Source organism: Sphingomonas sp. SKA58 (assembly GCF_000153545.1).
Lineage (GTDB): Bacteria > Pseudomonadota > Alphaproteobacteria > Sphingomonadales > Sphingomonadaceae > Sphingobium > Sphingobium soli.
This window is the reverse complement of record NZ_CH959306.1, coordinates 348,076-405,746: the sequence shown is the minus strand read 5'-3', so window position 1 is coordinate 405,746 and position 57,671 is coordinate 348,076. Positions and strand designations below refer to the sequence as shown.

General features: G+C 62.6%; 49 protein-coding genes, 1 tRNA gene and 2 pseudogenes (1 of these 52 running past the window's edge). 23 read left to right on the top strand and 29 right to left on the bottom strand.

The window, feature by feature from the left end:
* The 6 genes in view from SKA58_RS02360 to SKA58_RS02335 are tightly spaced (at most 39 nt apart) and all read right to left on the bottom strand, a layout consistent with a single transcriptional unit that may run on beyond the window.
* Positions 1-1,966, bottom strand: the 5' portion of a protein-coding gene (locus tag SKA58_RS02360; RefSeq protein ID WP_009820735.1) for a 3-hydroxyacyl-CoA dehydrogenase NAD-binding domain-containing protein. The gene continues 104 nt to the left of window position 1, outside the view; the window shows 1,966 of its 2,070 coding nt (coding positions 1-1,966); its start codon is at positions 1,964-1,966; its stop codon lies beyond the left edge, outside the window.
* 1 nt (position 1,967) lies between these two features.
* A complete protein-coding gene (locus SKA58_RS02355) occupies positions 1,968-3,509 on the bottom strand; it encodes a class I adenylate-forming enzyme family protein (protein WP_009820734.1) in 1,542 nt (513 codons plus the stop codon).
* Positions 3,487-4,281 carry an SDR family NAD(P)-dependent oxidoreductase gene (locus tag SKA58_RS02350; RefSeq protein WP_009820733.1) on the bottom strand — a complete coding sequence of 265 codons (795 nt, stop codon included), beginning with the start codon at positions 4,279-4,281 and terminating at the stop codon, positions 3,487-3,489. The genes SKA58_RS02355 and SKA58_RS02350 overlap by 23 nt, the downstream gene beginning before the upstream one ends.
* A complete protein-coding gene (locus SKA58_RS02345; RefSeq protein ID WP_009820732.1) occupies positions 4,274-4,612 on the bottom strand; it encodes an EthD family reductase in 339 nt (112 codons plus the stop codon). Before SKA58_RS02345 ends, SKA58_RS02350 begins: the two co-directional genes overlap by 8 nt.
* Before the next feature lie 3 nt (positions 4,613-4,615).
* Positions 4,616-5,413, bottom strand: a complete 798-nt coding sequence (locus SKA58_RS02340; protein ID WP_009820731.1) for an enoyl-CoA hydratase/isomerase family protein — start codon at positions 5,411-5,413, stop codon at positions 4,616-4,618.
* A gap of 39 nt (positions 5,414-5,452) precedes the next feature.
* Positions 5,453-6,160, bottom strand: a complete 708-nt coding sequence (locus SKA58_RS02335; RefSeq protein WP_009820730.1) for a carboxymuconolactone decarboxylase family protein — start codon at positions 6,158-6,160, stop codon at positions 5,453-5,455.
* A gap of 182 nt (positions 6,161-6,342) precedes the next feature.
* On the opposite strand from SKA58_RS02335, the gene SKA58_RS02330 reads away from it, so the two are divergent.
* The 5 genes from SKA58_RS02330 (at position 6,343) to SKA58_RS02310 (ending at position 14,499) form a co-directional block, all read left to right on the top strand.
* Positions 6,343-7,581 (top strand): acyl-CoA dehydrogenase family protein, encoded by a 1,239-nt coding sequence (locus tag SKA58_RS02330; RefSeq protein WP_228221560.1) that lies wholly within the window; start codon positions 6,343-6,345, stop codon positions 7,579-7,581.
* Entirely contained in the window at positions 7,578-8,660 is a 1,083-nt protein-coding gene (locus SKA58_RS02325) for a phosphotransferase family protein (RefSeq protein WP_009820728.1), read from the top strand. The genes SKA58_RS02330 and SKA58_RS02325 overlap by 4 nt, the downstream gene beginning before the upstream one ends.
* A gap of 66 nt (positions 8,661-8,726) precedes the next feature.
* Positions 8,727-11,615 (top strand): TonB-dependent receptor plug domain-containing protein, encoded by a 2,889-nt coding sequence (locus SKA58_RS02320; RefSeq protein WP_009820727.1) that lies wholly within the window; start codon positions 8,727-8,729, stop codon positions 11,613-11,615.
* A gap of 102 nt (positions 11,616-11,717) precedes the next feature.
* Positions 11,718-13,016 (top strand): spinster family MFS transporter, encoded by a 1,299-nt coding sequence (locus tag SKA58_RS02315; RefSeq protein WP_037542029.1) that lies wholly within the window; start codon positions 11,718-11,720, stop codon positions 13,014-13,016.
* Positions 13,017-13,164: 148 nt separating this feature from the next.
* Complete coding sequence (locus SKA58_RS02310) at positions 13,165-14,499, top strand: DUF1254 domain-containing protein (RefSeq protein ID WP_009820725.1); 1,335 nt, start codon at positions 13,165-13,167, stop codon at positions 14,497-14,499.
* A gap of 2 nt (positions 14,500-14,501) precedes the next feature.
* On the opposite strand, the gene SKA58_RS02305 is transcribed toward SKA58_RS02310, so the two are convergent.
* The 8 genes from SKA58_RS02305 to SKA58_RS02270 all read right to left on the bottom strand — a co-directional run bounded on the left by SKA58_RS02305 (position 14,502) and on the right by SKA58_RS02270 (position 21,690).
* On the bottom strand, positions 14,502-15,248 hold the full coding sequence (locus SKA58_RS02305; protein WP_009820724.1) for an SDR family oxidoreductase: 747 nt from the start codon (positions 15,246-15,248) through the stop codon (positions 14,502-14,504).
* An 11-nt stretch (positions 15,249-15,259) separates the two neighbouring features.
* Positions 15,260-16,258, bottom strand: a complete 999-nt coding sequence (locus SKA58_RS02300; protein ID WP_009820723.1) for an acyl-CoA dehydrogenase family protein — start codon at positions 16,256-16,258, stop codon at positions 15,260-15,262.
* A gap of 3 nt (positions 16,259-16,261) precedes the next feature.
* Positions 16,262-17,437 (bottom strand): acetyl-CoA C-acetyltransferase, encoded by a 1,176-nt coding sequence (locus SKA58_RS02295; RefSeq protein ID WP_009820722.1) that lies wholly within the window; start codon positions 17,435-17,437, stop codon positions 16,262-16,264.
* A 17-nt stretch (positions 17,438-17,454) separates the two neighbouring features.
* Positions 17,455-18,633, bottom strand: a complete 1,179-nt coding sequence (locus SKA58_RS02290; RefSeq protein ID WP_009820721.1) for an acyl-CoA dehydrogenase family protein — start codon at positions 18,631-18,633, stop codon at positions 17,455-17,457.
* A gap of 4 nt (positions 18,634-18,637) precedes the next feature.
* Positions 18,638-19,786: a thiolase family protein gene (locus tag SKA58_RS02285; protein ID WP_009820720.1), complete on the bottom strand. Its 1,149-nt coding sequence runs from the start codon at positions 19,784-19,786 to the stop codon at positions 18,638-18,640.
* The gene (locus SKA58_RS02280; protein ID WP_009820719.1) at positions 19,783-20,205 is read right to left on the bottom strand and encodes a Zn-ribbon domain-containing OB-fold protein; all 423 of its coding nucleotides are present in this window, start codon (positions 20,203-20,205) and stop codon (positions 19,783-19,785) included. Before SKA58_RS02280 ends, SKA58_RS02285 begins: the two co-directional genes overlap by 4 nt.
* Before the next feature lie 67 nt (positions 20,206-20,272).
* The gene (locus tag SKA58_RS02275; RefSeq protein ID WP_037542027.1) at positions 20,273-21,070 is read right to left on the bottom strand and encodes a helix-turn-helix transcriptional regulator; all 798 of its coding nucleotides are present in this window, start codon (positions 21,068-21,070) and stop codon (positions 20,273-20,275) included.
* 2 nt (positions 21,071-21,072) lie between these two features.
* Entirely contained in the window at positions 21,073-21,690 is a 618-nt protein-coding gene (locus SKA58_RS02270) for a TetR/AcrR family transcriptional regulator (protein ID WP_009820716.1), read from the bottom strand.
* A 117-nt stretch (positions 21,691-21,807) separates the two neighbouring features.
* On the opposite strand from SKA58_RS02270, the gene SKA58_RS02265 reads away from it, so the two are divergent.
* Positions 21,808-22,560 carry an SDR family NAD(P)-dependent oxidoreductase gene (locus SKA58_RS02265; protein WP_037542026.1) on the top strand — a complete coding sequence of 251 codons (753 nt, stop codon included), beginning with the start codon at positions 21,808-21,810 and terminating at the stop codon, positions 22,558-22,560.
* An 82-nt stretch (positions 22,561-22,642) separates the two neighbouring features.
* Here the strand turns inward: SKA58_RS02265 and SKA58_RS02260 are convergent, their stop codons facing one another.
* Entirely contained in the window at positions 22,643-23,332 is a 690-nt protein-coding gene (locus SKA58_RS02260) for a carboxymuconolactone decarboxylase family protein (RefSeq protein ID WP_009820714.1), read from the bottom strand.
* Between the two features lie 152 nt (positions 23,333-23,484).
* On the opposite strand from SKA58_RS02260, the gene SKA58_RS02255 reads away from it, so the two are divergent.
* The 6 genes from SKA58_RS02255 to SKA58_RS02230 are packed head-to-tail and all read left to right on the top strand — an operon-like array spanning position 23,485 to position 29,563.
* Positions 23,485-24,372, top strand: a complete 888-nt coding sequence (locus SKA58_RS02255) for an SDR family NAD(P)-dependent oxidoreductase (RefSeq protein WP_037542025.1) — start codon at positions 23,485-23,487, stop codon at positions 24,370-24,372.
* Positions 24,369-25,121, top strand: coding sequence for an SDR family NAD(P)-dependent oxidoreductase (locus SKA58_RS02250; RefSeq protein WP_009820712.1), 753 nt, complete (start codon positions 24,369-24,371; stop codon positions 25,119-25,121). Before SKA58_RS02255 ends, SKA58_RS02250 begins: the two co-directional genes overlap by 4 nt.
* Positions 25,118-26,278: an acyl-CoA dehydrogenase family protein gene (locus tag SKA58_RS02245; protein ID WP_037542024.1), complete on the top strand. Its 1,161-nt coding sequence runs from the start codon at positions 25,118-25,120 to the stop codon at positions 26,276-26,278. The genes SKA58_RS02250 and SKA58_RS02245 overlap by 4 nt, the downstream gene beginning before the upstream one ends.
* A gap of 38 nt (positions 26,279-26,316) precedes the next feature.
* Positions 26,317-27,717, top strand: a complete 1,401-nt coding sequence (locus tag SKA58_RS02240; RefSeq protein ID WP_009820710.1) for a DUF1254 domain-containing protein — start codon at positions 26,317-26,319, stop codon at positions 27,715-27,717.
* Positions 27,714-28,784, top strand: coding sequence for a phosphotransferase (locus SKA58_RS02235; protein WP_009820709.1), 1,071 nt, complete (start codon positions 27,714-27,716; stop codon positions 28,782-28,784). The genes SKA58_RS02240 and SKA58_RS02235 overlap by 4 nt, the downstream gene beginning before the upstream one ends.
* Positions 28,781-29,563: an enoyl-CoA hydratase/isomerase family protein gene (locus tag SKA58_RS02230; RefSeq protein WP_009820708.1), complete on the top strand. Its 783-nt coding sequence runs from the start codon at positions 28,781-28,783 to the stop codon at positions 29,561-29,563. The genes SKA58_RS02235 and SKA58_RS02230 overlap by 4 nt, the downstream gene beginning before the upstream one ends.
* Positions 29,564-29,693: 130 nt before the next feature.
* On the opposite strand, the pseudogene SKA58_RS19995 reads toward SKA58_RS02230, so the two are convergent.
* Positions 29,694-29,879 (bottom strand): annotated as a pseudogene (locus tag SKA58_RS19995) (integrase core domain-containing protein); the annotation flags it as partial.
* A gap of 335 nt (positions 29,880-30,214) precedes the next feature.
* Here SKA58_RS19995 and SKA58_RS02220 point away from each other — a divergent pair.
* Positions 30,215-30,496 (top strand): TonB-dependent receptor plug domain-containing protein, encoded by a 282-nt coding sequence (locus SKA58_RS02220; RefSeq protein ID WP_009820706.1) that lies wholly within the window; start codon positions 30,215-30,217, stop codon positions 30,494-30,496.
* Between the two features lie 60 nt (positions 30,497-30,556).
* Positions 30,557-31,756 (top strand): annotated as a pseudogene (locus SKA58_RS02210) (IS3 family transposase).
* A gap of 412 nt (positions 31,757-32,168) precedes the next feature.
* Here SKA58_RS02210 and SKA58_RS19755 read toward each other — a convergent pair.
* The 3 genes from SKA58_RS19755 to SKA58_RS02200 all read right to left on the bottom strand — a co-directional run bounded on the left by SKA58_RS19755 (position 32,169) and on the right by SKA58_RS02200 (position 33,608).
* Positions 32,169-32,675, bottom strand: coding sequence for a hypothetical protein (locus tag SKA58_RS19755; RefSeq protein WP_156784128.1), 507 nt, complete (start codon positions 32,673-32,675; stop codon positions 32,169-32,171).
* 242 nt (positions 32,676-32,917) lie between these two features.
* Positions 32,918-33,238, bottom strand: coding sequence for a helix-turn-helix domain-containing protein (locus tag SKA58_RS02205; protein ID WP_009820704.1), 321 nt, complete (start codon positions 33,236-33,238; stop codon positions 32,918-32,920).
* Positions 33,228-33,608, bottom strand: a complete 381-nt coding sequence (locus SKA58_RS02200; RefSeq protein ID WP_269572087.1) for a type II toxin-antitoxin system RelE/ParE family toxin — start codon at positions 33,606-33,608, stop codon at positions 33,228-33,230. The genes SKA58_RS02205 and SKA58_RS02200 overlap by 11 nt, the downstream gene beginning before the upstream one ends.
* A gap of 466 nt (positions 33,609-34,074) precedes the next feature.
* Between SKA58_RS02200 and SKA58_RS02195 the strand changes: the two genes are divergently transcribed.
* Positions 34,075-34,278, top strand: a complete 204-nt coding sequence (locus SKA58_RS02195; protein ID WP_009820702.1) for a helix-turn-helix transcriptional regulator — start codon at positions 34,075-34,077, stop codon at positions 34,276-34,278.
* A gap of 59 nt (positions 34,279-34,337) precedes the next feature.
* Here SKA58_RS02195 and SKA58_RS02190 read toward each other — a convergent pair whose 3' ends face one another.
* The 3 genes from SKA58_RS02190 to recJ form a co-directional block, all read right to left on the bottom strand.
* Positions 34,338-35,573: a tyrosine-type recombinase/integrase gene (locus SKA58_RS02190; RefSeq protein WP_009820701.1), complete on the bottom strand. Its 1,236-nt coding sequence runs from the start codon at positions 35,571-35,573 to the stop codon at positions 34,338-34,340.
* Positions 35,574-35,736: 163 nt separating this feature from the next.
* A tRNA-Glu gene (locus tag SKA58_RS02185) sits at positions 35,737-35,811 on the bottom strand.
* A gap of 100 nt (positions 35,812-35,911) precedes the next feature.
* Positions 35,912-37,678, bottom strand: coding sequence for a single-stranded-DNA-specific exonuclease RecJ (gene recJ / locus SKA58_RS02180; RefSeq protein WP_009820700.1), 1,767 nt, complete (start codon positions 37,676-37,678; stop codon positions 35,912-35,914).
* 140 nt (positions 37,679-37,818) lie between these two features.
* Between recJ and SKA58_RS02175 the strand changes: the two genes are divergently transcribed.
* On the top strand, positions 37,819-39,915 hold the full coding sequence (locus SKA58_RS02175) for an autotransporter assembly complex protein TamA (RefSeq protein WP_037542460.1): 2,097 nt from the start codon (positions 37,819-37,821) through the stop codon (positions 39,913-39,915).
* The gene (locus tag SKA58_RS02170) at positions 39,915-44,147 is read left to right on the top strand and encodes a translocation/assembly module TamB domain-containing protein (RefSeq protein WP_009820698.1); all 4,233 of its coding nucleotides are present in this window, start codon (positions 39,915-39,917) and stop codon (positions 44,145-44,147) included. The genes SKA58_RS02175 and SKA58_RS02170 overlap by 1 nt, the downstream gene beginning before the upstream one ends.
* A 33-nt stretch (positions 44,148-44,180) precedes the next feature.
* Here the strand turns inward: SKA58_RS02170 and SKA58_RS02165 are convergent, their stop codons facing one another.
* The 5 genes from SKA58_RS02165 to aspS all read right to left on the bottom strand — a co-directional run bounded on the left by SKA58_RS02165 (position 44,181) and on the right by aspS (position 49,674).
* Positions 44,181-44,366 (bottom strand): hypothetical protein, encoded by a 186-nt coding sequence (locus tag SKA58_RS02165; protein ID WP_009820697.1) that lies wholly within the window; start codon positions 44,364-44,366, stop codon positions 44,181-44,183.
* Between the two features lie 68 nt (positions 44,367-44,434).
* Positions 44,435-45,763 (bottom strand): methyl-accepting chemotaxis protein, encoded by a 1,329-nt coding sequence (locus tag SKA58_RS02160; protein WP_156784127.1) that lies wholly within the window; start codon positions 45,761-45,763, stop codon positions 44,435-44,437.
* A gap of 87 nt (positions 45,764-45,850) precedes the next feature.
* A complete protein-coding gene (locus SKA58_RS02155; protein WP_009820695.1) occupies positions 45,851-46,636 on the bottom strand; it encodes a polyphosphate kinase 2 family protein in 786 nt (261 codons plus the stop codon).
* A 64-nt stretch (positions 46,637-46,700) separates the two neighbouring features.
* Positions 46,701-47,753: a DUF5694 domain-containing protein gene (locus SKA58_RS02150; RefSeq protein WP_009820694.1), complete on the bottom strand. Its 1,053-nt coding sequence runs from the start codon at positions 47,751-47,753 to the stop codon at positions 46,701-46,703.
* 136 nt (positions 47,754-47,889) lie between these two features.
* Positions 47,890-49,674 (bottom strand): aspartate--tRNA ligase, encoded by a 1,785-nt coding sequence (gene aspS, locus SKA58_RS02145; protein ID WP_009820693.1) that lies wholly within the window; start codon positions 49,672-49,674, stop codon positions 47,890-47,892.
* A gap of 129 nt (positions 49,675-49,803) precedes the next feature.
* Between aspS and rnd the strand changes: the two genes are divergently transcribed.
* Genes rnd through SKA58_RS02130 form a run of 3 tightly spaced genes read left to right on the top strand, consistent with a single transcriptional unit; the run spans position 49,804 to position 51,699 of the window.
* Positions 49,804-50,970, top strand: a complete 1,167-nt coding sequence (gene rnd, locus SKA58_RS02140; RefSeq protein WP_037542458.1) for a ribonuclease D — start codon at positions 49,804-49,806, stop codon at positions 50,968-50,970.
* Positions 50,971-50,981: 11 nt separating this feature from the next.
* Entirely contained in the window at positions 50,982-51,284 is a 303-nt protein-coding gene (locus SKA58_RS02135) for an I78 family peptidase inhibitor (RefSeq protein ID WP_037542019.1), read from the top strand.
* Between the two features lie 25 nt (positions 51,285-51,309).
* On the top strand, positions 51,310-51,699 hold the full coding sequence (locus SKA58_RS02130; RefSeq protein ID WP_009820690.1) for a DUF4440 domain-containing protein: 390 nt from the start codon (positions 51,310-51,312) through the stop codon (positions 51,697-51,699).
* A 9-nt stretch (positions 51,700-51,708) separates the two neighbouring features.
* Here SKA58_RS02130 and SKA58_RS02125 read toward each other — a convergent pair whose 3' ends face one another.
* Together SKA58_RS02125 and SKA58_RS02120 are read right to left on the bottom strand one after the other, a co-directional pair.
* On the bottom strand, positions 51,709-52,410 hold the full coding sequence (locus SKA58_RS02125; protein WP_009820689.1) for a hypothetical protein: 702 nt from the start codon (positions 52,408-52,410) through the stop codon (positions 51,709-51,711).
* A gap of 144 nt (positions 52,411-52,554) precedes the next feature.
* Positions 52,555-52,941: a PH domain-containing protein gene (locus tag SKA58_RS02120; RefSeq protein WP_037542456.1), complete on the bottom strand. Its 387-nt coding sequence runs from the start codon at positions 52,939-52,941 to the stop codon at positions 52,555-52,557.
* Positions 52,942-53,155: 214 nt separating this feature from the next.
* Here SKA58_RS02120 and SKA58_RS02115 point away from each other — a divergent pair, with 214 nt between their 5' ends.
* The 3 genes from SKA58_RS02115 to SKA58_RS02105 all read left to right on the top strand — a co-directional run.
* Positions 53,156-55,975: a TonB-dependent receptor gene (locus tag SKA58_RS02115; RefSeq protein WP_037542454.1), complete on the top strand. Its 2,820-nt coding sequence runs from the start codon at positions 53,156-53,158 to the stop codon at positions 55,973-55,975.
* A gap of 119 nt (positions 55,976-56,094) precedes the next feature.
* The gene (crcB, locus tag SKA58_RS02110; RefSeq protein WP_009820686.1) at positions 56,095-56,493 is read left to right on the top strand and encodes a fluoride efflux transporter CrcB; all 399 of its coding nucleotides are present in this window, start codon (positions 56,095-56,097) and stop codon (positions 56,491-56,493) included.
* Positions 56,490-57,671: RluA family pseudouridine synthase (locus tag SKA58_RS02105; protein ID WP_009820685.1), on the top strand; the 1,182-nt coding region annotated here is incomplete at its 3' end. The genes crcB and SKA58_RS02105, both read left to right, overlap by 4 nt.

Here is a 57,671-nt window from a genome sequence, read left to right as displayed (position 1 = left end):
CGACGATCCGGTCCAGTCCAACCTGATCGGCCCAGAAAAGCGGCCCGCCGCGATAGACAGGCCAGTTATAGCCAAGCACGGCGGCGATATCGATGTCCGATGCGCGTAGGGCAATGCCTTCTTCGAGGATTTTCGCGCCCTCGTTGACGACCGGATAGAGCAGCCGGCCGAGCAAAGCCTCGTCGCCTGAAGTGCGGTTGCTTGCGATGCCTCGGGCGGCGGCCACCTCCTTTATCAGCTTGCCTGTCACGTCCGAAAAACGCGAACGCCGCTTATCATCATAATCATAATAACCCGCGCCACGCTTCTGGCCCAGTCGGCCGACAGCGACCAAATCGCCCATCACGGTTCGTTCCGTCGCGTTCCGGCCGATGACGTCCAAGCCAACCAGATCCATCATCTGGAAATGGCCCATGGCAAAACCATAGTCGACAAGTACGCGGTCTATCTCCGCGATCGGCGTGTCTTCAAGCATCATCGCTTCCGCCTGCGCGCCACGCGGCGCCATCAGCCGATTGGCAATGAAGCCGTCGCACACGCCGCTCAGCACGGCCACCTTGCCGATCCGTTTAGCAAGCCGCATCGCTGTTGCGACGACCGCCTTAGACGTTTCGGCCCCTCGCACGACCTCCAGCAGGCGCATGACATTGGCGGGTGAGAAGAAATGGAGGCCCACGACCCATTCGGGCCGACTGGTCGCTGCCGCAATGCAATTGAGGTCGAGGAAGGAGGTGTTGGACGCCAGGATCGTGCCCTGCCTGGCGATCCGGTCAAGACTGGCGAATATGCCCGTCTTGACGTCCATACTCTCATAGACGGCTTCGATAATGAGATCGGCGTCGGTAAGCGAGGAAAGGTCGAGGCTGGGCGCAATCAGGTCCATGCGCTGTTCCACCTGCGCTGCCGTCATCCGCCCCTTGACCGCCGTCGCCTCATAGTTGCGGCGGATGGTGGCGATGCCGCGATCCAAGGCTTCCTGGCTTGTCTCCAACAGCGTGACGGGAATGCCGGCGTTCAGGAAATTCATCGTGATGCCGCCGCCCATCGTGCCCGCGCCGATGACACCCACCGACCGGATGTCGATCGCGACCGTGTCGGGGCCGATGTCGGGAACACGGGCCGCCTCGCGCTCGGCAAAGAAGACATGGCGCTGGGCGGCGGATTCGGGGCTGGCGATCAGCCGCTCGAACAAATCGGTTTCCTTCGCTAGCCCCTGCTCGAAGGGGAGAGTCACGGCTGCCTTGACGGCTTCGATGATGGCGGCGGGTGCGACGAACCCCTTGAACCGACGCGCATTTGCGGCGGCAAAGGCGGTGAATAGCTCCGGACGATCCCGATCGGCGCTGAGCGCGTCGGCCCGGTCGCGGACTCGTGGCTTGTCACTGCCATGAGCCACAATGCGGTGGGCGAAGGCCAGCGCATTGTGGCGCAAGGCGGCATCTTCGACCACGGTATCGACCAGTCCGAGCGAAAGAGCCTCCGCCGCCTTGATCTGCCGGCCAGATGTGATGATCTCGAGCGCTGTCTCCGCACCGACGATCCGGGGCACGCGCTGGGTACCGCCCGCTCCAGGCAGCAGGCCCAGATGCACTTCCGGCAGTCCGACCCTCGCGCTTTGTGCAGCCACCCGATAGTGGCAGGCTAGCGCCAGTTCGAAACCGCCGCCCAAAGCGGTGCCGTGAATGGCAGCGACGACCGGCTTGGGCGCATCGTCGAGCATGGCGCACAGATCTGGCAAGGACGGCGGCTGCCAGGGTTGGCCGAATTCGGTGATGTCCGCCCCAGCGATGAAGGTTCGTCCCGCGCAGAGCAAGATAATGGCGCGAACAGCCTTGTCGCTAAAGGCCTGTTCGAGTTCGGCCTGCAATCCCTGACGCAGGGACGCAGAGAGCGCGTTCACCGGGGGATTGTCGAGCGTGATAAGAGCCACGCCATCGACGAAGGCGCTGGTTGCTGTCTGCTTCATGTCATGCGTCCTGTCTGGCGGCCGACGCCGCGCGTCTGCGGGCGACCTCCTCCACGGCGATGGCGGCCATCGCCTTCTTGTCGAGCTTACCGGTGGCGGTGACGGCCATTGCCTCCACCAGCACCAGATGTTCGGGCCATTTCTTGCGGGACAAGCCCTGCTGCGAAAGATGGTGAAGCAGCGCGGACAGGTCGATGCTCCCATCGTCCGTCCGCAGCCGGCAGACGGCGCAGGCCTGCTCGCCCAGTTTGCGCTCGGGCACGGCCACCACCGCCACCTCCGCGACGGCGGGGTGGCGCAGAAGGGCAGCCTCCACCTCGGCGGGGTCGATGTTAAAGCCGCCGCGAATGATCTGGTCCTTGATGCGGCCGACGACGCGGACAAAGCCCTCTTCATCCCGGACGATCTCGTCGCCGGTCAGATAGAAGCCGTCGGGCGTCATCCGCTCCTGTCCTGCCCCCATGCCCTGCGCATAGCCCAGAAAGAGCGAGGGGCCGCGCACGCCTGCCTGTCCCCGACTGCCACGCGGCAGTGGGCGCAACTCTGCGTCGAACGCCTCCTCCTGCGTGCCGGGGAAGGGGATGCCATCGAAAATCTGACGGCGTTCTAACGGATGCACGGGACTGGTGGACGCATGGCCCATGCATTCGGACATACCGAACATGCGCAGCGCCCTGAGGCCGAGCAGCCGGTCAGCATCCTCGATAAGCTCCGGCGTCATCGCGCTGCCTCCCACCGCCATGGCGCGAAGCGGCAAGCGGCCTGTCCATTCGCCAAGCCGGGCAGCCTCGACCATCGTGAAGAGATGCGTCGGCACCGCGATCGCCCAGCCGCAACCATAGCGTTCGGCCCGACGCAGCGCCTCGACCGGCACCCAGGGATCGACCAGCACCAGCGGATGCCCCAGAGACAGCGCGAAATGTGCGGTGAAGGTAAAACCAGGCGCGCTGTCGAGCGGGACGATGCCCAGGATAGCGTCGTCCGGTTGCAGGCCCGCGATCACCGCGCAGGCACGGGTCGCGTAATTCAGCGCTTCGGGGGCATGCATCACAGCCTTGGGCACACCGGTGCTGCCAGAGGTGAAGCCGATGAGCGCGGCGTTGCGGTCGCGCGGATCGGTTGACCGTTTGCCGGATACGGCAGCGACAACAGGCAAGGCGCTGCTGGTGCCGCTCAGCTTGGCAGCATGGCCGAGCAAGGACTCGAGCGCGGCAAGATCGCCCGTGCCGAGCTTTGGCGATACGGGGCAGAAGATCGCCTGCAGCGACGATATGGCAAGCGCCGTGGCGATCGTTGCGGGGCTTTTATGTGCGGTGACCAGGACGCGGTCGCCCGGTCCGACCCCGGCCGCCTTCAGCAAGGCCGCGATCTCGACCGCCTGCCCTCGCAGCTCTGCCCGGCTCCACAGACGGTCGCCGCAATCCGCCAGGGCAAGCGCGTCCGGTTCGGCGTCGGCAAGGCGGGCGAATTGCGGCCACAGCCGCTCAGCGTTCCATTCGAACGCCGGATGGCTTTGCTCTTCAGGCAAGGGATTGCCCTCCATCGACCAAGAAGGTCTGCCCCGTTATGAAGCTACCCGCGTCCGACGCCAGCAGGGCCAGCGTGCCTGCCACTTCGTCCGGGCGGCCGAAGCGGCGCATCAATATGCCCGCCCGCGTCTTTTCCTGAATGGCGGGATCAAGCGTTTCGGTCATTCCCGTCTCGATCGAGCCGGGTGCGATGGCGTTGACGCGAATATTGTGTCCGGCCCATTGGGCGGCGAGGTCGCTGGTCAGGTGAACGATCGCCGCCTTGCTGGTGGTGTAGGGAACGACCTGGCCCGCGTCAGGCTGATAGGACAGGAATGCGCCCACCGACGCGATGTTGACGATCGCGCCGCCGCCCGCCGCGATCATATGGCGCGCCGCATGGCGGCAAGCGAGGAAGGTGCCGGTCACATTGACGTCCATCACCTTCTGCCAGCCCTTGAGCGGGATATCCTGCGGCAGGCCCCACCAAGACGCGCCGGCATTGTTGATGAGGATATCGAGGCCGCCCAGCCGGTCGATCGTTCCCGCGACCGCCGCCTCCACCGATGCTTCGTCGGCGATGTTGCAGGAAAGGCCGACAGCCGGAACGCCGAACCGCTCGGCAATGCCGGCGGCCAGATCGGCACAGTCGGCCTCCGTGCGCGAAGCAAGCGCGACAGCGCAGCCCAGATCCGCCAGCGTCGCGGCCATTGCTTCGGCCAACGCGCCGCGTCCACCGGTTATGAGCGCCCGCTTGCCGTCGAGGCGAAATTGCGCGGAGGTGAACCCGGGGTTCCAGTCAGCCATGATCGTCTTCGCCAAGCAGATTTACCTCATCGGTGATGAGGATGATGCGCTGACCGCCCATGCCCTTCGTCTGGGCTGTCGCCGCCTTCCATTCCGGAGAAGCAAAGGCGGCGTCGAGCGCGCCGTGATCGGCGAAAGTCAGCACGGCGTGACCGTCCCAGGCCGGCGCTTCCGGATTGTCATAATCCTTCGTCACCGCGCCGTGGCGATAGGCCAGAAGCCCGGGCAGTATCTTGGCAGCGTCGGCATGGGGGCCGCGCCACCAGGCAGTGAACTGCTCGTGCGTCCAGTCCTGCGGCCGGCTGGCCAGGACGACCATGCTCACCGCCATGGCTTACTTGCCCGTCCAGACCGGCTGGCGCTTTTCGAGAAACGCCGCGACACCTTCCTTCGCATCGGCGGAGTGATGCACCACGTTGCAGGTCATCGTTTCCAGCGTGATGAGTGAGTTGGTATCGGCGTCCATACCGCGGTTGACCGCCATCTTGGTCATCCACATGCAGAAGGGGCTCTTGTCGATCAGCGGTGCGCAGAAATCCTCGATCAGCTGATCCAGCTGGTCGCTGGGCGCCGAGGCGTTGCACAGGCCCCATTCGACGCATTCCTTGCCGGACAGGAGCTTGCCGGTCAGCATCAGTTCCTTCGACTTGCGCATGCCGATATAGCGCGGCAGGCGATAGATCGGGCCGGCGCCGCCGAACAGGGCGCGGCGGATGTGAAAGTCGCCGATCTTGGCATCGTCGGCGGCAATGCCGAAGTCGCAAGAGATAAAAAGCTCGAATCCGCCGGCGACAGCGTAACCCTCGACGCAAGCAATGGTCGGCTTTTTCATGTTGTAGATCTTGTCATAGGTGCGCGCCGAGTCGATCGCCAGTTGAAGCGAGGTGCTGGTTTCGTGCAGCACGGGTCCTACGAGCTGCCCAAGATCCGCACCGGCGCAGAAGGTGTGGCCGCGCCCACGGAACACGACCGCCAGCACCGAATCGTCATCCGCCGCCTTGTCCACCGCCGCCTCAAGATCGCGCAGCAGCTGAGGACTCACACAGTTCTTCACATGGGGGCGGTTAAGCCAGATGGTGCAGATGCCGTTGTCAGCCACTTCATATTGGATGACATCCTTTTCCGGTTCCATAAATCTCTCTCCTTGGCAAAGATGTGAAAACTAAGTGGTTCAGCGGGCAATGCCGCCTTCTTCGGGTGGCGCCAGCATCCCGCCGACCGCCATCCAGGCTGCAATCCCCGCAGCGGGGATCGCGCACAGCACGGCCTCCGCAATTTCCTCGTCCGTAGCACCGGCATTGCGCGCGCCGCGCACATGGGTCGCTGCCATCGGGCTGTATCCTGCCGCCAGTATGGCGAGCAGAAGCAACTCGCCATATTTGGGCGACAGCGGATTGGCGTCGATGCTGCCGCGCCGCATCAGATAATAGGCATCCGCCGCTGCCGGCACGAGGCGCATCAACTGGGCGAGCGGCGCAGGTATGCTGCCCGCCCAATAGGCCCGGAAATTAGCCTCTGCCTCGCCCGCAGCTGCGTTTGGCAGCGCCTGTGGCGGCGGTGCGGCAGGATCGTCAAAGCTTTCATCGATGATCAACGCGAAATCGATGGCGGCGGCCTCGCCGCGCAGGCTTGCCAATACAATCAGGCCTGCCGTTGCCTCCTTGGGCGTCAGGCCAAGAACGACGCCACGCCGAAATTCTCGCCGCGCAAGGGCGAGATGCCGGCGATCGATTGCTGCCGCTGCAGCGAATAGCGCCTTAAACTTGGCCGGAAGCGCGCCGTCTGAATCGATCACGGAACGAAATTTCTCATACCCCGCAAGCGTGTAGGGCGCATGGCCCTGCAACAGGGCGACTTCCATGAGCGGGTTATTGGTCATTGCATGCTCTCCTGCCACTGAGATGCTCGACCGACTGGTCGGACGTCAACTGAAAATTTTTTCCCTGACCAGTTTGACAGCCGACCGGTCGGTTGAATAATAATCACTCGACCGATCGGTCGGGTGAGTCCTAGAACATAACTGGGCCGGCTCGAATCCGGTGGCATAAATGGAGCGGATGCGTGGATTTTGAACAGTCGGCCAAGTCCAGGGATTGGATGGAGCGTGTGCGGGCGTTCATGGAGGAGCACATCGCTCCGGCGGTCCCCCTTTATCACTCGCAGTCCGCCGCGATTGATCGCTGGACCGAAATTCCCCCCATCTTTGACGAACTCAAGGACAAGGCGCAGGCGGCCGGGCTGTGGAACATCTTTATGCCGCCATCTGAGCATGACGACGAATTTTTCACCAGCGTTGGCCTCACCAACGTCGAATATGCGCCGATCGCCGAGCTAATGGGCCGGATTTCCTTCGCCAGCGAGGTGTTCAACTGCATGGCGCCCGACACCGGCAATTTCGAGGTGCTCCACCGCTATGGCACGGCTGAGCAGAAGCAGCGCTTCATGGTGCCGCTGCGTGACGGGATGACCCGGTCTGCCTTCCTGATGACTGAGCCGGCCGTCGCGTCCTCCGACGCGCGCAACATCCAGACCGAGATTCGCCGCGACGGGAGCGACTATGTCATCAACGGCCGGAAATGGTGGTCGTCGGGTGCCGGCCATCCGCGCTGCGATTTCTTCATCGTCATGGGCAAGACCGATCCGGACGCCGCGCCCTATCGGCAGCAGTCGATGATTCTGGTGCCGCGCGACGCGCCGGGCGTGACGCTTGTGCGGCACCTTCCCGTCTTTGGCTACGATCATGCCCCCCATGGCCATTTCGAGGTGGCACTGGACAACGTGCGGGTGCCAGCCGAAAACATGCTGCTCGGTGAGGGCCGCGGTTTCGAAATCGCACAGGGGCGGCTGGGTCCGGGACGCATCCATCACACAATGCGCAACATCGCGACGATGGAAGTCGCGCTGGAAAAGATGTGCCGCCGCCTGCTCTCGCGGCGGGCATTTGGCAAGGCCATCGCCGAACATTCGGTTTGGGAAGAACGGATCGCCCGCGCCCGCTGCGAGATCGAAATGGCGCGCCTGCTGTGCCTGAAGGCCGCGCACAGGATGGACATTGTCGGCAACAAGGCCGCGCGCGCCGAAATCGCGATGATCAAGATCGCCGCGCCCAAGATGGCGCAACAGATCGTCGATGACGCCATCCAGGCGCATGGCGGAGGTGGGGTGAGCGACGACTTTGGCCTGGCCGAGCTTTGGGCGAACACCCGCATCGTGCGGCTGACCGATGGCCCGGACGAGGTGCATGAACGCCAGCTTGCCCGTATGGAGCTCGCAAAATATGCCGAAAGGGCCGCATCGTGAGCACCGCGCAGCCTGCCGCCACGATCGGCTCGATAATCGATGTCGCCATTAACAGCGCGTTCGATGAGACGCGCCTTGCCGCTTATCTGACAGGTCGGATCGTCGATTTTTCCGGACCCATGCGCGTCCAGCAGTTCGAGGGCGGCCAATCCAACCCGACTTTCCTTCTGTCGACGCCGGACCATCGCTACGTCCTGCGACGCAAGCCTGCGGGCGTTTTGCTGAAATCCGCCCATGCGGTGGATCGCGAATATCGCATCACCATGGCCCTGCACGAAGCAGGGCTGCCTGTTGCTGAGCCGCTACTGCTCTGCGAGGATGAGGATGTCATCGGCAGCATCTTCTACGTGATGCGCTACGTCCCGGGACGCAGCTTCTGGGACCCGCGCATGCCAGGCCTCGACCGTGCGGAGCGGGCCGCGATCTATGATTCCGCCAATGAAACTCTCGCCCGCCTGCATCTGGTCGACTTTGCGTCGCTCGGGCTCGGCGACTATGGCAAGCCGGGCAATTATTTCGCGCGGCAAATCTCACGCTGGTCGCGGCAATATGATGCCTCGCGCACCCGGAATATTCCGGAAATGGACCGGCTGATAGACTGGCTGCCCAGCGCGATTCCAGTCACAGAAGAACGCACCACGATCATCCATGGTGACTATTCCTTCCACAACTTGCTGGTCCATCCGACCGAACCGCGCGTCTCCGCTGTCATAGACTGGGAACTGTCGACTTTGGGCGATCCGCTCGGCGACCTCACCTATCATATGATGGAATGGTTCCGGCCAGAGGGCGTTGATGTGCGCGGTACCCTGCGCGGGGCTGATCTAGCCACGCTCGGCATTCCAACTGCGGAGGACTATTCCCGGCGCTACTGCGAGCGGACCGGCCTTCGCGGCGATCCAACGCACCCCTTCTACCGCGCCTTCAACCTGTTCCGGGTGGCCGCGATTTTGCAAGGCATCGCCGGCCGGGCGCGCGACGGCGTGCAGACCGCAAGCAATGCCGGCGACATCGTCACACGGATCGAACCACTGGCCAAGGCCGCCTGGCAGGCAGCGCAGGAGGCCGGCGCAGTCTGATCTTCTGACAGGATGAAACGGGAATTCAGGGCGAAAGACAAAATGGCCCTAATCGGAGGGAGAGAGATGATGACAAGGTTCAAGTTTGGCCGACTAGCGCTCCTTTCTGGATGCGCCTTCGCCGGTATAATCGCACCGGCCCATGCGCAAACGGCGACGACAGCGTCGCCCGAACCCCAGCCGATGGAGGATGCTGGCGCGCCTACCACACGCGACATCGTCGTCACCGGAACGCGCGTCGTGCGCGACGGCTACAGCCAGCCGACACCAGTCACTGTTGCGCCCACAACGGAGTTGGAGAAGGCGACCCCGACCAACCTTGCCGATGCGATCAACAAGTTGCCGCAATTTGCCAACTCTGTCAGCCCGCAATCCAACAGCCAGTTGCAGGGCAATAGTGGCGAGCATGGCAACCTGCTCAACCTGCGCGGCGTCGGCCCGACGCGAGCGCTGATCCTCCTCGACGGCATCCGCGTTCCGCCTACGACTTTCCGCGGCGCAGTGGACGTCAATACGATTCCTCAACTACTGATCCAGCGGGTGGATGTTGTGACCGGCGGCGCATCGGCCGTCTACGGCTCTGACGCCGTGAGCGGGGCGGTCAACTTCGTCCTCGACAAGAAGTTCACAGGCGTAAAGGGCGTCGCGCAGCGCGGCGTATCGACACGAGGCGATCTCGGCAATTATCGCATTGGCATTGCAGGGGGCCTGAGCTTTGCAGGCGATCGCGGTCATGTTCTTGCCTCGATCGAGCGTTTCCACAGCGATGGCATCAAGCGTAGCGCGCGCATCTATGGTGACGATGCCTATGCCGCCGTAGGTTCGGTCCCAGGATCGACCGCCGCACCTGGTCGCGAGGCAAACCCGTTCATCTTCCTGCCGAACCTGCGTTTCACGACCAACGACTATAATAACGGCATCATCCTGACGAGCACCGTACCCGCGCTCGCCAACAACATCTTCCTGCCGGGCGGCGCGGTCCGCCCGATACAGCGCGGCACCCCCACCGGGACGCCCGGCACCAATGTGGGCGGCGACGGGCTCTATATTCCCGGCTTCAACCAGCTTATCGCGCCGCTGACAACCACCCAGGGCTTTGGCCGACTGGCCTATGATCTGACTGACGGGCTGACGGCGCATGTCCAGGGCAGCTATTCGCGCAGCGTCACCAGTTACGATACGCAGGCGCAGTCCGTGCTCGGCTTCCGTTTCTTCAGTGGCAATGCCTTCCTGGACCCGGGTGTTCAGGCGCAAATGGGACCCAACGATAGCTTCACCGTCTTCCGCTTCATCGGCGAGCAGGGCCCCATCCCGACGCGGGAGGCGACCAATGCCTATCTCATCAATGGCGGGCTTGAGTGGAACCTCGGCGGATGGAACATCACCGCCGACTATACTCATGGCAATTCCGTCACCAAATTTGCCCAGACGCAGGTCGAGATTCCCAAGATGGCAGCAGCGCTGGATGCGGTTCGCGGACCCGACGGCTCGATCATCTGCCGCGTTACGCTGACCAACCCGGGCCTCTATCCGGGCTGCACGCCGCTCAATGTCTTCGGCGCGGGAACACCCTCAGCCGCCGATCTGCAGACCGTCCTTGGCGTATCCCGCTACCGCGCCATGAACACAACCGACGACTTCGTCGTGTCGGCGCGCGGAGATCTATTCGAGCTTCCGGCTGGTCCGGTGACGGTCGCCATTGGCGGGCAATATCGTAAGCAGAAGCTGGACCTGAGGTCTAATTCCGATCCCGCGGTGCCCACAGACTTTACCGGCCTGCGCGGCATTCCGGCCAATCGTATGACCCGTTTCAACAACACCAATGTCGGCTCGGCCTACGGCAAGCTGAACGTGAAGGAGGCGTTCGCGGAAGCGCAGGTTCCGGTGTTCAAGGGCCAGCCCTTCGCCGAGGAACTGAGCCTCAATGGCGCTTTTCGCCTTACCGACTACAGCACCAGCGGAAGCGTCAAGACTTGGAAGGTCGGCGCGGTCTACAAGCCGATCCAGGACATCATGTTCCGTGTCACGCGCTCGCGCGATATTCGCGCGCCCTCGCTGTTTGAGCTGTTTGCCGGCGTCCAGACCCAGCCGGTGAACTTCAACGATCCTCACACGGGCCAGCCCGGTTCGATCCGCCAATTCAGCGGCGGCAACCCCGACCTCGATCCCGAAACGGGCGACACGTTCGCCGCTGGCGTGGTCCTTAGCCCCAGTTTCCTCCCCGGCCTTGATGTTTCGGTCGATTATTACGACCTCAAGATCAAAGGCGCCATCGCCACGCAAGGGCTGAATGATGTGATCAACGAGTGCGAAACCTCGAACGGCACATCGCCGACGTGCGCCCTCATCGAAAGACCGCTGCCGTTTAGTGATCGCTCGGCCGCCAACTATCCAATTTCGGTGAGCCTCATCACGCAGAATATCAGCTTCCTGCGGACCAGCGGCCTCGACATCACCATGTCGTACCGGACGAAGCTCGGCGATGGCGAGCTCGCATTGCGCGCCTTTGCCAACTATCTTGATCGTTACAAGTCGCAGACAAACTCGATCGCCCCGGTCATCGATTATGCGGGCCATGGCGTCAACAGCCAGACGGGCTATGCCTATCCCAAGTTCAGGGGCACGCTCAGCGCTAATTACACCAATGGCGGCCTGACCCTGTTCGTGCAGGAATCAATGATCGGTAAGGTGACCATCGGCAACCTCAAGAACGATCCGACGTCTTTTTACGATGTCCCGGCGATCAAGCCGGTCTTCTATACCGACGCCACGGCTTCCTATAAGTTCGACGTGCGCGGTGAGCCGGAGCTGTTCGTGACAGCCACTAACCTGTTCGACCGCAAGCCGCCGCTGGTTGCCGCGGCTGCAGCGCCGGGACTTCTCTATCCAACCCTGTTCACGCTCTATAACGTCGCTGGGCGCACGCTCACGGCCGGGGTTCGTTTCAAGTTCTGATGAGTTGCCAAACGGACTGCCGGCGAGGGAAGTTCGATAGTTCGGGGAGGCCCGCCCGAGGCGGGTCTTCCTTCAATGAAGAGCTTTTCAAGAGGTAAGCGCATGAACAGCCCTCCCATTGGCTTAACTGCCCAGCCGACCACCTCTGCGGCCGGTTTGCGCCGTACGATGCTGGTCATGCTGGGGCTGGTCTCGATGTTCAACTATATCGACCGTACCGTTCTCTCGGTGCTTCAGGAACCGATAAAACAGGAACTGAAGTTGAGCGACGGCCAACTCGGACTACTCACCGGCCTTGCCTTTGCGTTGTTCTACGCGACGCTTTCCCTTCCGATCGCGCGCCTGGCGGATCGCTTCAACCGCCGCAATATCATCGCCGCCTCGATCGCCACCTGGAGCGGCATGACGGCGCTTTCGGGCCTGGCGACCGGTTTCGGCTCCCTCGTCGCCTTCCGCATCGGGGTCGCACTGGGCGAGGCGGGTTCCGTGCCGGCCTCGCATTCCATAATAGCCGACTATTATCCGCCTGAAAAACGGGTCACGGCGCTCGCGCTATGGGGATTGGCTCTCCCGGCCGGGATCATGCTCGGCTATGCGTCCGGCGGATGGATCGCCGCGGCGCTGGGATGGCGTCTCGCTTTTGGAGTGATAGGCGTTGCGGGGCTGGCCCTGGCGCCGCTCGTCCTGCTGCTCGTGCGGGAGCCTAAGCGGACGGGATCAGGCCTTTCGATGCAAGCGGAAACAGCGCCACCCCTGGGCGAAGCCATACGATTCCTATGGCGGTTGCGCACCTATCGCTACATGTTGATCGGCACGACCCTTCATGCTTTCGCCCAATATGCGATGATGAGTTGGTCCGCGCCCTTCTACATGCGCGTTCACGACATGCCGCTGGCCGATGTCGCTTCTTGGCTGGCGCTGATGAACGGGCTCGGCGGCGGCATCGGCATCTATCTGGGCGGGCGCCTGTCCGACGCGGCAGGATCGCGCGACCCGGCGGGCCGCGTGTGGGTAAGCGCCGTCGCGATGCTGCTGATGGTGCCGGCTGCTCTGCTCCAATTCCTGATCCCATCGCTGACGGCATCGCTGGTGTTCGGCTTCGTCGCGACCATGCTCATGTTCTTCTACTATGGGCCAATCATCGGCGTTCCGCAGTCCGTCGTTCCGCCACGCATCCGGGCCCTTACGTCGGCGGTGACCCTGCTCGTCTTCAATCTGTTCGGGCTTGGCCTGGGACCAGCGGTGACGGGGTTCCTCAGCGATCATCTGGCGGCGGCGGACGGGATGCACGACATATCGCTACGTTACGCGCTTTCGGTCGTGGTGCTGTTCTCGCTCGCGGGCGCTGGGAGCATCGCTTGGGCATCCCGGTTCTACGCAAGCGATCTGACAGAGCATTAAATCTCTCATGCCGCTCTTTTTTCCTCATAGGCTGTTATTGGCGTTTCTGCTGAGCGTTTTAGCCTCGCAACCGCTTCAGTCAGAGCCGCTCCGAAACGCGACGAGCACCCAGCAGATATTTTCCGGCGCGAGCACCGATCCTTACACCTTGGCCGTTCGCGCGACCGTTTGGGGCTACCCGTTGGTTCGGGCGGCGCAGCTGCGGCAGAAGGCAACCCAGCCAGAGCATCCCTTCGCTCCCCGCCCGACGACGCTTGCCACGGCCCCCATCAACCGGATCGGCCAGGCGCGAGACCTTGCCGGACCTGATACGCGAATTGGCGTCGCACCGAACAACGACACGCTCTACAGCCTTGCCTTTGTCGACACGCAGGCAGGGCCGTTTCAACTCGACACGCCGGACTTCGGGACACGCTACTATATCTTTCAGTTCGGCGAAGCCGACAGTGAGACACGACAATCCTATGGTCAGAGCAGCCATGGTGGGCGGCTTCCACCGATCTTCATCGCCGGGCCTGACTATCGCGGGGAAATCCCGAAGGGGACAAAAGTCGTGCGCAGCGCGCAGCGCTACCTGATGGTGGCGGGACGCGTCCTCGTCGACGGATCGCAGGATCTACCGAACGTACACCGTATTCAGGACGCGATAAGGCTGCGCAAGTGGCTTGGCGAAGGACGCCTGGTCGAAGCTCCGATAACATCGCAGCGCCCCTTGGCGGGCGATATTAACGGCGCGCCCAATGGCCTAAAGCTTCTCGCCAACTTGGGCACTGTTCTTGAAGACTGGCGCGTGTCGAAAGAGGATGCTGACTTCATCGCTTCTCTGCGCCGCATAGGCCTCACCACTGAAAACGGCTTCCGCTATGCGCATCTGCCGGCAGTCGAGCGCGCTGTCATCGAACGTGGCGTTGCCGACGGCCTCGCCATTATCCGCGAGAAGACCCGCCATTTGGGCACGCTTTCAGGCGGCTGGACGACCAGCTATGCTGGTTCCCGCTTCGGCGGAGACTTCCTGTTGCGCGCGGCCGTGGCGATGGACCAGATCTATGTTCTGGACAAGGACGAAGCGCTTTATCCGGTCGCGCATCTCGATGCGCAGGGGCAACAGCTGGACGGCCGGAACACTTATACCCTCTGCTTTCGCAAGCAGGATCTGCCCCCGGTGGACGGCTTCTGGTCCATCACACTATATTATGAGAAAGGCTTTCTGGCCGCCAATCCGATCGGACGCTACTCAATCGGCGACCGGACGCCGGGCATCGTCTATGGACCGGATGGATTCCTTCGCCTTCTCATCCAGAATGACGATCCCGGCGAAGAGGGCCGGGCAAACTGGCTGCCCGCTCCCCGCGAACCATTCATGCTAATGATGCGCCTTTACCGCCCCGAGGCAAGGGCTGCGGAGGCGGGATGGCATCCTCCAGCGGTCAGGCCGGTTAACCCAAAAGTCCCGCCCGATTCAGCGGGTTGCAGGAGCCCATAGCATCAGGCTACCGTCCGGCCGTTGTCGATCACGATCTCAGCGCCGTTCAGCCGGGCGGACTCGTCCGACACCAGAAACAGGACGAGGTCGGCGACATGCTCCGGCTGCCCTTCATGCCGTTGCGCGGCTTCGCGCAATTCGGGCGCGGCGAATTGATAAGCGTCACGGACCATCTGCGTATCGTGCGAGCCGGGCAGAACCACATTGGCGCGAACGGGATAGCCCTGCTGCTGGCAATGGACGATCAGGCTGCGCGTCATGGAAAGTATGGCGCCTTTGGCCGCGCTATAAGCGAAAACCGACGGATTGCCCCGGATCGCGGCCACCGACGCTATGTTGACGATCGATCCCGCACCGCTGGCTGCAAGCGCCGGCAGGCAGGTCCTGCATCCCAGAAACGTTCCTTCCGCCGAAACGGCCATCACGCGGCGGAATACCTCCAGCGACGACTGCTCGACCGTCTCGAAAGCCGCGATGCCCGCATTGTTGACCAGCGCATCAAGACGGCCATGCGCCCACATGATCTTCGTCAGCGCAGCCTGCCACTGTGCTTCGGAGGTCACGTCCAGACGCAGCGCTATCGCGGCCGGGAGCCCGTCCGCGACCCGTTGCGCTTCTTCCTCATCCACATCGGCGACGATGACCCGCGCGCCCTCGCGCGCCAATGCTTCGGCATCGGCCCGGCCCAGCCCGTGCGCCGCGCCGGTCACGAGAACGACCTTTCCCTCGACCCTGCCTGTCGTAGCCATGGCCGATCCCGTCAGGCCGCCAGGGCAGAACGGGCGGCGATTCCACCGCCGTGTAAGCGTGACAGCAGTAGCACCCGACGCAGCCCACGTCCGACCGCGAGTTCATTGGTGACCCCCATGCCGCCATGCAGCTGCACCGCTTCTTCAGCAAGCTTCAAGGCAGTATCGCCAATATAGGCTCTCGCGGTCGTCACAGCCCGGGTCCGTTCTTTTTCCCCGACCATGGCCGCTTTCAAAAGAAGCGAGCGAGACTGCTCCAGCCAAGTGTACATCCGGGCGCAGCGATGCTGCACGACCTGAAAGCTCGCGATCGGCTTACCGAACTGATGGCGTTGTTTGACATAGTCGACCGTAAGGTCGAGCAATGTCGACATCGCGCCAACCAGTTCGGCGATGATCGACAGGCCGGCGAGAGTGTGCGCTTCTGCCCAAAGGCTTGCGGGGGCCGTGAGCGGTTGGGCCAGCGCCGCATCGAACCGCACATTCGCCGCCATGCTGCCGTCCGCCAGGCGAACCGGTATCCGGCGGATGCGGCTGTCCTGCACATCGACCAACAGAAGCGCGCCCGCTTCCGTCTCCACGACGAAGGCGTCGGCATTGACCCCGTCCCGGACGATATCCGCCAAACCGGAGAGCCGTCCATCCACAACTTCGCCGCCCCGAGCAAAAGCGAGCAAGGCGTCTCCCTGCATCAGTCTGTCGGTCCAACCTCCGACGGCCTGATCAGCGGCCAGCGCGCGCCCGCACAGCAGGATGGCTTCGGCCAGTGGCGTGATCGCAAGCGCGCGTCCCAGCTCTTGCGAGATGATCATCACCTCCACCGCACCGCCACCCAGCCCACCGGCCTGTTCCGGCATGAGCAGAGCGAAGAGGCCGAGCTCCCCCAACGCGCGCCAGTCGTCGGAGGACATCGGCCCTTTCGCCATGGTCGTCGCGTCGTAGCGGTCCGCCAGAAAGCGGCGGACCATGTCACGGACCATAGCCTGCTCATCGCTGAGCGCGAGGTTCATGGCTCAAAGCACCTCGATGATCGAGGCGTTGGCGATGCCGCCGCCTTCGCACATTGTCTGGAGGCCGTAGCGCTTGCCCCGCGCCTTGAGCGCATGGATGAGCGTCGCCATCAGCTTCGTGCCGGTCGCGCCGAGCGGATGGCCGAGCGCGATCGCGCCGCCGTTGACGTTCAGTTTGGACGGGTCCGCATCAAGTGCCTTCATCCATGCCAGCGGGATGGGCGCGAAGGCTTCGTTCACTTCAAACAGGTCGATGTCCTTCATCGTCATGCCCGCGCGATCCAGAACGCGGCGGGTTGCAGGGATCGGTTCCTCCAGCATGATCACCGGGTCGCCAGCCGTCACCGCCAGATTGACGATGCGGGCGATGGGCTTCAGGCCATGCGCCCGAACCGCCGCTTCGGATGCGACGAGCACACCGCTCGCCCCGTCGCAAATCTGGCTAGCAGCGGCGGCGGACAGCGTGCCTCCCTCGCTGATCAGCTTGACCGAGCCAATCGACTCCAGTGATGCATCGGCCCGCACCCCTTCGTCGCGATCATGCACTGCCTGCTCGCCGTCCGCAGTTACGATGGGCACCGGCACGATCTCCCGGTCGAATGCGCCCGCCTTCATCGCCGCCGCCGCCTTCTCGTGGCTGGCGAGCGCAAACCGGTCATGATCCTCACGGGTGAAACCATATTTGTCGGCAATCATCTGCGCGCCCTGAAACTGGCTGAACATCTCCACGCCATAGCGCTTTTGAATCGCCCCGGAGAAAGGATTGGCGCCGATTCCGCCGGCTTTGGCCAGCGTGATGGCTGATCCCATCGGCACGCGCGTCATGCTTTCGACGCCGCCTGCAATGACGATGTCCTGAAGGCCTGACATGACCGCCTGCGCCGCGAAATGCACCGCCTGCTGGGATGATCCGCACTGCCGGTCGATCGTCACGGCCGGCACGCTGTCGGGCAGGCTGGACGCGAGCACCACATTGCGACCGAAGGCGAATGTCTGCTCGCCCACCTGGCTCACGCAGCCGATGATGACATCGTCGATCGCTGCGGGATCGACACCGGCGTCGGCGACCAGTGCGTTCAGAACGAGGGCGCCAAGATCGGCGGGGTGCCAGCCGGCAAGGCGGCCATTGCGGCGGCCACCGGCGGTACGGCGGGCAGAAACGATATAGGCTTCAGGCATGATGCGTCCTTCTTTGTCTAAAGGCCGAGCGCGGCCTTTGCGATGAGGGTGAGCTGGATTTCGCTGGTGCCGCCGAAAATCGACCAGGCGCGAGCGTTGAGATAGCGGGCCGCCGCGACCTGCGCCGCCGGCGAAACGACAGGCGCGGGCATGTCGCCACCATAAAAAGGGCGTTCGCCCGGCAATTGAAGGCCGGCTAGTCCGAATGCGTCCACCGCCAGGGCCTCTAAGCCCTGCCGGATTTCGGACGCCAGCAGCTTGGTGGTCAGGCTGCGCGGGTCGGGCGCGGCGCCATGCTCAATCTCAATCAGCGTCCGAAGCTCTGTCATTTCAAGCGCTTCCGCCTCCAGTCGAAGTCGAAGAGCGCGGTCGGCGAGTTCGCCGGTCAATGGGCCTGCCGAAGTATGCAAACGGGCAAGGTCAGCGAGGATCGCCGGCGCAAAGCTTGACCCTCCCCGCTCATTCTCCAGTAGAAATTTTGCGATCGACCAGCCTTGTCCTTCGTCGCCGACACGGTCGGAAACAGGCACCCTTACCTCATCGAGGAAGACCTCGTTCAGCTCGTGATCGCCGGATGCGCTGAGGATCGGCTTTACGGTGACACCCGGCTGCGCCATGTCGATCAAAAGGAAGCTGATGCCTTTTTGCGGCTTCACTTCGGCGTCGGTACGGACCAGCGCGAAAAGCCGGTTCGCATACTGGGCCTGCGTCGTCCAGATCTTGTGGCCCGACACGATGTAATGATCTCCCTCGCGCACGGCGCGCGTCCGCAGACTGGCAAGATCGGAACCCGCGCCGGGCTCCGAAAAGCCCTGCGCCCAGAAATGTTCTGCCGAGCGCAGACGCGGAAGATAATAATCCTGCTGCGCCTGGGTGCCGAATGTGTAGAGCACCGGCCCCACCAGTTTCAGCCCCATACCCGGCAGGACAGGAGCGCCCGCGTCAGCGCATTCCTTCTCAAAGATCCAGCGCTGGATCGGCGTCCATCCCGGCCCGCCTGCATGATCGGGCCAATGGTAGACCAGCCACCCTTTCGCTTCCAGAATTGCCTGCCATTCGCGCGCAATATCGGGTTCTGCAAACACCCCGGATGTCAGTCCGGCTCCGCGTCGCAGCCCGGGCGTAAGCGAGGCGGCGAGAAAAGCCCGCACCTCCTCGCGAAAAGACTGCTGATCTTTGGTAAGGGACAGGTCCATGGCGTCAACGCTCCACGATCGCGACAGCGGAGACGCCGGGTGCGCCATAGACATGGCTATAGCCCAGCCGCAGCTTGCCAGGTGCCTGCCGCGCACCCGCCTGCCCGGTCAACTGCATATAATTTTCGTACACCTGGCGAAGTCCGGATGCGCCGATCGGCTCCCCACAGGCAAGACATCCGCCGTCGGTGTTGACCGGCAGGTCTCCGTCGATCCGCGTGCGACCTTTCGCGATCCACTCGGTCTGGTCGCCATCAGCGCAAAAGCCATTCTCGGCCATGTGCATGATCTCCGCGCCCACCTCCGTATCCTGAAGCTGCGCGATGTCGATATCCTCGGGGCCGACGCCGGCCATATCGTAGGCCGCTCGCGAGGCGATGCTGGTCGGCGAACCACCGCGTTCAAGATCAAGCGCTGGCGAGAAAACCTCGAAGGAGCCCGGGGGGCGGGTACGAACGGCTGCCGCGCGCAGTCGCACCGCCGGGAGGCCGAGTTCGCGCGCCTTTTTGCCGCTCGCCAGCAACAATGCCACTGCGCCCTCTCCCGGCGAGCAGAACATGAACTTGGTCAGCGGATCGCTGACCATTTGCGAATTCATGATGGTATCGATGTCGACCGCTTCGCGCCGCCAGGCATGATCGGCAAGGACGCCGTTGGCAAATGCCTTCTCGGCGACCGCGCCCAGCGCGTGCGGGGTGATGCCGTATATGCTCATATAACGTTGTATTTTCATGGCAAAAAATTGGGTGGTCAGCATCAGCCCGGTTTCGCCATACCAGTCCGGCAGGCCCCAATCCGCGGGAAGCGGTGAGAATGAGCCGCGCGGATGCTTGTCGAACCCAACCGCAAGCCCCAGATCAAACTCACCAGACTTGATCGTGCTGTAGGCTCCGAACATCGCCGAGCCACCCGTCGCGCACCCATTGGCGACATTGATAAAGGGAATGCCGGTAAGTCCCAGCTCCGCCACCATCGTGTCGGCGTTCCCCGCAGCATCCGATCCGCCGAACGCGAACTGAATGTCAGGCCATGCCAGCCCCGCGCGATCGAGTGCCTGCCTGACGGCGAAGACTCCCTGCTGAAGGCCCGAAAGATCAGGGGTGCGACCAAAGGGGTGAATGCCTGCACCGACAATGAAGACGTCGTCGCTCATGCGCCTTGCCCCTCGTCCGCTGTGAACCCGAAGCTGGTGCGCAGCGAGCCGTCCGCCAGCCGGAAGGGCAGCGGCACGACCCGCATCGCCATACCGATTTCCAACGCGTCGAATGCCACGTCGACCAGACGTCCCTCGACGATCAACGCACCCTCCAGTTCGATATAGCCGACCGCATAGGGCTCGAATGCGTCCGGGCCGGCATATGGTGGGGATTTGGGGCGAAACCGCTGAACGGTCCACGACCATAACCGACCGGTCCTGGGCAGCACCAAGCGCTCGTACCGCGTATCGTTTTCGGTCCGCGCCGGAAAACAGAGCCGCCCGGTCGCGCGCTCGCGGGACGCAAGCAGAGCGACGCCCTCGGTATCAGAGCGGATCAGGTCATCTGCGATCGGGACTTCCAGGATGTCGGGCACGGCTAATCTCCTGCCGAAGATATAGCGCCCGACCGTTCGGTCTGCTTCTGACCAATGCGACAGGGGCCTAGCTGATCATGCCCAGAAATCCGAGCTGCGCGGCCTTGAACATCGTCTGATCGCGGTTCACGGCGTCAAGTTTTACCGACGCCGATCGGATGTGAAATCGCACCGTGGTGCGTTGCAGACCCAGAATGATTCCGATTTCCTCGTTCGTCTTTCCGGCAGCCGCCCAGCGCAGGCATTCCACTTCGCGCTTAGTCAACGAAATGCTGGCCAGATCGTGGCGCGCCCGCGCCGTTACCTTGGAATAGCTTTGCACAAAGGCCCGCGCCAGCACGGCCAGCGCGTCGGCGGCAGACGAATAGGCATCGGACAGGTCATTGGTGTCGGGTTCAGGTGAAAGGAAGCTCGCCGCACCGATCTGACCGAACGGCAGGTGGATGGGAACCACGATCGCTGCCGCCGTCATTGCTCGGATACGGAAATCGTGCAGGTCGATCAGATCGAGCAGCGGGTTGGGCAAGCGGGTGCGAAAACCGTGCGCATTACACCAGAACGGCTCCGCTTCGACCCGGCAGGCGTGAACGATCGGCGAGGAAAGGGCAAGCTGGGGCACCTCCCACCAGCGCGACTCTTCGCTGCGGAATCCGAAAACCTCACTTGCAAGCACCGCACCATCGCCGTCTCGCATCGGTTCGCGGGAAGCCACATTGTGCGTGACCGCAGTGTGCAACCCACAAATATCGACCACTGCATCACGCAGTCGCTCTGCCGCCGGTCTTATGCCACCGGGTTCCGAAAAGCGGATAGCGTCGATCAAGCTTTTGGACGGCATCGCGCAGCATGGGCCGATAGCGGACATGGTCAGTTACTCTTCAAACTCAACCCTTCGAAAAACGGCTGGCAAATCGCGTCGGCGACATCTTCCGGCGATCTCCGCTTCGCCAGCGGAGGATACCATTTATAGGCCCAGTTGCACATGCCGAGGAAAGCCAGCGTCGTGAGCCCCGGATCGCAGGCTCGGAATTGGCCGTTCGCGATACCCTGCTCGATGATGCCGCGCACCCGCTGGAGATAGGCATTGCGCTGCGCCCGGATATGCTCGCGCATCTTGCCTTCCAGATCTTCATAATGGTCCATAAACGCGCGAACATAGCCCGGATGCTCTGCGATTTGTCGCAGGATATCAACGCATGCTGCGTGCAGGCGCCTCAGCGGATCGTCCGATCCCCGTTCCTCATCGAGACCGGCCAGCAGCGCGCTCATATGCGCGTCGTGCATAGCGAACAGGATCGCACTCTTGCTCGAGAAATAATGGTATAGTGTCGGCTTGCCGAGGCCGACCTCATCCGCCAGCATCTGCATCGAGGCCTTGTGATATCCCACCCGGTCGAAAAGCGTCGCGCAATGCCCGAGTATCTCGTTGCGCTTCTCGTCATGCGCTTCGGTCGTCTGTCGTTTCTTTGCTGCTTCTCGCGCCATTGTCGGCTCTGTTCCCTGTTCCGCGTCCTACCTCTCACAAAGGCAAGTCGACCGTCTGGTCGGTTCCTCCTAGGGATACGGCTGGATGACGAGAATGCAAGGGCGAGGTAGTGGACAATGCAACTTAAGGGCAAGACAGTACTGATCACCGGAGCGAGTTCAGGTTTGGGCCGGCATTTCGCTCATCTTCTGGCGCGTGAGGGAGCGAGGGTCATAGCCGCGGCACGCCGGGTGGACGCGCTGGCCGCGCTTTCCGACGAGATTGACCGGCAGGGCGGCACCTGCATTCCCATCGCCATGGATGTCACCGATCCGGCTGCCGTCGCAGCAGCCTTTGAACAGATCGAACGGAGCCTTGCCGAACCTCTCTCAATCGTCGTTAACAATGCAGGGGTTGCCCATATCAGCGCGGCGCTCGATCTCAGTACATCGGAATGGGCGCAAGTGCTCCAGCCCAATCTGACCGGCGCCTTTCTGGTGGCCCAACATGCGGCGCGCATGATGCGTAACGAAGGCGGAACGATCGTCAACATCGCCTCGATTCTGGGCGAACGCGTGTCCAAGGGACTGGCCGCGTATGCAACCAGCAAAGCCGGACTGATCCAGCTGACGAAGGCACTCGCGCTGGAATGGGCGGCGCTGGGCATCCGGGTCAATGCGCTCGCCCCCGGCTATATTGAAACCGACCTCAATCGCGACTTTTTCGCATCCGATGCGGGGCTACGCCTCATCTCGCGCATCCCGCAGAAGCGGCTAGGCCAAATGCACGATCTGGACGGTCCGCTCCTGCTGTTGTGCTCCGACCAGTCGCGCTACATGACGGGTGCGGTTATCGCGGTGGATGGCGGGCATCTGGTCAGCGGCCTTTGAACGCCGGATTCCAGTGCGGTTAAAGGATTTGCAATTCGCTCCAGCTCTCCCGGCCAATGAGGCGAATTCCAAATCCACCACATTAAGCGTCCATTGCGGTCGCGCCGATAACCCATGCCGACAGGCCAGCGGTCGGCACGGCGCAGATTATCGCCTCTGCCACCGCTTCGTCGCTGGCACCGGCGGTTCGTGCGCCTTTGATATGCACTGATGCCCAGGAACTATAGTCGGCAGCCAGGACGGTAACGAGCAACAGCTCGGCATATACAGGCCCCAGCGCCGTCCCCGACAATGTACCCTCACGCATGAGATAATAAGCGTCGGCGCCAAGCGGCTTGAGCTCGAACAACTTGCCCAGTGAAGGCGGCATCGTTCCGAAATACTGAAGAAAGTTGGCCTCTGCTTCGCCATCTTCCACGACCATGTCTTCGTCTGGCCAATCGGGATCGTCGGCTTCCGGGAATGTCTCCTGGTAGATATCGTAAAAGCGCAGCGACGCCCCCTCGCCGCGCACACTCGCAAGGATCGCCAAAGCCGCGCCGGCTTCCGCCTCGGTCAGCCCATCCGCCCGGGCCAAGACCAGTTCCCGCTGCGCGAGCTCCCGATAGCCCTTGATCGTAGCCGCGCAGGCGACGAACAGACGCTTGATTCTGGCAGGGACCGCGCCATCGGTATCGATAATCGCGCGCCACCGTCGGAAACCGGAAACAGTCTTAGGCGCGTCACGACGCAAGCGGCCGAGACTGGTGAGCGGTGGCAGAAGATCAGTCATAGTCTCTCCGATAATGTCTGGACCGTCCGGTCGGTTGACTATGGCTATGCCGCTTCGCAAGCGCGGTCAACATCCGACAACTAGTTGACGTCCGACCGGACGGTCGACTACACTCTCTTGCATAAAGGCCGATGCGAGAGGAGCGTGCCCGGATGAGAGACTTTATGGGGCAGACGGCCGTTATTACGGGAGCGGGCAGCGGCATTGGTGCGGCGCTTGCGCGCCTGGCCGCGCAGCAGGGCATGAATCTCGTCCTTGCGGACATCAATCTTGCCGATCTTGAAGCGGTGGCTGACACCATCGACGGTTCGGGTATCGCGCTTCAGAAGACCGACGTCGCTGATCCGGAAGCAGTACAGGCTCTCGCCGACCTCGCCTGGTCCCGCTTCGGCGAGGTATCTCTGCTGTGCAACAATGCCGGTGTCGTTCCCGGCGGTCGCCACCGGTTCGTCTGGGAATATGCGCCGGAGGACTGGCGCTGGGCCTTTGGCGTGAACATGGACGGCGTCGTAAACGGCATCCGCAGCTTCGTGCCAAGAATGTTAGCCGAAGGGCGTCAGGGGCATATTCTCAACACGGCGTCTGTGGCCGGCTTTGTCAGCGGTGAAGGGTCCGCCGTATATGGCGCGTCAAAGCACGCCATGGTGCGCATTACCGAAGCGCTCTATGCCGGCCTTCGCTCGCTGAACGCACCGATTGGTGTGACGATGCTGTGCCCCGGCCTCGTCGCGACGCGGATTTACGAGGCCGAGCGATCGCGCCCGGCCCATTTGCAACCTGCCGACGGGCAACCGACCGAAGCCGCCGAATTCCAGTCAATTTCCGACAATCTGTTCCGCAATGCCCCCTCCCCCGAGGACGTGGCCGCGCTGGCGTTCGACGGCATCCGCAAGGATCTGTTCTACGTCTTCACCACCGCACGGTACGACGGACCAATCGAAAAAAGGACGCAAGCCATTCTGAAGCGGGAAAATCCTCAGTTCGACAGTCTGATTTCTCTCAGCAAGGGCAAGGCCGATTCAGAGGAGGAAAGGATATGAACAGGCTCGACGCGCGGATTGCGCTGATAACAGGTGCGGCGTCCGGCATCGGGCTGGCCACCGCCCGCCGTTTCGCGGAAGAAGGCGCGAAAGTCGTCATGGCAGACCACAACGAAGATGCCCTGTCGAGCGTGTTCGCATCGCTCCGCGGCGACGGGCACCAGACGGTCACGATGGACGTCACCGATGAACGGGCATGGGCCGCGTTGGCCGAACGGATCGACGCACAGTTCGGGAAGCTCGACATTCTGGTGAACAATGCGGGTTTCGGCAAGTTCGCCTCGATCACCGATACGACACTGGAGCAGTGGCGATCGATCATCGCCGTCAATCTCGACAGCGTGTTCCTGGGCACGAAATATATGATGCCTTTGCTCGCCGCATCGGGCCAGGGCGCGATTGTGAACATGTCCTCCATTCGCGGTATCGTGGCCGGCCCCGGCACCGGCTCCTACTGCGCCGCGAAGGGAGGTGTCCGGATGTTCACCAAGGCGACCGCGATTGAATGTGCGGCGGCGGGCAATGGCATACGAGCAAATTCCATTCATCCTGGCCACATAGCCACTCCCCTGACTGCGCCCGCCCATGCCGATGCGGAAATCGCCAAGACCCTGCTGGCGGATGTCCCGCTGGGCCGGATCGGACAGGCCGAAGAGATCGCGGACGGCATCCTGTTTCTGGCAAGTGAGGAATCGCGCTACATGACGGGTGCCGAGCTCGTGATCGACGGGGGGAGCACGGCGCAATGACCGAGCGAGCAACTGCTATCGCGTCAAGGGTGGAATCCTTTGTCCGGGATGTGGTCGTCCCCTATGAAAGCGACGATCGCCTCGGTTTCCACGGACCGGCGGACGCACTTGTCAGCGAACTTCGCGCCAAAGCGCGGGAGGCCGGCGTGCTGACCCCGCATATCCTGGAGGACGGATCGCATCTGACCCAGCGGGAAACGGCGATCGTTCTGACAAGGACGGGCCTGTCTCCCCTCGGTCCGATCGCATGCAACACCGCCGCGCCGGATGAAGGCAATATGTATTTGCTGGGCAAGGTCGGGACCACCGAGCAGAAAGCCCGCTTCCTCGACCCGCTGGTGAAAGGCGAAGCACGCTCCGCCTTTTTCATGACCGAGCCCGCTGAAGCGGGCGGCGCAGGTTCCGATCCGTCGATGATGCAGACCTCCTGCCATCTCGACGGCAACCATTGGTGCATCAATGGCCGAAAGAAGTTTATTACCGGGGCGGAAGGCGCTCATGTCGGCATCGTCATGGCGCGATCCGACGACGGCGCATGTATGTTCCTGGTCGACCTGCCCGATCCGGCGATCCGGACAGTGCGCGTGATCGACACGATCGACAGTTCGATGCCCGGCGGCCACGCCGAAGTCGACATCGTCGATCTGCGCGTCCCGGCAGACCAGATGCTGGGTGCCAGCGGAGAAGGGTTCACCTATGCCCAGATACGCCTCAGCCCTGCCCGCCTTTCGCACTGCATGCGCTGGCTCGGCCTCGCCATGCGTGCGCACGAAATCGCCGCTGAATATGCTTGCCGACGCCATGCATTCGGCAAGCAGCTCGTCGATCATGAAGGCGTCGGCTTCATGCTTGCCGACAACCTCATCGACCTGAAACAGGCCGAACTGATGATCGACTGGTGCGCAGGCGTTCTCGACACAGGATCGCTCGGCACGGCGGAAAGCTCCATGGCGAAGGTCGCGGTGTCGGACGCGCTGTTTCGCGTCGCGGATCGGTGCGTACAGGTGATGGGAGGAACCGGTGTTTCCGGCGACACGATCGTCGAACAGGCATTCCGGGAAATCCGCGCGTTCCGGATCTACGACGGTCCAACCGAAGTCCATAAGTGGAGCCTCGCCAAAAAGATCAAGCGCGAATGGAAGCAAGGACAGTCATGAACATGAGATCATATGCACCTGCCGCGCGGTCGGTGGCCATGCTCCTGCCACTTCTGGCTTCGAGCGCGGGGCATGCCCAGACAAGAAGTTTCGCCGCGCCGGAAGCCCCGGCCACCCGATCCGGCTATGGCGAAGACCTGCTGCCACGAAACGAGAAGGACCGCGCCGCACTGCTGCGGACCACCGCGTTCGAGGCGACCGTTTACGGCATGTCGGCGTATCTGCAATATGAACAGCTTTATCGGCAAGCGATTGACCGCGGTTCCGACAACTATACCGGGTTCAACCGCTTCGCGCATGACCGAAACCTTGCCGGGCCGGACTATGCCACGTTCAAGGTTCCCAACACCGACACGCTTTACTCCACCGCCTGGATAGACCTCAGCAAGGGGCCGGTCGAAATCGATATCCCGGCAACGCAGCTCAAATATTTCACGCTCAACATCTTCGACATCTTCGGCAATCCGAGCAATCTCAGCAATCGAACGATCGGCTTTGAGGGCGGCCGCTTCCTGCTGGTACCGCGCGGATGGAACGGAACTCCGCCAAAAGGGGTGAGGATCTATCACGCGGCAACCACCCAGCTCTGGATTCTCATGCGCGCCTTTGCCCAGTCCGATGCGGAAGTCCGGACGGCGCGCGCCTTTCAGGATGCAGTCAAAATCATCCCTCCGAAAGAAGGAGAAGAAACCGCGAATGTAAGTGGCTATGCGTCCCCCCCGCCTCCCGCTTCCGGCGCCTTGGGCTATCTTCGGGTGCTCGACTATGTGCTGCGGACCAACGGATGGCAGCCGGGCGAAGCGGCGCTCGTATCGCAGTTCCGCTCGCTCGGCATAATGGGAGACAAGGCGTTTGATCCGGACGCGCTCACTCCTGCTGCGCAAGCGGCGATTGAAAGCGGCTATACGGAAGCGCTGGGCATGCTTACCCGCGCCAAGGCGCAACTGGGCGAACCCACCGGTACGGGGTGGATGAAGGTCAACAAGGCCGTTTACGGTTTCAATTATGTGCGCCGGTCCGTCATTAACATCGCCGGGCTCGGCGCGAATGTGCGAGAGGAAAACGCCTCCTACACCACCTTCGTCGATGGCAAGGGCGCGACATTGGATGGCGCATCCAACCGCTACACGCTCCGCCTGCAAACACCGCCGCCCGTCAACAGCTTCTGGTCGGTCACGCTCTACGACTCGAAAACGTTTGCCCTATATCCCAATCCGCTCGGTCGCTATCTGGTGAGCGACCGGACAAAGGGCCTCAAGATACGGAAAGACGGCTCGATCGATATCCGGATACAGCATGACGCCCCCGCCACCGGCAATTGGCTGCCCGCTCCGGCGGGGCCGTTCTTCGTCGTGATCCGCGCCTATGGACCAAAGCCTGCCATGCTGAACGGCCAATGGCTGCCGCCCCCCATCTCTGCAGACCGGGGGGCGCAATGAGCGCTCCGGCTGATAGCAACAGCGGAACGGCGACCGTCCGCCCCGGCTATGAGCTGGATCTGGAGGTGCTGGATGGCTGGATGCGAGCCAATGTCGCAGGCTATGCCGAGCCGCTGGAAATCGAGCAATTCAAGGGCGGGCAGTCCAATCCGACCTATAAGTTGCGTACGCCCGGCAAGACGTATGTCCTGCGCAAGCAACCGCCCGGCCCTCTGCTCAAGGGCGCGCATGCACTCGATCGGGAAGCAAAAGTGCTCACCAGCCTTTCGCGGGCAGGATTCCCGGTCGCAGCCATCCATGGCCTGTGCACCGATCCCACCGTCATTGGCACAATCTTCTATGTCATGGACATGGTGGAGGGCCGCATCTTCTGGGACGCTGCGTTGCCCGACGTCTCCCGCGCGGAAAGAGCCGCGCTCTTCGATGCGATGAACGGGACGATCGCCGATCTTCACAGCATTGATTTCACTGCCATCGGCCTTGCAGACTATGGTCGGCCCGGAAACTATTTCGAACGACAGATTGCGCGCTGGTCCCGCCAATATCTTGAGGATACGGCGGCCGGGCGCGATCCCCATATGGATCGCCTGGTCGAATGGCTCCCCTCCCACATCCCCGACGGAGAGGAAACGAGCATCGTCCATGGCGACTTCCGCCTCGACAATCTGATCTTCCATCCCACCGAACCTCGCATTCTGGCTGTGCTCGACTGGGAGCTTTCGACGCTGGGACATCCGGGTGCCGACTTCGCCTATCATGCGATGATGTATCGCATGCCGCCGCATATCGTCGCTGGTCTGGGCGGGACCGAACCTGCCGCGCTCGGCATAGCCGACGAAGCGGCCTATCTCGCCGCCTATTGCCGGCGCAGGGGGCTGGCGGGCATGCCCGGCTACGACTTTTACGTTGCCTTCAACTTCTTTCGGCTCGCAGCCATATTTCATGGCATCAAGGGCCGGGTCATCCGCGGCAACGCCTCATCCGCGCAAGCGCGCGAGCGCGTTGCGGTGCTTCCCGAACTCATGCGTCTGGCGTGGCAGCAGGCGGAAAAGGCGGGCGCGCAATGAACAATCCTGCCATCACGCTCGACATCCGGGACGGCATCGCCTGGCTGACATTGGCGCGGCCCGAAAAGCGCAATTCCGTCGATCCCGAATTCGCATTCCGCCTCAATGAACTGGCGGAGCAATGTGCGGAGGACGCGAATATACGCTGCGTCGTCCTGACCGGAAGCGGGAAATTCTTCTGCGTTGGAGGCGACATCGACGCATTCTCCGCAGCCGGAGAGGATGCCGAAGCGGCAGTCGGTGCCCTTGCCCGCAGTTTCCATCGCGGAATCCATCGGCTCGCTACGATGGAAAAGCCTTTCGTCACGGCGATCAACGGTCCTGCGGCAGGCGCGGGACTCAGCCTTGCGATATTGGGAGATATCGCGCTTACGGCCGCTTCCGCGCATTTCACCTCGGCCTACAGCGCGGTCGGACTGACGCCCGACGGCGGCGCGTCATGGTGGTTGCCGCGCCTGATCGGGATGCGCAGGGCGCAGGAGATGATATTCACCAACCGACGGATCGGCGCCGAGGAAGCGGCGGGAATGGGCCTTGTGACACGTGTGGTTGCCGATGATAGGCTGCGCACCGAGGCGTCGGCCGTCGCATCGACGCTTGCAAAAGGGCCGATCCGCGCACTCGCCAGATGTCGCTCTTTGCTGGTCGAATCGGTAAACGCCGACCTTTCCACCCAACTAGATCGCGAAGCCGCCTCTATTGCCGAGTCCGCCGGAGCGGCCGAAGGGCGGGAAGGAGTCGCCGCTTTCCTGGCGAAGCGACCGCCGCATTTCGTATGACCGCAGGTTGAAGGACAAGGCGCGCTACAAGCGCATGACCGTCGCGACCATGTCGGAAGGTCGGTGCCTTTGCCATGAGACCCAAGCAGCTCAACTTTCCGCTCAATCCGGATTATGGTACTGGCTCCGCTTTATCGCGCAGGCGTGCATTGAATCTCTCGATGTAGCTGTTTTCCCATCGACTGCCCGGCTCGATGTTGAACGTGGTGACGTCGAACCTTCCCAGCCATTTGCGCACCGCGTGGGCGACGAACTGAGGACCGTTGTTGGACCTGATATGCTCAGGTGATCCATGCTCGATGAACAGATCGGCCAGCACATTGACCTGCCCACCTGGTCGACCTCGGAACCGAGCCTTTTGTTCGGACGCTCGCTCATCCGCCGTTGCATGGCGACAACCCGTTGTTGCGCCTGGCGCAACAACTGTCCCGGTTTCGTCGATACCGCATGTCATCGTTCGGCTCTATCCGAGCGCCAAGCGCACACTCGGGGGATCGGCCATGCATAAAACGTCCATCATTGCCTCTATTGCCTTTGTCTGCATCCCTGCTCATGCCCAGACAGAGAGCAAGGAACCGGTTGCCAATGACATCGTCGTAACTGGCACACGATCGGAAGGGCGCGCGGCGCTGGCCTCCTCTGCGCCGATAGATGTCGTGTCAGGCGATACAATTGTCGGACAGGGTTCAGCGATCTCGGGCTGCTCTCAATTTCCTTCAGCCCTCGATCAATTTCGCACGCGCCGCGACCACTGCCTCCGCCGCCAACACGAGACCAATTACCATGCGAGGCCTGTCTCCTGACCAGACACTCGTCCTGGTTAACGGCAAGCGCCGCCACGCCAACGCCGTCCTCAACGTCAACAACAGTATAGGGCGAGGATCGGCGGGTGTGGACCTCGACACCATCCCCGAAAGCGCCATCGAGCGGTGATCTGCCCCCCGCTGAGTGGCCCAGAGACTATGATAGTCTGGACCATGAAGGGGACATTGAATGCCGAGCAAGAAGCACAAGCCAGAAGAGATCATCGGCAAGCTGCGTGAGGTTGAGATTGTGCTGGCGCAGGGAGCCTCGACTGCCGAGGCGTGCCGGCGGATCGCGGTCAGCGAGCAGACCTATTATCGGTGGCGCAAGGAGTATGGCGGCCTGAAGACCGATCAGGCGCGGCGGATGAAGGATCTGGAGAAGGAGAACCAGCGGCTGCGCCGGGCGATCTCGGACCTGACGCTAGACAAGCTGATCCTGCAGGAGGCTGCACGGGGAAACTTCTGAGCCCCGCGCGGCGGCGGCGCTGCATCGATCAGGTGCGACGGGATCTGCCAGTCCGTGTATCCGAGCGACGGATATGCCGGGTGCTGGGTCAGCATCGATCGACGCAGCGCAAGATACCGCGCGGGGCGGATGACGAACAGGCACTGACCGAGGACATCATTGCATTGGCGAAGCAATATGGTCGTTACGGCTACCGCCGGGTTACAGCGTTGCTGTGCCATGCGGGGTGGACGGTGAACCATAAGCGGGTCGAGCGGATATGGCGGCGTGAAGGACTGAAAGTCCCGCAGCGCCAGCCAAAGCGCGGGCGTCTATGGCTCAATGACGGATCGTGCATCCGGCTGCGGCCCGAGTATCCGGGGCACGTGTGGGCCTACGACTTCGTCGAGGGGCGCACGCATGACGGCCGCAAGTTCCGCATCCTGACGATCATCGACGAGGCCAGCAGGGAATGTCTGGCGCTCATCGTCGCACGGAAGCTCAAACACGAGGATGTTCTGGCGGCCCTGGCCTACCTGTTCATCTCGCGTGGGCCGCCAGCGCATATACGATCCGATAATGGTAGCGAGTTTATCGCGACCGCCGTCCAGAAGTGGCTGGGGCAGATAGGCGTGAAGACCCTCTACATCGCGCCGGGATCACCATGGGAAAATGGCTATAACGAAAGGTTGGGCTTCGCCCGGCCTGCGGCTCAACGGGTCGCTTCGCGACGAACTGCTCAATGGCGAGATCTTCTACAGCCTCGCCGAGGCCAGGGTGCTGATCGAGGCATGGCGGCGGCATTACAACACCGTTCGGCCCCATAGCAGCCTGGGCTACCGGCCGCCGGCACCGGAAACGGCGACACCGCCATATCCGGCCTCCGGTTCCGCTTCGCTCCACCTCCGTCCGGATATGGCGGCGATGAGCTTAATGAACTAACAAACCAATCGGTCCACTCGGTGGGGGCAGATCACGCAGACCAAAGCACTTCCGATTGGAATGGCGGTAAATTTTTCCGCGCAGACATCATTGGGGTCGCCACAGTAAATGAGGATGCGCCCTTAGGTCTGGTTGTTAGAATAACAGATATCCAGAACCTCCGGCGGGTTGGAACGCCTCCCCGATTGAAAACCGTCAGTTTTTAAAGATATCTCGTCTGAACGCTGACATTCCGCTAACCATCCGTCAGCGCCGTTCTCGCGTTCGATTCATGCGGATATATACCGGACCGGCAGCATCGGCGCGACTCGCCGCACCTTTGCCCCGGCTGAATCGCCAGGATGGGTGGTTAGCGGACTGACTGCTTAGAGGCGCCTTTGCTCGATATAGCATATCAAATCGAGAGCGCGGGCTATTTCTGCATACCGGGGTAAGCCGATATATATGCCGGGCGGACGCGCCTAACCAGCCGATCTATTTCGACATTATATGGCCTTTGCGCATACCCGTAGCCGTTGGCACGCAGCTCTGCTCGATACATGTCATGGCCACCCGAAAGAACTACTCTTATTTTTTCTCCGGCATTTGGAAGCCCTATGTCGCAAGAGCTAAGGTATATCACGAATATAAATTCGCCTTTATTATGTGGTCCTTTCCACGTGTTTAAGACCTTCAGCATCGCCATTGGCGTGAGGCCTTCCTTCCACGCCGAGCCAAAGGTCATCGGCGAAATAACTTCAGCATCGACGACGGAATCAGCTTTGGAAAATGCGCTTTGAGCTGCTTGCCTGATTCTTGCAGGCGATTTTTCGATACGAGGATACGAACATGCGTGCGCAGGAAACCTGGATAGCACCAAAGCAGACAAAAGCGACAAAGGCACAAAACCGATCCGTTGCGTGATGGCGTGAAGCGTCATCAACGAACGATGAGACAAGATGCAGCTTGCTGCAATACCGGATCGCGTATGTCCGCTTTCGGGATACGCAAAAGAAGCGCAGAGTGACCACAAATGGTCGATGGCCGACGGGCAGCTATTTCTGCCTGCGACCTGTCCCCTGCCCCAAAAGAGGACGGGCAGCTATAGCGACCTGCACGCCGGAAAGCCGACAGTCTCAAATCGGCCATTGTCCGACAAAACAGGTTTTCCGACGGGGACAGCTACGCGACCGCCTGCAATCCCTTGCGTTGGATAATGGACAGGAGGCGCAGGGCAGGGCCGCCGGGCCGCTTCACACCGCGTTCCCAATCCGACACCAAATTGCGCGAGACGTTGAGATAGGCGGCAAACACCGGCTGCGAGACATGCTCGCGTTCCCGGATCGCACGGATTTCATCGCCTGCCAGCGCAGGGGCAGGGGCAAGGCACGCCTCATCGAACGTCCGCAGCGTCGCGCGCGACACCACGCCCGCGTCATGGGCGTCGCTCATCATTTCATGGATCGCGCCCGCAATCTCGCTGCGATAGCCCTTATCCTTCATCACCGTTCCCATCTTCGATCTCCACCAACGTTCCCGACGCCACCAGTCGGTCCAGTTCCTCACCGCTCCATTCCAGTGCCTCGCCCGCCGCGTCCCGGAGCAGGGCCAGGTCCGCCTTCGATATGTTCGCCTGCGCGCTCTTGGCGAACCCGAAAGCGAATATTGCCCGGTCGCCCTGCCGGAACAGGATCAGCGTGCGATAGCCTCCAGACTTGCCTTGTCCGGCACGCGCGACCCGCTGCTTGACGACGCCGCCGCCAAGGTCGGCATCCACCAGACCGCTTTCTGCGCGCTCTACGGCTTCACAAAGCGACGCATCGGCAATCCGTTCCTTTCGCGCGAAGCGCTCGAACCAAACATTTTTGAAGATGCGCGCGATGCGGTTCTCCTGCTTCTATGGCTGCATATAACACTTAGCGTTATATTTCAACATGGATGGGAAGGAACGACACGGTATCGGCCTTCTTAACAGCGCATAGGCTGCGGGTGAGCATGAGTTTGCTTCATCACACTGCGACGGCGATCCTTAAAAGGAGCCTGAAATGTTCGACTCGGCCTGACGCCTTCTGGCTGTCCCCCGAAACGGGGCGGATGCGAAGGCTTGGCATCAAGTTTTTGGTACAGGCTGGGAAAAAATCTTCGCTGATTGTCATCAGTAAGAGGCCTACGCCAAATTCCGCCGTCTTCCGCCGCTGACCGCCAATTGCCGCCAGCGTTCACCGACCCATGAAAGCGTAGCTGCCAGCACGCCCGGAATACTCTTGTCCGGGACGGCAAGGCATCCAATGCTCGTGGCCGGGGGCGCGTGCAACATCCTAATTTGAAGAGACTGCTCCATGAACAACCCTGATCGTATCATTCGCCTGAAAACCGTCCTCGCCCGCACAGGGCTTTCCCGCACGACGCTTTATCGCAAGATGGGCGAAGGCACTTTCCCGCGCCAAGTGAAGATCAGCGTCCACGGCGCTGGCTGGCGCGAGTCCGCCATCAACCGCTGGATTGCCGATCCGGTAAGCTACCGGGAGGAGTTGGGCGTTTGATCTTGTTGCCGTGCCCCGCCTGTTCGGGACAGGGGCACGGCAACTTCGATGGTCTGTCATCAGGCGGCTTGGTTTTTCGCCTTTCCGAACTTGCCGGTTACGACCTTCTGCCCGTCGCGCAAGAAGTCGAGATGGTCAGACCAGTGCTGCATCATGCGGACCCGTTCGTCCCAATATTCGCCCCGCGTGTAGGCGCGGCGCACGGCGTTGTTGTCGCAATGGGCAAGCTGACGCTCGATCGCGTCTGGATGCCATAGACCCATTTCGTTGAGCAGCGTTGCCGCCATCGCCCGGAAGCCATGGCCGGTCATTTCATCCTGTGCGAAGCCCATGCGCCGCAGGGCAGCGTTGATGGTGTTCTCCGACATGGGCCGGTCCACCGAGCGGAGCGACGGGAACAGGTAGCGGCTATAGTCTGCATCGTGTTCGATGGTGCCAAGGATCGCCAATGCCTGCCGGGAGAGGGGAATCGTATGGGCGCGACGCATCTTCGTCTTGTGCGCTGGGATGGTCCACAGCGCCTTGTCGAAATCGAAGTCGGCCCATTCGGCATGGCGTAGCTCGCCGGGGCGCACGAACACATGGGGAAGTAGTTGCAGCGCCGCCTTGGTGTTGGCTAAACCCTCGAACGCCTCAATGGCCCGTAACAGTCCGCCTGCATTGTCCGCACCGGTGATCGCGGCGCGGTGGACAGGCCGGGGCGCGATCAGCGCGCCGCGCAGGTCCGCTGCCACGTCACGCTCCGCGCGCGCCGTAGCGATGGCGTAGCGGAATATTTGACTGCACGTGCTGCGCAGGCGCTTGGTCGTCTCATAGCGGCCCTTGCCCTCCATTTTGCGCAGCATTGTCAAAACCTCCTGTGCGGTGATGGCGGTGACCGGGCGTTTGCCCAGCGACACATTGATGAAGTCCAGCAACCAGCGCAGCTTCTTCATCGTGACGGCGGAGCGGCCTTCACGCTCGACTTTCACAAGCCATTCGTCGGCGACGGCCTTGAAGCTGTTGGCGGCGGCAACGGTGGCGGCAAGCCGATCCAGCTTTGCTCTCTCGGCGGGATCGTCACCCTTCGCCAGCACCTTGCGGGCGGCGTCGCGCTGCTCGCGGGCATCGGCAAGGCCGATGTCGGGATAGACACCGAACGCCAGCGTCTTTTGCTTGCCGAGATGGCGGTAATTCATCCGCCAGTAGCGTCCGCCGTTCGGCGTCACATGGAGGAACAGGCCATCGCTATCGGTGAGTTTATAGGGCTTTTCCCGGCCCTTGGCGTTCTTGATGGCAGCAGCGGTAAGCGCCATGATGGTATCTCCGTCTCGGGGAGGGCCGCGCTACCATCAGACATACCATCAACATGCTGGTATCCGGTGGTCCGAGACCGCTCCGTATGGGATACCTATACCACGAAAAACCGCAGAATTCCGCCGTTCCCGGCACTTCCTGAAACCCTCTGGGAGAGGATTTTGGTGACCCCTACGGGAATCGAACCCGTGTTTCAGCCGTGAAAGGGCCGCGTCCTAACCGCTAGACGAAGGGGCCGTTCGGCGGCGCTGCCGGGCAGCGCTGCGAAGCGAGGGCGCAATTAGGCGGGGACGGGAAAAGGGTCAACCCCTAAACGCCAAGAAAATTGCAAACTCGCTCAATCCGCCCAGGCTGCATCTTCCAGATGGAGTTCGGCGGCAGGACGGCTGCCCCAATCGTCAATCTTGGCCTTACCGGCCACCCAAAGCCGTCGATCACGCGGAGCAGCAAGGATCGCCTGCCCAAGGTCCGTTTCAGCGCGACGGAACGCGATCGTCTTGATGGACCTGCCGTCGTCCCCGGCCATGATCGCGCGCAGATGACCGTTGCCCACCACGTCCGCCTTGATGACGCGCATCGGGCCAGCCGCGATCAGCGGTGCGGGCCAACCCGCGCCATAGGGGCCGCCCTGGTCCAGCGCGGCAACAAAGTCCGGATTGACGCCGGTCGGCGCAAGCACGGCGTCAATCAGGAGCGCGCGGTCGTCCCGCGCCTTTGCCACCGCAGCGGACAGCCGTTCGTCCAGATAATCCGCCAGCGCGTCAATGCGGTCCGCAGCTACGGTCAGCCCCGCCGCCATCGCGTGCCCGCCGCCCGCGACCAACAGCCCGCTATCCTTCGCGGCCAGCACCGCCGCGCCCAGATCGACGCCCGAAATGGAACGGCCAGATCCCTTGCCAACGCCTGCGTCGTCCAGCGCAATGACGATCGCGGGTCGACCCGCCTTTTCCTTGATCCGTCCGGCAACGATACCGATGACGCCGGGATGCCAGCCGGCGCCCGCGATCACCGCCACCGCCCGGTTTCCCTGGGCGGCAAGCAGTGCTTCGGCCTGTTCCTGCACCGTCGATTCGATCGCGCGCCGCTCCTCATTATACTGGTCGAGTTGTGCCGCGATCCGCGCCGCTTCGGCAGGGTCTTCGGTTGTCAGCAGACGGACGCCAAGATCCGCCTGGCCGACCCGCCCGCCCGCATTGATGCGCGGGCCAAGCGCAAAGCCAAGATCATGGCATAGCGGCGCGCGCGTCAGGCGACTGGCGTCGATGAGCGCGGACAGGCCGATGTTGCGCCGCTTGCTCATCACCTTGAGCCCCTGCGCCACGAAAGCGCGATTGAGGCCTTTCAACTGCGCCACGTCGGCGACGGTGCCAAGCGCCACGATATCCAGCAGGTCGAGTATATTGGGCTTTTGACGGCTCGCGAACCAGCCTCTGGCGTCCAGGGTCTTCAGCAGCCGCGCGCCCAGCAGAAAGGCGACGCCAACGGCCGCCAGATGCCCGTGCAGGGCGGCTTCGGGATGTTCGTCCAGCCTGTTGGGGTTCACCAGCGCGAACGCCTCGGGCAGCTGGCTTGCGCATTTGTGATGGTCTACCACGACGACGTCGACGCCCGAGGCTTTGGCCATGGATAGCGCCTCGAACGCCTGCGCGCCGCAATCGACAGTAACGATCAGGCTTGCCCCCTCGCCCGCCAAGCGGACCAGCGCCTCACCGGATGGACCATAGCCTTCCATCAGCCGATCCGGGATATAGGGCCGCGCATGCAACCCCAGATCGCGCAGCAGCCGGATCAGCAAGGCCGCGCTTGTCGCGCCATCGACGTCATAGTCGCCGAAGATGCGCACATCTTCCTGGCGCTGTACGGCATCGGCCAGGCGTTCGGCCGCTACGTCCATGTCGCGAAACAAGCTGGGATCGGGCATGAAACCGCGGATGGTAGGATTGCGATGCGCGTCCAGCCCATCGCGCGTGCAACCGCGCGCCAGCAACAGTTGCGTGACCAGATCATCAGGGACGCAGGCCGGGTCGCGCGTGTCTGCCCCGGCGCCGCGCCAGCGCCAGGGCTGCCCGGAAAGCGAGCGCGAAATGTTAAGCGCGAATGTCATGAAAAAGCTCTAGCCGCCCGCAAGCCCCATGGAAAGTCGCTGGAATCATGTCGCAGGCGGAACCGTTGCAACCTGTCGGGCGTATTCAAGCATTGCCGGACGTCATAACGGGCGTGGCGCAAAAGGGGCGACGCACGACGATGACGAGACGACAGGCATTCCATGTCCAGCGCATGTTGAGCCTATTGCTGTTGACCGCATCCCCCTTGCCCTTGTTGGCGCAGACCACTTCCGCCTCTGAAACCGACGCCGAAGAACCCATTCTCCCTGATGCGCAATTTGAGGCGCGACTGCCCAAGATGGAAGGCAACGATCCCAACGCCCCCCTTCCATCCATCGACACCTGGATCGACCAGCAGATGCCGGCGCAGTCCGCTGCGCCCGCTGAACTGCCGGCTGCCGTCGATCCTGCAGAAGAACAGGAACTTGCACAGCCCCTGCCTCCGCTGGGTAGCGTAACCGTTCCCGCCAATGAAGCTAAGCAGGACGATCCGGATGCGGAACTGCCCGACGTCCGGTACGCCACCCGGGTCGAAGGTTTTGGCAAAACAGGGTTGGAAGATGAGTTTCGCGCGGAGTCGGCGCTGTTCGATGGCGATGGCAAGGCCGATACGGCTACGATGGTGCAGCAGCGCGCGAAGGCGGATCAGGAACTGGCGGTCCGCCTGCTCTATTCGCAGGGCTATTATGATGGAACCGCGCTCGCCAGCCTGGATCAGGGTGGCGACGGAACGTTGACGGCTGTCGTGTCCGTGACGCCGGGCAAGCGCTACAAGATCAGCGATATCGTCATCCATTCCCAGCCTACCGTGCCGCCGGGCCTGGTGCGCGAAAGCCTGCCCCTAAAAACCGGGGACTATATCATCGCCGCCAATGTTGAGGGGGCAGAGGCGAATGTTGCACTCAAGCTACCCGAAAATGGCTATCCCTTCGTCGAAGTTGGGCAGCGCGACATCCTGCTGGATCCCCAGACCGTCACAGGCGCCTACACCCTGCCGGTGGAAACCGGCCCGCGCGCCAGCTTCCGCAAGATCACGACCAGCGGCGAGGATCAGGCCTTTGGCGCGGACCATATGGAAGTGATCAAGCGCTATAAACCCGGCGAATTATATGACAGCCGCAAGGTGGATGACCTGCGCAAGGCGCTGGTGGCGACGGGCCTGTTTTCCAGCGTGGCGGTGGATCCGGTCCGCACCGGTGAAGCGGGTGCCGATGGCACGGAATATGTCGACTTGCATGTCGATCAAGATGCCGGCCCGCCGCGTACGCTGGCCGGCGAAGCGGGCTATGGCACGGGTCAGGGGTTCCGCGCCGAAGGCACATGGACGCATCGCAACCTTTTCCCACCTGAAGGCGCGCTGATCCTGGGGGCAATCGCGGGCACGCAGGAACAGGGCGCCTCGGCGACGTTCCGGCGATCCAATGCAGGCAAGCGGGACAAGACCTTCCAGACCGGCATCACGCTCAATCACCAGAATTACGACGCCTATGAAGCCTATACCGCCGGCATCAATATCGGCTGGGCGCGCCAATCCACACCGATTTTCCAGAAGCGCTGGACCTATAGCTATGGCGCGGAAATCCTGCTGACCAACGAACAGGTCGTCATCGACCCCGCAACGGCGGACAAGACGCGGCGCACGTATTTTATCGGCGGGCTGCCGTTGCAGATCGGCTATGACCGATCCAATGATCTGCTCAATCCCACCAAGGGTTTCCGCGCCAATCTGCGCGCTGAACCAGAAGGGTCGTTGCAAGGGAATTTCTCACCCTATCTGCGCGCCACGTTCGATCTGTCTGGCTATTATCCTGTGTCCGACAGCCTGGTCATCGCGGCGCGCACCCGACTGGGCACGATCAGCGGCGTCGATCGCGACGATGTTGCGCCATCGCGGCGGGTCTATGCGGGTGGCGGCGGATCGGTGCGCGGCTTTGGCTATCAGGAACTCGGCCCCAAGGATGTGAACAACGATCCGATCGGCGGTCGGTCAGTCAATGAATTCGCGGTCGAAGGGCGTTATCGCTTCGGCAATTACGGCGTCGTCGCCTTCGTCGATGCGGGCCAGGTCTATGAAAGCGCGATCCCCAAATTTTCCGACATGCGCTATGGCGTGGGCGTGGGCGGGCGCTTCTACACCAATTTCGGTCCCTTCCGCGCCGACATCGCCATGCCGATCAACCGGCAACCCGGTGAATCCAAATTCGCCATCTATATCGGCATTGGGCAGGCTTTCTGATGGCACAGGACGACACTCCTTCCAACGCTTCGTCAGCCGCTGACGCGCCTGCGGAGACCATTGTCGTGCGCGACAAGCGGCCACTGTGGCAAAAGATCGCCATCGGCGTCGTCGGGGTTCTGGTCGGGCTCGTCCTGTTGGTCGGCATATTGCTGCTTGGCCTCAACACCCAGCCCGGCAAGAAATTCCTCATCAAGCAGATTGCCGCCCTGCAGATGGAATCGGGGATGCAGATCGAGGTCGGGCGGATCGACGGATCGATCTACAGCGACATGGTCATCCATGACCTCATCCTGCGCGACCCTAAAGGCGTATTCGCCGTATCCCCGCGCGTCCATGTCGTGTGGAAGCCGTTCCGCTACCTCAACAACCATATCTCTGTCAGCCTGTTGGACACGCCTCTGGTCGTGCTGGCGCGAAGCCCGCAGTTCAAAGTCACCGAAAGCGACCCCAACGCCCCGATCCTGCCCGATCTGGACATCGACGTAGACAGGTTGAAGATCGCAAAATTCGTTCTCGCTAAGCCGGTCATAGGCCAAAAGCGTGAAATCGCGATCGATGCTGTGACGCATATCGCCGATGGCCGTGCTCAGCTGGAAGCGAGCGCGCTGGTTGATAGCGGCGACCGCTTGCAGGCAAAGCTCGACGCCGTGCCCGAACAGAATCGCCTGGCGATGAGCGGCACGCTGACCGCGCCCAAGGGCGGCGTCATCGCTGCGATGTCGGGACTGACCGATGGCATGACCGCCACACTGGACGGCAAGGGCAGTTGGGAGGCGTGGAACGGTCGCATCGTCGCAACGTCGCCCAAGGGGGAGCTGGCGAATATCGCCCTTGCCGCACGCGACGGCAATTTCACGGCCAAGGGGCCGCTGCGCCCCGGACTGGTCTTTGCCGGGACCGTCGATCGGCTGACTGCGCCCCAACTGAACGTCGATCTGTTTGCGGGACTGAATGAGCGTAAAGTCAATCTCAAGGGATCGGTGCGTTCGTCGGCCATGACCGCCGACATTCAGGGATTGGTCGATCTTGCCGAAAGCAAATTCGGTTCGTTGCGCGTCAACGCCGCCTTGCTGACCCCCGGAGCGATCATGGAGAAAGTCAGGGGTCGTGACGTGCGCGCATCGGTCATCCTCGATGGACCGATGGCGACGCCGTTCATCGACTATGACATCACCGCTAAAAATATCGCCTTCGACGCGACAGGCATCGAAAACCTCAAGGCCAGCGGCCGGGCGGTAATAGACGCCGATCGCATCCGCATTCCAGTGAACGCCACCGCCAGCCGCGTGACCGGCCTCAACGCAGCGGCAGGCGGCCTGCTCCAAAATTTGCGGGTAAAAGGCGACTTCGCCTATGCCGCAGGCAAGCTGATCAGCGACAATCTCAAGATCGACAGCGACAAGGTCGATGCAACAGCGATCATCCTGGCGGACCTTGACAACGCCATCTATCGCGGTGGCCTGAAAGGCCGCGTCAACGACTATCGGATCGATGGCGTTGGCATCGTCAATTTGAACACCGATGTCGAACTTGTGCCGGGGCCTAAGGGCGGATTTGGCCTTTCAGGCCGGTTCGGCGTACGCACGGCGCGCTGGGAAAATGCATCGGTCCGGGATTTTCTGGGTGGCAATGCCCTTGTGTCGGGACGGATCGGCATGACGCCGGAGGGCAAGTTCACGCTGGCCGGCCTCAAGGGCGCGGCCCCCAATTTCACGATCCAGTCGGGCTCCGGCAGCTATGACACCGACGGGCAGATCGCCTTCGACGCGGCTGCGTCGTCCAAACAATATGGTCCGCTGGCCCTGACTGTTCGTGGCACCGTCGATCGACCGCAGGCCGTATTGCGCGCAGCGCGACCCAATGTCGGTGTCCAGCTGACCGACGTGGTGGCCAAGGTGAACGGCGAAGCGGCTGGTTACCGGCTCGAGGCCACCGGCGGATCGCCCTATGGGCCCTTCTTCGCCAATGTCCTGATCCGCACGGCGCAGGGTCCGTTGACCATCGACGTCACTCGTGCGCGCTTTGCCGGGGTCGATATGAACGGCCGCATCCAGCAAAGCGCCGCCGGTCCGTTTACCGGGCAACTCGAGATGAATGGATCGGGCATCACCGGCGCCGTCCGGCTCGCAGCGGTCGGCAAGGTGCAAGGCGTGGACGTCAACGCCAACGCCTCCAACGCCAAATTGCCCGGTGAGGCAGACATCATCATCGGTCGCGCCATCGTCAACGCGTCGGTCCTTCTTGCCGACCAGCCGCAAATCCGCGCCGACGCGCAGATCGCCAATGCAGCCTACGGCAACTATGTCGTGCGCAAGGCTCGCGCCAAGCTCGATTATCAGGGCGGGCGGGGCAAGGCGCAACTGGTCGCCGATGGTTCCAGCGGGGTACCCTTCTCGGTCGCCGTCAATGCGGCGCTGCGCCCTGATCTTTATGCCGTCGCATTACAGGGGAAGGCCGCCAATATCGACTTCCGCCTCGCTCAGCCGGCGATCATTCGGTCCGAAACAGGCGGATATCGGCTGGAACCGGCCACGCTGGTCTTGCCCCAGGGCAAGGTCGATCTTGCCGGCCGGTTCGGCGGCACCACCGCGATGCAGGCGCGCTTCAAGGATTTCGACCTTGCCATCGCCAATATGGCAGCGCCTGGCCTGGGCATCAGTGGACGCGCCACCGGCACGCTGGACTATACGCAAACCGGCAACGCCTTCCCCACCGCGACCACCCGCCTTTCCATCAATGATTTTCGTCGGTCCAGCCTGACCGCCGTGTCGGACCCTGTATCGATGAATGTCGAGGGCAAGCTGTCGTCGGCAGGCGGCGACATGCGCGGTCTCATTCGCCGTGGCGGTACGACCCTTGGCCGCTTCATCGCCACCCTGGCCCCTCCGGGTGCCGGCGCGTCCTGGACCGAGCAGTTGCAAAATGCACCATTGGGTGGGGGCATCCGCTATTCGGGTCCGGCCGACGTGCTATTCTCCTTTGCTGGTCTGGCGGATCAGCAGCTGACTGGCGGTCTTGCCGTCGCGGCCGATTTCAATGGCCGCCTCAGCGATCCGCGCCTCAATGGCGTGGTGCGCGCCAACAGCCTGACGTACGAGAATGAGAGTTTCGGCACCCGGGTCACGCAAATGCGGCTCGACGGCCGCTTCACCAGCGATCATCTCGAAATCCGTGACTTTTCGGGCCGGGCCGGTGATGGAACAGTGCAGGCCACAGGCGATGTCGGACTGGCGGCGAACAGCGGCTTCCCGATCAATATCGCGGTCAAGCTCGACCGCGCGCGTCTGGCGCGCAGCGAGGCGATAACCAGTGTCGTGAGCGGAACGCTCAATATCACCAACAGCGCGGCCAATGGCGGTCTGATCAAGGGCGATCTGCGCCTGCCCGAAACACGCTATCGGGTCGCCTGGCAAGGCGGCACCGAAATCCGCCAGCTGACCGGCGTGCGGCGCAAGGGCGAAGGCACCGACCTGCTCGACAAACGCCTGGCCGATCGCAAGGCTGCCGCAGCGCCCAAACCGTGGAAGCTGGATATCCGCGTGCGCGCCGACAACGAAATATATGTGACCGGCATGGGCCTTGATTCCGAATGGAAGACGAACATGCGCGTCACGGGGACGGCGACAGACCCACGGGTCGTCGGCCAAGTCGAGGTGATCCGCGGTCGGTACAGCTTTTCGGGCCATCAGTTCGAGCTGGAACAGGGTTTGATCAGCTTCAATGGCCCGATGACGAACCCGACGCTGCAAATCACCGCCCAAACGCGGATTGATACGGTGACAGCGGGGATCCGTGTCACGGGGAGCGCGCAGCAGCCCGATATCAGCTTCATTTCCACACCCACGCTGCCACAGGATGAAATCCTGTCTCGGATCCTGTTTGGCGACAATGTCGCCAACCTGTCGGCCATGCAGGCGGTGCAGCTCGCGGCAGCCCTCAACGGATTGCGCGGTGGCAGCGGAGGGCTGAACCCGATGGGTAAATTGCAGGGCGCGACCGGACTCGACCGGATCGGCATCGTGGGGGGTGATGAGGCGACAGGTCGCGGCACCAGCCTGGCGGTTGGCCAGCATATTTCCAACAACATCTATGTGGAGGTCATCACCGACTCCAAGGGCTTTACCGCCACGCAATTGGAAATCGCGCTGTCCAAGACGCTGAGCCTCCTGTCGAAGACTGGCACCAATGCCGGATCTTCGGCGAACCTGCGCTATTCGAAGGATTATTGAGGAAGGGCCGGGAGCGCCGGCCCTTCCCTTTTCCTATTCGTGCGGTCGCAAGGCCTGGTTGAGACTGTCGATCACCGCGTCAATGGGTTCGGTCACGGTAACGCTGCGCCCCTCACCAAAGCGGATACGCGTGCCGTCGCTGACCTGAGTGACGAATGTGACCTGTGCGGGATTGACCGCGGTCTGCGTGCGATCCGTGCCGACGAACATGACGATCATGGCTTACCTCTCCTTTTATATGGGAGACGCAGAGTAGCGGGTTAGCAGGATCGCGCCAGAGGCCGCGATCAGGCCGCCCGGATCGCCGTGATAAACCCACCCGCCCGGTCCTCCAGACGATGCGCTTCCTGCGCCAGGCGGCCAGCCACGTCGCGCATCAGGCGGGCCGCCTGGGCGCGGCCTGTCGCATTGTCACTGATCTGCCGCGCGCCGGCGCGGATATGATCGCTCGACTGTCCAGCTTCGGCAACGCTCTCGGCTATCGTCAGACTGAACGCGCCCTGCCGGGCCACGGCATCGAACACGGCAGCCGAGAGACGATTTGCCCGCGTCATCGTTGCATCCATATGGGCGTGTCCGGCGGCAACCTCCCCGATTGCGCCGCGAAAATGGTCGATCCGGCCGGAAATCTCCGCCGCCGCATCGCGTGTTTGCGCAGCCAGGGATTGCACCTCTCTGGCGACGACCGCAAAGCCTTCCCCCGCAGCGCCCGCGCGGGCAGCCTCGATGCTGGCGTTGAGCGCCAGCATGCTGGTTGCCCGCGCGATATTATCGATCAGGGCGATGACCGCGCCGATATCGTCAGCCTCCTGCGCCAGCGCCTCGCTGCGCGCCGCTCCGGAACGGCTGCGGGCCACCGCTTCCTTTATCGCGTCGCCGGCATCCCGGACCTCGGCTTCCATCGTGGCGAACAGATTCCCCAGTTCCGAGCCGCCTGCGGCGATTCCCGCAAGCCGGTCGGCCGTCTGGAGCGCGGCTACCGCCATCGCCCCTGCATCCGCATCATCGAGCGCCGCACGCTCCGTCGCCTCACCGGCCAGGGTCGCCAATTGGTCCGCCATCACCACCAGGTCGGTGATCAATCGCTCGACATCGGCCCTGAAGTCGGCGCTTTCCTGCGCGATTTTCTCGATACGCTCGGTCCGGGCCGTAGCCACGCGCGCGTCCCGCTCCGCAGTCAGCCGCAACAACAGCGATCCACTGAGCACGCCGGCAAAAGCGCCAGCGTCGGTCACGATCAACCCTTCGCACCCGTCCCCCTGCGCAGCGTAGAGATCGACCAACGCCTCTATGCCCATCGCCCGATCCGCGATCGCGCAAGGCCGGACATGGTCATCCAAGCGACCGCCGAAGCTGGGATTGCGCAGCAGGGCGTGGCCAAAGGGATTGAAAAGGATCCGGCGCATGTCGCGCTCATAGATTGCGCCCAACGGCCTGCCGGCGCAGTCCAGCACCGGCAACAAACGCAGCCCGGAATCGCGCTGGAAATGATCCACAGCCTCACTAAGCGGGCAGTCGAGGCGAACAGCCGGCGCATGCGCGGTCAGATACAGGTCGGCCGGAGCCAAAGAGGCCGCCGAGGCAGGCGGTGCGAAGGGCAGCACGGTTGCGGTCATGGCCCGAACCATAGGGCCAAATCGTAAAGGCACCGTTAGGCCTACGTTACAATTATATGACAACCACTTGTTTTTTCATGTTTTTCTTTATCGCTTCGCACGGTAGCCAAATGCCTCCTCCGCAAGCTTCACCACCGCCGGATCCGCTTCCGGGAAGTGAAGCGGCACAAGCTTTTGGAGACGGTCAGCGACATAGGTGAGCGCCGCGATGCGTCCTGCCTTCCGATGATTATTGTCGATGACATGCCAAGGTGCATCTTTCCGGTCCGTCTTGCGAAACATGTCATGCATCGCGTCGAGATAATCGTCGCGCCGTGCTCGATTGCGATAATCGTCCGGTCCCGTTTTCCAGCGTTTCCAAGGGGTGTCGAGCCGCTGCGCCAGTTGTTCGTCCTGTGTTTCCTGCGTGATATGGACGAAGAGTTTCACGATATTGGTGCCGGCGTCGATCTGCTGCCGTTCGAAGGCGTTAATCTCCTCATAGGCGCGCTTCCAGTCGGCCTTGTCGCAATAGCCCTCGACCCGTTCCACCAGAACCCGGCCATACCAGCTACGATCGAAGATCGCGATGTTGCGGCCCGCGGGCAGGCGCGTCCAGAAGCGCCAAAGATAATGATGATCGCGCTCTTCCTGCGACGGCGCGGAAATGGGATGCACCTGATAATAGCGCGGATCCCAATCGGCCGTCATCCGCTTGATGATCCCGCCCTTTCCCGCCGCATCCCATCCTTCCAGCAGGATGACGCTGCGCCGATTATGGACGATATGCGCCACCTGGATCTTGGCCAGCCGTTCCTGGAGGGCTGCCAGATCGGCGTCATAATCGCCCTTGTATTTCTTGCCCTTTTCATAGTCGGGCAGGTCGATTGTCATGGGCGCGTCTCCTGCGTGTCCGTTTCCACGATTAGATCGCACGGCTGGCAGGAGAGCAAGGCCTTCAGCGCAGCGCAACGCGCGTATCGACCAGTCGAACGTCGTGCATCATGTTCAGATAGGCCTGAAGATAAAATTTGTGGGACGCCCCCACGATCACCAGCATGCGCTGCCCCGGCGCCGCCCCCAATATATCACGGATGTTCGCCGCCATGCGCAGATTCCGTGTTTCCCAATAACCAGCGTAGTTTCGCCCATATCGCTGCGGCGAGGGTTCGTTCAAGGCTGCTCCAAAATCGCTGTCATAGATAATGCGCGCCTGGTCGGGCGCGTTATAGTTTCGATAGAGCGTGAGAACCCCCTCGCCCAAACCTATGCCTTTAGACAATGTCGCGTCCGCCGCCTTGCGCCGGTTGGTGGCGGGATTGTCCCATGCCTTCATGAGCGCTTCGCCAGCGGCCTTTTCTTCCTCGGCATTGCGATAGGCGCGATCGGCGCTATGATCATCTATCTGGGCCAGCCGCTCAAGCCCCAGCCGCGCGGCGAGCGGCGCCGCGATCAAAAACTCCTCATTGTGCCGTCCCCGCAGCATTTCCAGTCGCGCGACCAATGTCGCGTCGAGGCCGTCGCCCGCATGGCGCTCGGACGGCGGCAGCCTCAACCATTGGACCAGCGCCGACCCCTGATCGGCCGATGCGAGAAACAGCGCGGCAAGATGCCGACGATCGCCGGCTGTGGGATTCGCCGGCCAGTTTGCCAGCAGACGATCGACGTGGGCCGTGGCAGCCAGAACGTCCAGCCCGGTCGCCTGCCGGGCTGGTGCCGCGTCCCAGCAATAATCCTTCACCGTGTCGGCATAACGCGAGGGGAAGCGGCGCAGCGCATCACATTGCAGTCCGGATAGGGATTCCACGGCAATTGCCTGCGGTTTCCATCCTGCCAGCCTGTCAAGCAGCGGATCGAGTTGCTTCGCCTCGAAACTCTCCGGCCAATTGGACAAATGTGGTGTACCCAACACCATCACCTCATTGGGTGGTCCGGCAACATCCTTGAGCGTGCCGGGATCGAAACCGGCGCCGGCCAGAAATGCGACAACCCATAAGGAGACCGGGGACATAAGGGACACTCCTGCTTGACCAAGCCGACCTTATCATAGTGTATTATTCAATCAATACAGCTTGACGCACATAGGGCAAAATGGCCCCCGTCGCGGGACGGGGGCCATTACTTGGTATCGGCTATCAACGGAGATATTATGCCTTGGCCTGCGGCTCCACCACGCGGACATGGAGTTCGCGCAACTGCTTGAATTCCACCGCGCTGGGCGCGCCCATCAGCAGGTCCTCGGCGCGCTGGTTCATCGGGAACAGCGTGATTTCGCGCAGATTTTGCGCGCCGCAGAGCAGCATCACGATGCGATCGACGCCGGCCGCCATGCCGCCATGGGGCGGCGCGCCATATTGGAAGGCGCGGTAGAGGCCGCCGAAGCGCTCCTCGACATCCGCCTTGCTGAGGCCCACCAGTTCGAACGCCTTGACCATAAGGTCAGGCGACTGGTTGCGGATCGAACCGGACGCAATTTCATAGCCGTTGCAGACCATGTCATACTGGAAGGCGTTGATCGTCAGAGGGTCCTGATTTTCCAGCGCGTCCAGGCCGCCCTGCGGCATGGAGAAGGGGTTGTGCGCGAAGTCGATCGACTTCGTGTCCTCATCATATTCATAGAACGGGAAGTCGACGATCCAGCAAAGCTCGAACCGGTCCTTGTCGATGAGGTCAAGCTGTTCGCCGACACGGATGCGGGCGAGACCGGCGAGCTTGGCTGCCTGCGCTTCCTTGCCGGCGGCGAAGAAGACGCCGTCATTGGGGCCAAGGCCGAGCGCTTCGATCAGCTTCGCCGTAGCTTCGGGCCCATGATTCTTGGCGATCGGGCCGCCGGGGACGCCATCCTTGATGTTGATATAGCCAAGGCCCGAATAGCCTTCGCCGCGCGCCCACACATTCATGTCGTCGAAGAATTTGCGGCTGCCAGCGCCCGCGCCAGGCGCGGGAATCGCGCGGATGCGCGCGCCGCCATCGACCAGCGAAGCAAAAATTCCGAAGCCCGAGCCAATGAAATGGTCGGTCACGTCCTGGATGATGATAGGGTTGCGCAGGTCGGGCTTGTCGCTGCCATATTTCAGCATCGCCTCGGCGTGCGGGATGCGCGGGAAGCTGCCGGCCGGGGTGACGGGCTTGCCGTCGGAGAAGGCTTCGAATACCTGCGCGATGACCGGCTCCATCGTGTTCCAGACGTCTTCCTGGGTGACGAAGCTCATTTCGAGGTCAAGCTGATAGAATTCGCCGGGCAGGCGGTCAGCGCGCGGATCTTCGTCGCGGAAGCAGGGCGCGATCTGGAAATAGCGGTCGAAGCCCGCGACCATCAGCAGCTGCTTATATTGCTGCGGCGCTTGCGGAAGGGCGTAGAATTTGCCCGGATGGATGCGGCTGGGCACCAGAAAGTCACGCGCGCCTTCCGGGCTGCTCGCGGTCAGGATCGGCGTCGAATATTCGGTAAAACCCGCGCCTTCCATGCGGCGGCGCATGTCGGAGATGATCTTCGTGCGCTTGACGATGTTGGCATGCAGCGTCTCACGCCGCAGGTCGAGGAAGCGATAGCGCAGGCGGATATCTTCGGGATAGTCCTGTTCGCCCGCGACTGGCAGCGGCAGGTCGGCAGCGGCAGACAGGACGGCCGCGTCCAGCGCTCGAATTTCGATCTCGCCGGTCGGCAGGTTGGGGTTCACCGCTTCCGTGGCGCGGGCGACGACCTTGCCGGTGACGGTGACGACGCTTTCGGCCCGCAGCCCCTCGATCACCTGAAAGACAGGGCCGTCCACTTCGGTCACGATCTGCACCATGCCATAATGATCGCGCAGGTCGATGAAGACCAGATCGCCATGATCGCGCTTCCGATGCACCCAGCCCGATACGCGGACCTCATTGCCGGCATCGGCGATGGTCAGGGCGCCGCAGGTGTGGGTGCGATAGGCGTGCATGGCGTTTTGATCTTTCAGAATCGTTTTACGGAAATGACAAATTGTTGCGGCCCGGCTATGGGCTTGCCTTGTCGACCTTTCGACCAGCCCGCCGGACGCGGGCCAGCCCATAATAAGATCGAAGACCATATGCAAATTCATCCGCTGATTACCGACAGCAAGACGCTTTCAGATTTTTGCGCCCGCATTGCGAATTCCCCCTATGTCGCCGTCGACACGGAATTCATGCGGGAAAATAGCTACTGGCCCGACCTCTGCCTGGTGCAGGTGGCCGATTCCCACGAGGCGGCGGCGATCGACCCCAAGGCGCCGGGCATCGACCTGACGCCGCTGCTCAACCTGCTCGTCGACAATGAGGACGTGCTCAAGGTCTTCCATGCCGGCGGCCAGGACATTGAAATCGTCCACAACCTGACCGGCAAGGCTCCCCATCCCATGTTCGACACCCAGATCGCGGCCATGGCGCTCGGCTTTGGCGAGCAGATCGGCTATGGCAATCTCGTCGATGCATGGCTGGGCGTTCAGCTCGACAAGGGGGCGCGCTTCACCGATTGGGCGCGGCGACCGCTCGACAAGCGGCAGATCGACTATGCGATCGGCGACGTCACTTATCTGATCAAAATCTTCCCAAAAATGCTGGAAGAGTTGAAGAAGACCGGGCGCGGCGACTGGCTGGACCAGGAAATGGAGCGGATCAGCAATCCGAGCAATTATGAGAATGATCCGGCGGATGCGTGGAAGCGCGTGCGCATCGCCAGCCGCAAGGCCGATGTGCTGGGCCGCCTCAAAGCGCTGGCCGCCTGGCGTGAGATGGAAGCGCAGGACAAGAATCTCCCGCGCGGTCGCATCGTGAAAGACGAGACGCTGGCCGATATCGCAAGCCATCCGCCGCGCGCCCAGGAGGATCTTGGCAAAGTGCGGGGCCTGTCCGCCACGTGGAAGACGAACGACATCGGCGCGCGGCTGATGAGCGCGATCAAGGCGTCCCCGCCACTGGACCGCGACGAAATGCCTGAACGCGATCCCAAGCGGCCGGGGCTGGGCAAGGACGGCGCGCTGGTCGCCGACCTGCTGAAACTGCTGCTCAAAATCCGGTCACGCGACATTGATGTGGCCGCGCGCCTGATCGCGCGCAGCGATGATATTGATGCGCTGGCGGCGGGCGCGCGCGAGGGTTTGTCGATCCTGGAAGGCTGGCGTTATGAACAATTTGGCCGCGACGCGGTTGACCTGGTCGAGGGGCGGCTCGCCTTTGCGGTCAAGGGCGGGCGGCTGAAAATGACGCGAACCGAATAGGAGACGAAGCGATGCGCTGGGCAATGACGGCATTATCTTTGGCCGGCCTGACCGGCTGTGCCGGTGCCAATGGCTCCGGCCCCCAAACGCCGCCGCCCGCGATGGCGGATGGCCCCTGCCGTGACGCAGGGCTGGACCGGTTCGTTGGACAGAAGGCAAGCGGCGAAGTCGGCGCGCAATTGCTAGCTGCATCGGGCGCAAAGACGCTGCGCTGGGGCGCTCCGGGCATGGCCATGACGATGGATTTCCGTCCTGACCGGCTAACCGTCAGCTATGATGAAGCAATGATGATCACCACCGTTCGCTGCGGATAAGCACTCGCGTGGCCAGCATCGTTCGATGACAGCCTCTGCCGATCTGGCCATTCGGATGGCCCGTGCCGCCTTCAACCGCGCTTTGGCCGAGGCGAATTTGAAGGCGATCGAGCCGTTGCTGGCACGCGACGTCGTGCTGGTCACGGGAACGGACAGCGCCGTGCTCATGGGCAAACGCGCGCAACTCGCCACCTGGAAGCGGGACTTCGCCGCATCGGACCGCTTGGTCTACACGCGCACGACCGAACGCGTCACAATTTCCGCGGTCGAGCCGATCGCGATGGAAGAAGGACGATGGTCCGGCGCATCCACCGAGGATGGGCGTATTCTGGCAGCTGGCAGCTATTGCGCGAAATGGCGCGAAATGTCGGGCTCTTGGCTGATCGAAGCGGAGATTTTCGTCACCCTGGCCTGACGCGCGCGATCACAGCTCAAGCCCGATCAGAGTTCCGCTGCCAATACGATCGACATGGCGCTTGCCGTCGATCTCCAGCCAGTCGGGTGTGACTTCCAGCCGCCGTCCGCGGATGGTCGTGCGCAAATGCTCTACCGCGATCCGGTTGCGCGCCACGATCCGCAGCACGCACAGGCCGTCCCCCCGTGCCGCCATGATCGAATAGCGATCGCCACGCAGCAGGAAATGCCAACTTCCATCCAGCGGCTTCCATTCATTGCCGTCGATCACCTGCATCGCATCGCCATCGGCATTGCCCAACCGCACGCTGATGCGGGTCGCGCCATTGGTGCGGCGTGGCGGCGCGAACATCAGGATCGGCTCCCCGTCCAGCGTGATCGGAATGGGCGTATCACGAAGCAGGCGCGATCCGCCCACGATCAATTGAGGAAGTTCCGCGGAAAATGGCAGGCGATCCCGTGCGAAATGGCGCTGCCGCACGACCGGGTTGGCATGAAAACTATGCACCTGCGTCGGCGTCAGCCGACCTTCCTCCACCAAACCATGGCAAGTGGGGCAGAACAGCGTCACGCCGGGACTGTCGGGCAGCCGCAGATAGCGATAGATGGTGACGCCGCACCGGACGCAGGCGAAGCCGCAGGCCTGGCGGACGGTCGCGCGTTCCTCGGCCGTCAGGTCCGGCAAGGACGGCATCACTCGCAAGCCCACCATGGCGACACCCCTTCATTGCCCTGCCCGCCCAAATGCGGCCAAGGGTTCCTGACATGGCGTCCTCACGGTTGGAGCTCTGCCGGCTCCATGATGCTGCTATCGTTGAAATATATGCGCCCAAGTCAAGGGGCTGCGTGAAATAGTCTATCGCTGGGGCAACAGGTCCACGTTTCGCGACGCGGCGATCGCCCTTATCCGGTCCGGGTTCGGCATGTTCTTGATCGCGATTTCAGCATAGTCGCCGGCGCTGAAAAGTTCGACATGGCCCACACCAAAGATGCGCTGCCCGAGCGTCTGGGTTATCCGCACCGACCGGATGCTCGACAGCGCGATTTCCGTCCGCTGCTTGGACAACAGGCCCTTTTCCATCAGTACTTCGCGATCCGACAGCGCCAGTCGCTCGCCCTTGTGCAACACCCACCAGATCGCGATGGCGAGGATGCCGATTATCGATATGAGGAGCAGCACGAACAGCACGGGATGTGCCCGGAACATCGCAGGATGCTCGTCATATAGCCAGGTGTCGCTCATGCCGCCTCCCGCGAATGTTCGGTGTTTCACCATGAGGCCTGGCAGTTCGTCAAGCGGCATGCTCACAGGCGCTTGCCTCATTTGGCGCTGTGCAAGCCTGTGTTCAGCCAAGCCATTACATTTTGCGACAAATTTGTCCGACATATGCCAGAATCTTGCGACAGATGTCGGCTAGATCGCCATGGAAGCTTCAATGATTTGTCCGGGGGTGTTCGTGCGTCGATCCGCATATCTGATCCTGTTGCCTTTGCTGACCGGCGCCGCGCCCGGCGCCCTGATAGCGCAGGAGGTCGATCAGCGGGCTGCCCCGCCGCAGGACGACGTGGACGAGGGCGAGGAAATCATCGTCACCGGGCAACCGGAACGGGGTGCGGTGATCGGCGATATCGAACCGGAGCAGAAATTGTCGTCCGCCGACGTAAGGGCGCTGGGCGTTACGTCGATCGCTGAACTTATCACCGAATTGGAGCCGCAGACCAACGGAACGCCGATCATCCTGCTGAACGGAAAGCGGATTTCCAGCTTTTCCGAGATCCGCGACATTCCGTCAGAGGCTGTCGCGCGGGTCGACATTTTGCCCGAGCAGGTTGCCCTCTCCTATGGCTATGCGCCGACGCAGAAGGTCGTCAATGTCGTCCTGCGCCAGCGTTTCCGATCCGAGAAGGCAGAGGTGCAACTGGGAACGACGACCGAGGGCGGCCGGGACAATGGCGAAGTCGAGGCCGGACTGCTGCGCATCCGGGGCGACAACCGCTTTTCGCTGGACCTGGAATATAGCCGCGCCGCTCGCCTACTGGAGAGCGAGCGGGATATCATCACCACGCCGGCCCGTCGCCCCTATGCGCTGGGTGGGAGTGTCACGGGGACCGTCGATGGGGGAGAGATCGACCCTGATTTGTCGGCGCTGGTCGGTCAGACCGTCTCCATCGCCACTGCTCCAGCCAATGCCGCCAATGGAGCGCCGTCGCTGACCGATTTCGTCGCGGGCGCGAACAACGCGTCTGTCACCGACCTGACCCCCTATCGCACGCTGAGCCCGGCGACTGAGAATTTTTCCGCCAATGCGACACTGGCGCGGGCACTGGGGGGCGTGTCGGCGACGATCAACGGGCGATTGGCGCTGTCGGAAAATGATTCGCTTCAGGGGCTGTCGACCACCGCGCTGGGCCTGGCCGCCGGGTCGCCCTTCTCACCCTTTGCGCAGGACGTGACCCTCTATCGCTATCTGGCCCAAGGCGGCGCGCTGGCGCAGCAGGTAAGGGGCACGACCGGCCATATCGGCGTAACACTCAACGGGCAGATCGGGCGCAAATGGCAATGGTCCTTCACCGGCAATGGAGACCTGTCGATCACCCGCACCCGGACTGATCGCGGCATTGATACCGATGCGATACAGACTGCGCTGGATGCCGGCGATCCTTCGGTCAATCCCTATGGCGATTTCGCTCCCGCGCTCATCGCCGCCCGGACCATCGACACGGCGCGCGCCAAAAGCCAGGCCGTAACCGGCGACCTGCTGGTGAGCGGGGCCTTGTTCCGCATGCCGGCCGGGGATGTCATGACATCCATCCGCCTGGGCGCGTCAGCAAATGGGTTTGAAAGCCGGTCGGTGCGATCGGGTATCGAGCGCAACACCGATTACAGCCGCGAAACCGGTAGCGGGCAAATCAGCGTCGACGTGCCGCTGACCAGTCGATCCAAAGGCATATTGGGCGGCGTCGGCGACATCGGAGTCAACCTGAACGTCGCGGCGCAACAGCTTTCGGACTTCGGCACCTTGTCCACTTTGGGCTATGGATTGCGCTGGCAACCGATAAGGGCGGTGCAGATCCTGGCATCCGCCAATCAGGACCGCGCCGCGCCCACTGGCGCGCAGATTACCGATCCGCTAATTTCCACGCCCAATGTGTCCGTGTTCGATTATGCCACAGGGCAAAGCGTGTTCGTGACGCAATTGTCGGGCGGCAACGGTGCGCTGAAAGAAAGCGTGCGCGATCAGTTTCGCCTGAGCGCACGCATAAAGCCGTTCGACAAGCCCAATCTGACGCTGACAGCGACCTATCTCAACAGCCGGACCAGCAACCCTATCGCCGCCTTTCCCACGCCCACGCCCGATTTGGAGGCCGCATTTCCGCAACGCTTCGTGCGCGACGAGGATGGCAGCCTGATCCAGGTGGACGCGCGGCCGATCAATTTCCTGCAATCGCGCAGCGAGCAGCTGCGGTGGGGCTTTGACCTGTCCGTGCCGTTGAAGTCGCATATCCAGAAGGTCATCGAGGCGTGGCGGGCCAACGGAGCACGGCCGGAGGATCGTCCGAAAGAGCTGGACGACATGCGCGCTGCCTATGGCGGCAGCCGGAGGCGGAGCGAAGGATCGCCGGGCGGCGAACGCCGAAACACCGACGGCGAAAGAGACAGGTCGAACGATAGTGCCGGAAACGGCGATGGGGGCCAAACGCGTGGCGATCGCGGCGGGCCGGGGCGGGGCTTTGGAGGCGGCGGACGCGGGCGCGGCGGCGGTCAGGGCGGCGGGCGGCTGAGCTTCAGCCTCTATCACACCTGGCATCTGGACGAGAGCATCCTGATCGCGCCTGGCGTGCCCGAGCTTGACCTGCTCAACGGCGACGCGACCGGATCATCGGGCGGGCAGCCCCGTCACGAGATCAAGGCGCGCGTGGGCTATTCCAACAACGGGATCGGCGCGCGGCTGGGGGTCGACTGGGAAAGCGGTACCCATGTCGATGGCGCGCTGGGCGGGAATTCACGGCTGGAGTTTGGCAGCCTGGCGACAGCGAACCTGCGCCTGTTCGCCAATCTGGGGCAGATGCCCGATCTGGTGAAATCCATGCCATTCCTAAAGGGATCGCGCATTTCGTTGCGGTTGGACAATGTCTTCAATCAGCGGCGCGAGGTGCGCGATGCGACAGGGATGACGCCGCTGCGTTATCAGCAGGATTATCTTGATCCGCTCGGGCGGACCATTTCGATCCAGTTCCGCAAACTGTTCACGCCGGCTTTTGGCGGCGGGCGATAGCGTGACGAGGGGTAGGATGGGGGTAGGATGGCATCCGCGGTCCCACCGTGCCCCATGGCTGGCGGAAATGGCCTGATTGCGTTCTTTCCCCTGTAGCCGATTCGCTATAGGGCGGGCCTATGACCAATATTTTTCTCGTGATGGGGGGCGGCGCGGTCGGCGCGGCACTGCGCTACCAGCTTGGCCGCCTGGCCGGGCATCTGACGCCGGGCGCGACTTGGCCCTGGGGCACCTTCGCCGCCAATCTGATCGGCGGCTTGGCCATGGGCCTGCTGGCCGGATGGCTGACGCGCGAAAGCGGTGCGACTGGGCCGCTTAATAGCGAATCGCTGCGCCTGCTGCTGGGCGTCGGCCTGCTGGGCGGTTTCACCACATTTTCCGCCTTCAGCCTGGAAACGATGCTGATGATAGACCGGGGCCAGGCACTCATGGCGATGGTATATGCCCTGGCATCGGTTGGCGGCGCGGTATGCGCGCTGGGGCTGGGCCTGATGCTGACGCGGAGCGCTGGCGCATGAAGGGGCGTCCTCCTGGCAAAAGCGGCCCGCCTTCGCGCGGCGGCAAGGGTAATGGAGGCCGCACGCCGGACCGCAAGCCAGCGGCTCGCGGCAAGGCGCCAGGGGCGCGCACGCGCGATGGCGACAAACCTGCCTTCAAGCCCCGCGCGCCGGCAGCGGCGAAATCGGGCGCCGCCCGCAGCGCACCGCCCAAGCCCGCCGTCGCCAAGTCCGTTGCTGCAAAGCCCAATCCCGCCAAGGGCGTATCGCTCGACGTACGGCAATATCGCGTGGCTGCGGACGATGATGGCATCCGGCTGGATCGCTGGTTCCAGCGGCATTTGCCCGATGTTGGCTTCAATCTGGTATCGCGCTGGTCGCGCACGGGGCAGTTGCGGGTCGATGGCGCGCGCGCCGCGCCGGGCGACCGCATCAGCGAAGGCCAGATGATCCGGGTGCCGCCGGCCGAACAGAAGCCCGACGCGGCCGACCGGCCCAAGCGCGCCCGCATCGTCGATCTGACACCCGACGAGATCAGCTACGCGCAGGACATGGTGATCCATCGCGATGCGCAAGCCATCGTCATCAACAAGCCGCCAGGCCTTGCGACGCAGGGCGGCACCAAGACGGACGAGCATGTCGACAAATTGCTCGACGCGCTGCTGTTCGACGCCGAATCCCGCCCGAAGCTGGTGCATCGGCTGGACAAGGACACGTCGGGCGCGCTGTTGCTGGCGCGCACCAGCCGCGCTGCCGCCCATTTCGCCAAGGCCTTTTCCAGCCGCACCGCGCGCAAGGTCTATTGGGCACTGGTGATGGGCGTACCCTCGATCGAGGATGGCATGATCGAATTGCCGATCGCCAAGCAACCGGGAACCGGCGGTGAGAAAATGCATGTCGATGAGGAGGAAGGGCTGCCCGCGCGGTCGCGCTATCGCGTGATCGAACGGGCGGGCAACCGCGCCGCCTGGATCGAGTTGCAACCCTATACTGGACGCACCCATCAGTTGCGCGTGCATATGGCGGCGATCGGCCACCCGATCGTGGGCGACGGCAAATATGGCGGCAAGGACGCCTTCCTGTCTGGCACGATCAGCCGTAAGATGCATCTGCATGCGCGACGCATCCGGGTCGATCATCCCGATGGCGGGCGCGTCGACATGACGGCGGAGCTGCCCACCCATTTCGCCAACAGCCTG

Coding starts and splice junctions, on each gene's coding strand:
- SKA58_RS02355 (WP_009820734.1), bottom strand. CDS start 3,509: ATGGAGGGCAATCCCTTGCCTGAAGAGCAAAGCCATCCGGCGTTCGAA.
- SKA58_RS02350 (WP_009820733.1), bottom strand. CDS start 4,281: ATGGCTGACTGGAACCCCGGGTTCACCTCCGCGCAATTTCGCCTCGAC.
- SKA58_RS02345 (WP_009820732.1), bottom strand. CDS start 4,612: ATGGCGGTGAGCATGGTCGTCCTGGCCAGCCGGCCGCAGGACTGGACG.
- SKA58_RS02340 (WP_009820731.1), bottom strand. CDS start 5,413: ATGGAACCGGAAAAGGATGTCATCCAATATGAAGTGGCTGACAACGGC.
- SKA58_RS02335 (WP_009820730.1), bottom strand. CDS start 6,160: ATGACCAATAACCCGCTCATGGAAGTCGCCCTGTTGCAGGGCCATGCG.
- SKA58_RS02320 (WP_009820727.1), top strand. CDS start 8,727: ATGATGACAAGGTTCAAGTTTGGCCGACTAGCGCTCCTTTCTGGATGC.
- SKA58_RS02315 (WP_037542029.1), top strand. CDS start 11,718: ATGAACAGCCCTCCCATTGGCTTAACTGCCCAGCCGACCACCTCTGCG.
- SKA58_RS02305 (WP_009820724.1), bottom strand. CDS start 15,248: ATGGCTACGACAGGCAGGGTCGAGGGAAAGGTCGTTCTCGTGACCGGC.
- SKA58_RS02300 (WP_009820723.1), bottom strand. CDS start 16,258: ATGAACCTCGCGCTCAGCGATGAGCAGGCTATGGTCCGTGACATGGTC.
- SKA58_RS02295 (WP_009820722.1), bottom strand. CDS start 17,437: ATGCCTGAAGCCTATATCGTTTCTGCCCGCCGTACCGCCGGTGGCCGC.
- SKA58_RS02290 (WP_009820721.1), bottom strand. CDS start 18,633: ATGGACCTGTCCCTTACCAAAGATCAGCAGTCTTTTCGCGAGGAGGTG.
- SKA58_RS02285 (WP_009820720.1), bottom strand. CDS start 19,786: ATGAGCGACGACGTCTTCATTGTCGGTGCAGGCATTCACCCCTTTGGT.
- SKA58_RS02275 (WP_037542027.1), bottom strand. CDS start 21,070: ATGTCCGCTATCGGCCCATGCTGCGCGATGCCGTCCAAAAGCTTGATC.
- SKA58_RS02270 (WP_009820716.1), bottom strand. CDS start 21,690: ATGGCGCGAGAAGCAGCAAAGAAACGACAGACGACCGAAGCGCATGAC.
- SKA58_RS02265 (WP_037542026.1), top strand. CDS start 21,808: ATGCAACTTAAGGGCAAGACAGTACTGATCACCGGAGCGAGTTCAGGT.
- SKA58_RS02260 (WP_009820714.1), bottom strand. CDS start 23,332: ATGACTGATCTTCTGCCACCGCTCACCAGTCTCGGCCGCTTGCGTCGT.
- SKA58_RS02255 (WP_037542025.1), top strand. CDS start 23,485: ATGAGAGACTTTATGGGGCAGACGGCCGTTATTACGGGAGCGGGCAGC.
- SKA58_RS02250 (WP_009820712.1), top strand. CDS start 24,369: ATGAACAGGCTCGACGCGCGGATTGCGCTGATAACAGGTGCGGCGTCC.
- SKA58_RS02245 (WP_037542024.1), top strand. CDS start 25,118: ATGACCGAGCGAGCAACTGCTATCGCGTCAAGGGTGGAATCCTTTGTC.
- SKA58_RS02240 (WP_009820710.1), top strand. CDS start 26,317: ATGCTCCTGCCACTTCTGGCTTCGAGCGCGGGGCATGCCCAGACAAGA.
- SKA58_RS02235 (WP_009820709.1), top strand. CDS start 27,714: ATGAGCGCTCCGGCTGATAGCAACAGCGGAACGGCGACCGTCCGCCCC.
- SKA58_RS02230 (WP_009820708.1), top strand. CDS start 28,781: ATGAACAATCCTGCCATCACGCTCGACATCCGGGACGGCATCGCCTGG.
- SKA58_RS02220 (WP_009820706.1), top strand. CDS start 30,215: ATGTCGTGTCAGGCGATACAATTGTCGGACAGGGTTCAGCGATCTCGG.
- SKA58_RS19755 (WP_156784128.1), bottom strand. CDS start 32,675: ATGACGCTTCACGCCATCACGCAACGGATCGGTTTTGTGCCTTTGTCG.
- SKA58_RS02205 (WP_009820704.1), bottom strand. CDS start 33,238: ATGAAGGATAAGGGCTATCGCAGCGAGATTGCGGGCGCGATCCATGAA.
- SKA58_RS02195 (WP_009820702.1), top strand. CDS start 34,075: ATGAACAACCCTGATCGTATCATTCGCCTGAAAACCGTCCTCGCCCGC.
- SKA58_RS02190 (WP_009820701.1), bottom strand. CDS start 35,573: ATGGCGCTTACCGCTGCTGCCATCAAGAACGCCAAGGGCCGGGAAAAG.
- recJ (WP_009820700.1), bottom strand. CDS start 37,678: ATGACATTCGCGCTTAACATTTCGCGCTCGCTTTCCGGGCAGCCCTGG.
- SKA58_RS02175 (WP_037542460.1), top strand. CDS start 37,819: ATGACGAGACGACAGGCATTCCATGTCCAGCGCATGTTGAGCCTATTG.
- SKA58_RS02170 (WP_009820698.1), top strand. CDS start 39,915: ATGGCACAGGACGACACTCCTTCCAACGCTTCGTCAGCCGCTGACGCG.
- SKA58_RS02165 (WP_009820697.1), bottom strand. CDS start 44,366: ATGATCGTCATGTTCGTCGGCACGGATCGCACGCAGACCGCGGTCAAT.
- SKA58_RS02160 (WP_156784127.1), bottom strand. CDS start 45,763: ATGACCGCAACCGTGCTGCCCTTCGCACCGCCTGCCTCGGCGGCCTCT.
- SKA58_RS02155 (WP_009820695.1), bottom strand. CDS start 46,636: ATGACAATCGACCTGCCCGACTATGAAAAGGGCAAGAAATACAAGGGC.
- SKA58_RS02150 (WP_009820694.1), bottom strand. CDS start 47,753: ATGTCCCCGGTCTCCTTATGGGTTGTCGCATTTCTGGCCGGCGCCGGT.
- aspS (WP_009820693.1), bottom strand. CDS start 49,674: ATGCACGCCTATCGCACCCACACCTGCGGCGCCCTGACCATCGCCGAT.
- rnd (WP_037542458.1), top strand. CDS start 49,804: ATGCAAATTCATCCGCTGATTACCGACAGCAAGACGCTTTCAGATTTT.
- SKA58_RS02135 (WP_037542019.1), top strand. CDS start 50,982: ATGCGCTGGGCAATGACGGCATTATCTTTGGCCGGCCTGACCGGCTGT.
- SKA58_RS02130 (WP_009820690.1), top strand. CDS start 51,310: ATGACAGCCTCTGCCGATCTGGCCATTCGGATGGCCCGTGCCGCCTTC.
- SKA58_RS02125 (WP_009820689.1), bottom strand. CDS start 52,410: ATGGTGGGCTTGCGAGTGATGCCGTCCTTGCCGGACCTGACGGCCGAG.
- SKA58_RS02120 (WP_037542456.1), bottom strand. CDS start 52,941: ATGAGCGACACCTGGCTATATGACGAGCATCCTGCGATGTTCCGGGCA.
- crcB (WP_009820686.1), top strand. CDS start 56,095: ATGACCAATATTTTTCTCGTGATGGGGGGCGGCGCGGTCGGCGCGGCA.